This window comes from Roseobacter sp. SK209-2-6, assembly GCF_000169455.1.
Taxonomy (GTDB): Bacteria; Pseudomonadota; Alphaproteobacteria; order Rhodobacterales; family Rhodobacteraceae; genus Pseudophaeobacter.
Window position 1 is genome coordinate 57,433 of record NZ_AAYC01000013.1, and the last position, 54,542, is coordinate 111,974.

59 protein-coding genes (2 of these 59 only partly in view) are annotated in these 54,542 nt (G+C 58.7%); 23 read left to right on the forward strand and 36 right to left on the reverse strand.

The genetic code is table 11. From position 1 onward, the window contains the following. The 3 genes from lpdA to RSK20926_RS17695 all read left to right on the forward strand — a co-directional run. Positions 1-590, forward strand: partial view of a dihydrolipoyl dehydrogenase gene (lpdA, locus tag RSK20926_RS17685; protein ID WP_008208824.1) — the 3' portion only. Its footprint begins 802 nt before the window's first position; the window shows 590 of its 1,392 coding nt (coding positions 803-1,392); its start codon lies beyond the left edge, outside the window; it ends in the stop codon at positions 588-590. A gap of 71 nt (positions 591-661) precedes the next feature. Then, complete coding sequence (locus RSK20926_RS17690) at positions 662-1,189, forward strand: hypothetical protein (RefSeq protein ID WP_157133170.1); 528 nt, start codon at positions 662-664, stop codon at positions 1,187-1,189. A gap of 20 nt (positions 1,190-1,209) precedes the next feature. After that, positions 1,210-1,524 carry an EthD family reductase gene (locus tag RSK20926_RS17695; protein WP_008208829.1) on the forward strand — a complete coding sequence of 105 codons (315 nt, stop codon included), beginning with the start codon at positions 1,210-1,212 and terminating at the stop codon, positions 1,522-1,524. Positions 1,525-1,848: 324 nt separating this feature from the next. On the opposite strand, the gene RSK20926_RS17705 is transcribed toward RSK20926_RS17695, so the two are convergent. The 4 genes from RSK20926_RS17705 to RSK20926_RS17720 are packed head-to-tail and all read right to left on the reverse strand — an operon-like array spanning position 1,849 to position 4,751. Continuing rightward, on the reverse strand, positions 1,849-2,454 hold the full coding sequence (locus RSK20926_RS17705) for a pyridoxamine 5'-phosphate oxidase family protein (protein WP_008208831.1): 606 nt from the start codon (positions 2,452-2,454) through the stop codon (positions 1,849-1,851). Further along, positions 2,441-3,181, reverse strand: coding sequence for a lysophospholipid acyltransferase family protein (locus RSK20926_RS17710; protein WP_008208832.1), 741 nt, complete (start codon positions 3,179-3,181; stop codon positions 2,441-2,443). The genes RSK20926_RS17705 and RSK20926_RS17710 overlap by 14 nt, the downstream gene beginning before the upstream one ends. Next, on the reverse strand, positions 3,178-4,077 hold the full coding sequence (locus tag RSK20926_RS17715) for a cell division protein FtsX (RefSeq protein ID WP_008208833.1): 900 nt from the start codon (positions 4,075-4,077) through the stop codon (positions 3,178-3,180). Before RSK20926_RS17715 ends, RSK20926_RS17710 begins: the two co-directional genes overlap by 4 nt. Then, positions 4,074-4,751, reverse strand: a complete 678-nt coding sequence (locus RSK20926_RS17720; RefSeq protein ID WP_037255695.1) for a cell division ATP-binding protein FtsE — start codon at positions 4,749-4,751, stop codon at positions 4,074-4,076. The genes RSK20926_RS17715 and RSK20926_RS17720 overlap by 4 nt, the downstream gene beginning before the upstream one ends. 202 nt (positions 4,752-4,953) lie before the next feature. On the opposite strand from RSK20926_RS17720, the gene RSK20926_RS17725 reads away from it, so the two are divergent. Continuing rightward, positions 4,954-6,147, forward strand: a complete 1,194-nt coding sequence (locus RSK20926_RS17725) for a zinc-ribbon domain-containing protein (RefSeq protein ID WP_008208835.1) — start codon at positions 4,954-4,956, stop codon at positions 6,145-6,147. Between the two features lie 245 nt (positions 6,148-6,392). On the opposite strand, the gene RSK20926_RS17730 is transcribed toward RSK20926_RS17725, so the two are convergent. From RSK20926_RS17730 to argH, 4 genes are all read right to left on the reverse strand, one after another. Further along, positions 6,393-9,140 (reverse strand): DUF4175 domain-containing protein, encoded by a 2,748-nt coding sequence (locus RSK20926_RS17730; protein WP_008208837.1) that lies wholly within the window; start codon positions 9,138-9,140, stop codon positions 6,393-6,395. Positions 9,141-9,201: 61 nt separating this feature from the next. After that, a complete protein-coding gene (gene lysA / locus RSK20926_RS17735; protein ID WP_008208838.1) occupies positions 9,202-10,467 on the reverse strand; it encodes a diaminopimelate decarboxylase in 1,266 nt (421 codons plus the stop codon). Between the two features lie 582 nt (positions 10,468-11,049). Further along, the gene (locus tag RSK20926_RS23055; RefSeq protein ID WP_008208839.1) at positions 11,050-11,226 is read right to left on the reverse strand and encodes a hypothetical protein; all 177 of its coding nucleotides are present in this window, start codon (positions 11,224-11,226) and stop codon (positions 11,050-11,052) included. Positions 11,227-11,348: 122 nt separating this feature from the next. After that, complete coding sequence (gene argH / locus RSK20926_RS17740; protein ID WP_008208840.1) at positions 11,349-12,743, reverse strand: argininosuccinate lyase; 1,395 nt, start codon at positions 12,741-12,743, stop codon at positions 11,349-11,351. On the opposite strand from argH, the gene RSK20926_RS17745 reads away from it, so the two are divergent. The 7 genes from RSK20926_RS17745 (at position 12,742) to phbB (ending at position 18,679) form a co-directional block, all read left to right on the forward strand. Beyond that, positions 12,742-13,338, forward strand: coding sequence for a TlpA disulfide reductase family protein (locus tag RSK20926_RS17745; protein ID WP_008208841.1), 597 nt, complete (start codon positions 12,742-12,744; stop codon positions 13,336-13,338). The genes argH and RSK20926_RS17745 overlap by 2 nt on opposite strands. A 159-nt stretch (positions 13,339-13,497) precedes the next feature. Continuing rightward, entirely contained in the window at positions 13,498-13,836 is a 339-nt protein-coding gene (locus tag RSK20926_RS17750) for a hypothetical protein (RefSeq protein WP_008208842.1), read from the forward strand. Positions 13,837-13,986: 150 nt separating this feature from the next. Further along, the gene (locus RSK20926_RS17755; protein WP_008208843.1) at positions 13,987-14,409 is read left to right on the forward strand and encodes a hypothetical protein; all 423 of its coding nucleotides are present in this window, start codon (positions 13,987-13,989) and stop codon (positions 14,407-14,409) included. Beyond that, complete coding sequence (locus RSK20926_RS17760) at positions 14,406-15,332, forward strand: sterol desaturase family protein (protein ID WP_008208844.1); 927 nt, start codon at positions 14,406-14,408, stop codon at positions 15,330-15,332. The genes RSK20926_RS17755 and RSK20926_RS17760 overlap by 4 nt, the downstream gene beginning before the upstream one ends. A 157-nt stretch (positions 15,333-15,489) precedes the next feature. Beyond that, on the forward strand, positions 15,490-16,314 hold the full coding sequence (locus RSK20926_RS17765) for an EAL domain-containing protein (protein WP_008208845.1): 825 nt from the start codon (positions 15,490-15,492) through the stop codon (positions 16,312-16,314). A gap of 272 nt (positions 16,315-16,586) precedes the next feature. Continuing rightward, positions 16,587-17,765 (forward strand): acetyl-CoA C-acetyltransferase, encoded by a 1,179-nt coding sequence (locus RSK20926_RS17770; RefSeq protein WP_008208846.1) that lies wholly within the window; start codon positions 16,587-16,589, stop codon positions 17,763-17,765. A 191-nt stretch (positions 17,766-17,956) separates the two neighbouring features. Continuing rightward, the gene (phbB, locus tag RSK20926_RS17775; protein WP_008208848.1) at positions 17,957-18,679 is read left to right on the forward strand and encodes an acetoacetyl-CoA reductase; all 723 of its coding nucleotides are present in this window, start codon (positions 17,957-17,959) and stop codon (positions 18,677-18,679) included. Between the two features lie 104 nt (positions 18,680-18,783). Here phbB and RSK20926_RS22920 read toward each other — a convergent pair whose 3' ends face one another. Next, on the reverse strand, positions 18,784-18,930 hold the full coding sequence (locus RSK20926_RS22920; RefSeq protein ID WP_008208849.1) for a hypothetical protein: 147 nt from the start codon (positions 18,928-18,930) through the stop codon (positions 18,784-18,786). A 114-nt stretch (positions 18,931-19,044) separates the two neighbouring features. Here RSK20926_RS22920 and RSK20926_RS17780 point away from each other — a divergent pair, with 114 nt between their 5' ends. Next, the gene (locus RSK20926_RS17780) at positions 19,045-19,992 is read left to right on the forward strand and encodes a transcriptional regulator GcvA (protein WP_008208850.1); all 948 of its coding nucleotides are present in this window, start codon (positions 19,045-19,047) and stop codon (positions 19,990-19,992) included. Beyond that, positions 19,989-20,846, forward strand: a complete 858-nt coding sequence (yddG, locus tag RSK20926_RS17785; protein ID WP_008208851.1) for an aromatic amino acid exporter YddG — start codon at positions 19,989-19,991, stop codon at positions 20,844-20,846. Before RSK20926_RS17780 ends, yddG begins: the two co-directional genes overlap by 4 nt. A 96-nt stretch (positions 20,847-20,942) precedes the next feature. Here the strand turns inward: yddG and RSK20926_RS17790 are convergent, their stop codons facing one another. The 3 genes from RSK20926_RS17790 to RSK20926_RS17800 form a co-directional block, all read right to left on the reverse strand. Next, positions 20,943-21,122, reverse strand: a complete 180-nt coding sequence (locus tag RSK20926_RS17790) for a YdcH family protein (RefSeq protein WP_008208852.1) — start codon at positions 21,120-21,122, stop codon at positions 20,943-20,945. Between the two features lie 211 nt (positions 21,123-21,333). Then, positions 21,334-22,149 carry a tRNA1(Val) (adenine(37)-N6)-methyltransferase gene (locus RSK20926_RS17795; protein ID WP_008208853.1) on the reverse strand — a complete coding sequence of 272 codons (816 nt, stop codon included), beginning with the start codon at positions 22,147-22,149 and terminating at the stop codon, positions 21,334-21,336. After that, positions 22,146-22,361: a putative signal transducing protein gene (locus RSK20926_RS17800; RefSeq protein ID WP_008208854.1), complete on the reverse strand. Its 216-nt coding sequence runs from the start codon at positions 22,359-22,361 to the stop codon at positions 22,146-22,148. Before RSK20926_RS17800 ends, RSK20926_RS17795 begins: the two co-directional genes overlap by 4 nt. A 57-nt stretch (positions 22,362-22,418) precedes the next feature. Here RSK20926_RS17800 and RSK20926_RS17805 point away from each other — a divergent pair, with 57 nt between their 5' ends. Continuing rightward, entirely contained in the window at positions 22,419-23,417 is a 999-nt protein-coding gene (locus tag RSK20926_RS17805; protein ID WP_008208856.1) for a polyprenyl synthetase family protein, read from the forward strand. A 188-nt stretch (positions 23,418-23,605) separates the two neighbouring features. Here RSK20926_RS17805 and RSK20926_RS17810 read toward each other — a convergent pair whose 3' ends face one another. The 5 genes from RSK20926_RS17810 to soxR all read right to left on the reverse strand — a co-directional run bounded on the left by RSK20926_RS17810 (position 23,606) and on the right by soxR (position 29,017). Beyond that, the gene (locus RSK20926_RS17810; protein ID WP_008208858.1) at positions 23,606-24,427 is read right to left on the reverse strand and encodes a 4-(cytidine 5'-diphospho)-2-C-methyl-D-erythritol kinase; all 822 of its coding nucleotides are present in this window, start codon (positions 24,425-24,427) and stop codon (positions 23,606-23,608) included. Then, on the reverse strand, positions 24,417-26,129 hold the full coding sequence (locus RSK20926_RS17815; protein ID WP_008208860.1) for a tetratricopeptide repeat protein: 1,713 nt from the start codon (positions 26,127-26,129) through the stop codon (positions 24,417-24,419). The genes RSK20926_RS17810 and RSK20926_RS17815 overlap by 11 nt, the downstream gene beginning before the upstream one ends. Before the next feature lie 162 nt (positions 26,130-26,291). Further along, positions 26,292-26,723: a DUF1493 family protein gene (locus RSK20926_RS17820; RefSeq protein WP_008208862.1), complete on the reverse strand. Its 432-nt coding sequence runs from the start codon at positions 26,721-26,723 to the stop codon at positions 26,292-26,294. Further along, the gene (locus tag RSK20926_RS17825) at positions 26,723-28,375 is read right to left on the reverse strand and encodes an electron transfer flavoprotein-ubiquinone oxidoreductase (protein WP_008208864.1); all 1,653 of its coding nucleotides are present in this window, start codon (positions 28,373-28,375) and stop codon (positions 26,723-26,725) included. Before RSK20926_RS17825 ends, RSK20926_RS17820 begins: the two co-directional genes overlap by 1 nt. A gap of 174 nt (positions 28,376-28,549) precedes the next feature. Then, positions 28,550-29,017: a redox-sensitive transcriptional activator SoxR gene (soxR, locus tag RSK20926_RS17830; RefSeq protein ID WP_008208865.1), complete on the reverse strand. Its 468-nt coding sequence runs from the start codon at positions 29,015-29,017 to the stop codon at positions 28,550-28,552. 111 nt (positions 29,018-29,128) lie between these two features. Here soxR and RSK20926_RS17835 point away from each other — a divergent pair, with 111 nt between their 5' ends. The 3 genes from RSK20926_RS17835 to RSK20926_RS17845 all read left to right on the forward strand — a co-directional run bounded on the left by RSK20926_RS17835 (position 29,129) and on the right by RSK20926_RS17845 (position 31,408). Then, positions 29,129-29,512, forward strand: a complete 384-nt coding sequence (locus RSK20926_RS17835; protein WP_008208867.1) for a VOC family protein — start codon at positions 29,129-29,131, stop codon at positions 29,510-29,512. 302 nt (positions 29,513-29,814) lie between these two features. Beyond that, complete coding sequence (gene greA, locus RSK20926_RS17840; RefSeq protein WP_008208869.1) at positions 29,815-30,285, forward strand: transcription elongation factor GreA; 471 nt, start codon at positions 29,815-29,817, stop codon at positions 30,283-30,285. 100 nt (positions 30,286-30,385) lie between these two features. Further along, positions 30,386-31,408: a hypothetical protein gene (locus RSK20926_RS17845; RefSeq protein WP_008208870.1), complete on the forward strand. Its 1,023-nt coding sequence runs from the start codon at positions 30,386-30,388 to the stop codon at positions 31,406-31,408. A gap of 105 nt (positions 31,409-31,513) precedes the next feature. Here the strand turns inward: RSK20926_RS17845 and RSK20926_RS17850 are convergent, their stop codons facing one another. The 6 genes from RSK20926_RS17850 to fdhD form a co-directional block, all read right to left on the reverse strand. Next, on the reverse strand, positions 31,514-32,128 hold the full coding sequence (locus tag RSK20926_RS17850) for a metallophosphoesterase family protein (RefSeq protein ID WP_008208871.1): 615 nt from the start codon (positions 32,126-32,128) through the stop codon (positions 31,514-31,516). A gap of 9 nt (positions 32,129-32,137) precedes the next feature. Further along, positions 32,138-32,983, reverse strand: a complete 846-nt coding sequence (locus tag RSK20926_RS17855; protein ID WP_037255658.1) for a DMT family transporter — start codon at positions 32,981-32,983, stop codon at positions 32,138-32,140. A gap of 146 nt (positions 32,984-33,129) precedes the next feature. After that, positions 33,130-34,386, reverse strand: coding sequence for a molybdenum cofactor synthesis domain-containing protein (locus RSK20926_RS17860; protein ID WP_008208873.1), 1,257 nt, complete (start codon positions 34,384-34,386; stop codon positions 33,130-33,132). A 56-nt stretch (positions 34,387-34,442) separates the two neighbouring features. Beyond that, on the reverse strand, positions 34,443-34,934 hold the full coding sequence (gene mobB, locus RSK20926_RS17865) for a molybdopterin-guanine dinucleotide biosynthesis protein B (RefSeq protein ID WP_008208875.1): 492 nt from the start codon (positions 34,932-34,934) through the stop codon (positions 34,443-34,445). After that, complete coding sequence (gene mobA, locus RSK20926_RS17870; protein WP_008208876.1) at positions 34,931-35,569, reverse strand: molybdenum cofactor guanylyltransferase MobA; 639 nt, start codon at positions 35,567-35,569, stop codon at positions 34,931-34,933. The genes mobB and mobA overlap by 4 nt, the downstream gene beginning before the upstream one ends. Positions 35,570-36,054: 485 nt before the next feature. Next, positions 36,055-36,948, reverse strand: a complete 894-nt coding sequence (gene fdhD / locus RSK20926_RS17880) for a formate dehydrogenase accessory sulfurtransferase FdhD (RefSeq protein WP_008208878.1) — start codon at positions 36,946-36,948, stop codon at positions 36,055-36,057. Between the two features lie 54 nt (positions 36,949-37,002). Here fdhD and RSK20926_RS17885 point away from each other — a divergent pair, with 54 nt between their 5' ends. Beyond that, positions 37,003-37,743 carry an AzlC family ABC transporter permease gene (locus tag RSK20926_RS17885; protein WP_008208879.1) on the forward strand — a complete coding sequence of 247 codons (741 nt, stop codon included), beginning with the start codon at positions 37,003-37,005 and terminating at the stop codon, positions 37,741-37,743. After that, the gene (locus RSK20926_RS17890) at positions 37,740-38,072 is read left to right on the forward strand and encodes an AzlD domain-containing protein (protein WP_008208880.1); all 333 of its coding nucleotides are present in this window, start codon (positions 37,740-37,742) and stop codon (positions 38,070-38,072) included. Before RSK20926_RS17885 ends, RSK20926_RS17890 begins: the two co-directional genes overlap by 4 nt. A 71-nt stretch (positions 38,073-38,143) precedes the next feature. Here the strand turns inward: RSK20926_RS17890 and RSK20926_RS17895 are convergent, their stop codons facing one another. From RSK20926_RS17895 to RSK20926_RS17920, 6 genes are all read right to left on the reverse strand, one after another. Next, positions 38,144-38,800 carry a hypothetical protein gene (locus RSK20926_RS17895; protein ID WP_008208881.1) on the reverse strand — a complete coding sequence of 219 codons (657 nt, stop codon included), beginning with the start codon at positions 38,798-38,800 and terminating at the stop codon, positions 38,144-38,146. Between the two features lie 6 nt (positions 38,801-38,806). Next, on the reverse strand, positions 38,807-38,941 hold the full coding sequence (locus RSK20926_RS17900) for an aa3-type cytochrome c oxidase subunit IV (RefSeq protein WP_037255665.1): 135 nt from the start codon (positions 38,939-38,941) through the stop codon (positions 38,807-38,809). Between the two features lie 128 nt (positions 38,942-39,069). Next, complete coding sequence (locus RSK20926_RS17905) at positions 39,070-39,636, reverse strand: hypothetical protein (RefSeq protein WP_198136596.1); 567 nt, start codon at positions 39,634-39,636, stop codon at positions 39,070-39,072. Between the two features lie 80 nt (positions 39,637-39,716). Continuing rightward, positions 39,717-40,178: a DUF6173 family protein gene (locus tag RSK20926_RS17910; RefSeq protein WP_008208886.1), complete on the reverse strand. Its 462-nt coding sequence runs from the start codon at positions 40,176-40,178 to the stop codon at positions 39,717-39,719. Positions 40,179-40,211: 33 nt separating this feature from the next. After that, entirely contained in the window at positions 40,212-41,258 is a 1,047-nt protein-coding gene (locus RSK20926_RS17915) for an MBL fold metallo-hydrolase (RefSeq protein WP_008208887.1), read from the reverse strand. After that, positions 41,258-42,958, reverse strand: coding sequence for an acyl-CoA dehydrogenase (locus RSK20926_RS17920; protein ID WP_008208889.1), 1,701 nt, complete (start codon positions 42,956-42,958; stop codon positions 41,258-41,260). Before RSK20926_RS17920 ends, RSK20926_RS17915 begins: the two co-directional genes overlap by 1 nt. A gap of 154 nt (positions 42,959-43,112) precedes the next feature. On the opposite strand from RSK20926_RS17920, the gene RSK20926_RS17925 reads away from it, so the two are divergent. Continuing rightward, entirely contained in the window at positions 43,113-44,087 is a 975-nt protein-coding gene (locus RSK20926_RS17925; RefSeq protein ID WP_008208890.1) for an L-threonylcarbamoyladenylate synthase, read from the forward strand. 88 nt (positions 44,088-44,175) lie between these two features. On the opposite strand, the gene RSK20926_RS17930 is transcribed toward RSK20926_RS17925, so the two are convergent. Continuing rightward, positions 44,176-44,757, reverse strand: coding sequence for a YqgE/AlgH family protein (locus tag RSK20926_RS17930; protein ID WP_008208891.1), 582 nt, complete (start codon positions 44,755-44,757; stop codon positions 44,176-44,178). Between the two features lie 223 nt (positions 44,758-44,980). Between RSK20926_RS17930 and RSK20926_RS17935 the strand changes: the two genes are divergently transcribed. Continuing rightward, positions 44,981-45,838 carry a protein-disulfide reductase DsbD domain-containing protein gene (locus tag RSK20926_RS17935; protein ID WP_050773123.1) on the forward strand — a complete coding sequence of 286 codons (858 nt, stop codon included), beginning with the start codon at positions 44,981-44,983 and terminating at the stop codon, positions 45,836-45,838. Further along, positions 45,835-46,272 (forward strand): NUDIX hydrolase, encoded by a 438-nt coding sequence (locus RSK20926_RS17940; protein WP_008208894.1) that lies wholly within the window; start codon positions 45,835-45,837, stop codon positions 46,270-46,272. Before RSK20926_RS17935 ends, RSK20926_RS17940 begins: the two co-directional genes overlap by 4 nt. A gap of 81 nt (positions 46,273-46,353) precedes the next feature. On the opposite strand, the gene RSK20926_RS17945 is transcribed toward RSK20926_RS17940, so the two are convergent. The 6 genes from RSK20926_RS17945 to RSK20926_RS17970 all read right to left on the reverse strand — a co-directional run bounded on the left by RSK20926_RS17945 (position 46,354) and on the right by RSK20926_RS17970 (position 53,964). Next, on the reverse strand, positions 46,354-49,761 hold the full coding sequence (locus tag RSK20926_RS17945; RefSeq protein WP_008208896.1) for an efflux RND transporter permease subunit: 3,408 nt from the start codon (positions 49,759-49,761) through the stop codon (positions 46,354-46,356). A gap of 3 nt (positions 49,762-49,764) precedes the next feature. Further along, a complete protein-coding gene (locus RSK20926_RS17950; protein WP_008208897.1) occupies positions 49,765-51,225 on the reverse strand; it encodes an efflux RND transporter periplasmic adaptor subunit in 1,461 nt (486 codons plus the stop codon). 157 nt (positions 51,226-51,382) lie between these two features. Beyond that, positions 51,383-51,925, reverse strand: coding sequence for a molybdenum cofactor biosynthesis protein B (moaB, locus tag RSK20926_RS17955; protein ID WP_008208898.1), 543 nt, complete (start codon positions 51,923-51,925; stop codon positions 51,383-51,385). A gap of 9 nt (positions 51,926-51,934) precedes the next feature. Then, a complete protein-coding gene (locus tag RSK20926_RS17960; RefSeq protein ID WP_008208899.1) occupies positions 51,935-52,555 on the reverse strand; it encodes a LysE family translocator in 621 nt (206 codons plus the stop codon). Between the two features lie 16 nt (positions 52,556-52,571). Beyond that, positions 52,572-53,168 (reverse strand): metallophosphoesterase family protein, encoded by a 597-nt coding sequence (locus tag RSK20926_RS17965; protein WP_008208900.1) that lies wholly within the window; start codon positions 53,166-53,168, stop codon positions 52,572-52,574. 1 nt (position 53,169) lies between these two features. Next, positions 53,170-53,964: a uracil-DNA glycosylase gene (locus RSK20926_RS17970; protein WP_008208901.1), complete on the reverse strand. Its 795-nt coding sequence runs from the start codon at positions 53,962-53,964 to the stop codon at positions 53,170-53,172. A 222-nt stretch (positions 53,965-54,186) separates the two neighbouring features. Between RSK20926_RS17970 and RSK20926_RS17975 the strand changes: the two genes are divergently transcribed. After that, positions 54,187-54,542, forward strand: the 5' portion of a protein-coding gene (locus RSK20926_RS17975; protein ID WP_008208903.1) for an aspartate carbamoyltransferase catalytic subunit. 595 nt of this gene lie beyond the right edge of the window; only the first 356 of its 951 coding nucleotides appear in the window; it begins with the start codon at positions 54,187-54,189; the stop codon falls past the right edge of the window.

Genomic DNA, 54,542 nt, shown 5'->3' on the forward strand with positions numbered 1-54,542 from the left:
GCCGCAAACCCTATGCCGAGGGCCTGGGCCTGGATGCCTTGGGTGTCAATATGACCGAACGCGGCCAGATCGCAACCGATGCCCAATGGCGCACTAATGTACCTGGCATCTATGCCATCGGCGATGTGATCGAAGGTCCGATGCTGGCGCATAAGGCTGAAGACGAGGGCATGGCAGTCGCCGAAGTCATCGCGGGCAAGCACGGCCATGTGAACTATGGCGTCATCCCCGGCGTGGTCTACACCACTCCGGAAGTGGCCACTGTCGGCGCCACCGAAGACGCGCTGAAGGCCGAGGGCCGCAAGGTCAAGGTTGGCAAATTCATGTTCATGGGCAATGCCCGCGCCAAGGCAGTACACCAAGCCGAAGGCGGCTTTGTGAAACTGATCGCCGACAAAGAGACCGACCGCATCCTGGGTGCCGCCATCATCGGACCCGGCGCCGGGGACATGATCCACGAGATCTGCGTTGCAATGGAGTTTGGCGCCTCCGCCGAGGATATCGCGCTGACCTGCCACGCGCATCCCACCTATTCGGAAGCGGTACGCGAAGCCGCCCTCGCCTGCGGCGACGGCGCCATCCACAGCTAGAACCAACAGCGCCCCGGCTTTTTCAAGCCGGGGCATTCTTAAACTGAGCCCTCCATTTGAAAAAACAAATATTGATCCCAGTTGTTCTAACCGGCCTATTGATCGGCTTTCTCTCGGCTTCGCAACTTTGGCCCCGTCCCAGCAGAGCAGAAGGCATAGCCCGGCTCTTTGTTGAGTATTGCCTGCCCCATCACCACGGCAAAGACATGCGGCCTAAGGCCATGGCCGAATTTGTCGCAGAGAGGAGTGACCTGGCAGAGACACGCTGGATCGACAATGAAACCGCCAGCTATCTGTCCCTTAAGGCCGATAAATGCGGTATCAACACCATTCATCCATTCGCCATCTCCCGCGAAGACGCAGAAGAATTGCTCAATCTTGTGGAAGCTATCGTTCAGGAATCCTTTCCAGAATTGCCCTTTGACCCCAAGGCCACCATGGGCCCGAATTCGATCAGCAAAGGCTGGATGCAGGGTTCATCCTTTTCGCCTGACCGCTGGGGCGTCTTTTTTTGGGCCTTTCCCGATTGGGGAGAGTCGTCAGGAAGTACTCTCTTTCTTGCATCCCCGCGCCTTAAGACCGATCTTGGTGCCAACTGACCAACAGAGGACGCACCCTAATGCCCATCACCCTGCAAGTGATCTACCCCGCAAGTGCCGATGCCAGTTTCGACTATGATTACTACCTCGACAGTCATCTGCCGCTGGTGCAGGAACACTGGGGAGAGATGATCGAAGGGGTCGAGGTCGCCAAAGGACTGGCCAGCGGGCCGGATGTCCCCCCGGCCTATCTGGTGATTACCACCATCACTTTCCCCGACATGGAGACGCTGGACAAAGCCATGGGGGAGGCCGGAGGGGTGATCGTCGATGACGTTCCAAACTTCACCAACGTGCGGCCTCAGATCCTGATTGGCGAGCTGATCCACGGATAGCGACCGCTATCATGTAGCACTAAGCAGTCCTGTTGCGGGCCACCCTCTTTGGCCCACAACATTGCTGAGAACCCTGTCATCCGGATGCCTGTTCACTCGCAAACAGGACTGCTGGGATCAGAAAATAGGCAAGAGTAAAGATCAGGAACCAAAAGTTCCTGCTCCAAAAGCGCAGGCCCAAGGGGTCTCTAAAGGTCATCCACTGCAGAAAATCGCCGCGAAACCGAGGCGATAGACATAAGAGCAGCAGATAGATCGTAAGATACCCAGATAGCCAAATCCAAAAGAGGGTGATTTCTGAAGCTTGGCTGAGGCCTCCCATGATTACCACATGGTCTGGGCCGCGCGGGCATTCCAGGCCTGATCATAGTCATGGCCGCCCTCTTCGCCATCTGTCTGCTCGGCCAGGATTTCACCCATGGTGGGCAGGCCTTCGCTCTCATCGAGACCGCTCCACGTTCCTGCTCGCAGCATGGCGCGGGCGCATTGACTGTAGATCTCACCGATCGAGATCACAATGACCGTGGCGGGCAGTTTGCCCTTCTTTTCAAAGCGCGCGCGCAGCTCGGCATCTACGGATAGGCGGGCCTTGCCATTGATGCGCACCACATTGTTGGAACCGGGCACCAGAAACATCAGTGAAACCCGCCCATCGCGCACAATATTGCGCAGGGAATCCAGCCGGTTATTACCCCGCCAATCCGGCAAGGCCAGGGTTCCGGGATCCAGTTCCAGTACCACCGGACCATCGTCCCCGCGCGGACTGTCATCGGTCCCCTCGGGCCCTACGGTCGCCAGCATGCACAGCTTTGAAGCCATGATCCATTGCCGGTACTTCGGCGTCATACGCCGTGCCACCTTACGTAAAGAAGGCGCTCCCGGTTCCCCGTAAAGCGCCTCCAGCTGTTCTATGCTGTCAATGTAGTCCATCTGGATCAAATCCTGCTTCTCTCATCAATTCATTTGACTTGGCCTCAACCCGGTCTTCAAGGATCCGCATGAATTCCTTGCGCTCCACCCCCGCTTCGATCGGGTCGAGGAATTCAACCACGGCCACACCGGGCTTGCGCATGATCCCGGTACGGGGCCAAAGTACTCCAACATTGGTGGCAACGGGGACGCAGGTCTGGTTCAGTTGCTCATAGAGCACCCCGGTGCCAACCTTGTATTCCTTCTTGGCGCCCGGTGCGACGCGGGTACCTTGCGAATAGATGATCAACTGGCCTGGATCCTGGTTACCTGCCTTCACGTCCTTGACCATCTTCTCGATCGCGGCACCGCGTTTGCCACGATCTACGGCAACGCAGCCCAGCAGCTTGGCATATTGGCCAATGACCGGTGTGATCAGGATTTCCTTTTTCATAATGAACTTTGCCCCAGGCAGAGCAGTAAAGATCATCATGATATCAAGGAAGGATTGATGCTTGGCGGCGATCAGGATTTCGCCTTCGGGCACGGGTCCGCGCACTTCGCAGCGAATTCCGACCATCCAACGGGCGGTCCAGAAGACCCAGCGCGAATAGGTCTTACAGCAAACCCGCGCGCCCCTACGGCTGAACATCGCCCAGGGGGCAAAGGCCAGACCGATGATGGGCATCATCAGATAGATCTGAAAGACAAAGAACAGTGACCGCAGCCATTGGACAGCAAATTTCACGTGAGATCTCCAAGACGTTTATTGGCGGCACGGGTCGTGGCCATAAAGGCGACGGCGGCCGCAAGCAGCGGGATCAGCAATGGCAAAAGCCAGCCCCAGCCCTGAAAGCCGAGCCCGGTGAGAAAGCCACCCTCGTTCGAGGCCTCGGGCATCAGCCAGACCCCGATCATGCCAAGGGCAACCCCAGCTGCAGATCCGCCCAGAGCCCGAAGGGTAAAACGGCGCACAAAGGCATGGGCGATATAGGAATCCAAAGCACCCACAAGGCGCAGAACCTCAATGACCTGGGCATTGGCCGCTAGGGCCGCATTGGCAGCCAGCGTCACCATCGCCGCCATGGCTCCTGCAATCAGCAGGATCGAGACCGCGCCTAGACGGCGTAGGGCCCGGGCCGCATCCACCAGCGGGGCGCGCCAACGGGTGTGATCATCCAAAACCGCGCCCGGCACCTCTGCCTGCAATCGCAGGCGCAGCCCGGTGCTATCATAGCCCTGCTCATCCTCGATCACTTCGATCAATTGTGGCACGGGCAGGCGATCTATCGGTAGCGACGAGCCGAACCAGGGCGCCAGGAGTGCTGCCTGCTCTTCGCTGCTCAGCGCGCGGGCAGAAGCCACACCGGGAGTTTGATTGAGGATGGTCAGCGCCTGACGTGTCTGGGCATCGCGTTGTTCAAGTGGCGCATTGATCCGCAGGGTTGCCGCGCGGGCCAGCTCTTCGGCCCAGCGATCCGCAAGGCGTCCGGATGCCAGCGACAAGGCCAGCGCAAAAACCGCCAGAAAGGCCATCGCCCCCGAAGCAAAAAGGGTCAGATGCGCGGTAAAGCCGCTTGGGGGAACCACGCGGTCCGCCTGAGCATCCCCGATGATCAACTTGCGCAGGCGTCCTTCGCTCATAGATCCGCTCCTGCCAGGTGCAATTGCTTGGAGGAAATCCGCAAGACCCGTGCCTGCACTTGATTTTTAGCAGCGCGGATCAACGCCATATCATGGGTCGCAACAAGTATCGTTTTTCCCATGCGATTGAGTTCGACCAATAGCTGCAAGAGCCGCTGCGACATCTCCCAGTCAACATTACCCGTTGGCTCATCCGCGATAATCACATCCGGTGACAGGATCACAGAACGCGCCAGTGCGGCCCGCTGCCGTTCCCCACCAGAGAGTTCCGGAGGCAGAGCATCCGCGCGTGAGGAAAGACCAACCCAGTTCAGCAATTCGCGCAGGTTCGCTTCCTCGCCGCCCAGATCCTTGCCAGAGACAATCAGGGGCAATGCGATATTCTCGATCACCGGCAGGTGATCCAGAAAGCGGCAATCCTGATGCACAACCCCGACCCGACGGCGCAGATGCGCCATCTGATCCCGGTCCAGACCCTGCACATCCATGTTGAAGGCACGCACCCGACCCGAAGTTGGGGTGAGCGCACCATAACAGAGTTTGAGCAGCGTCGTTTTCCCGGCACCGGAGGGGCCAGTCAAAAAGTGAAACGAGCCGGGCGCCAACTTCACTGAGACATTCGTCAGCAGTTCGCCGCCCCCATAATTGTATCCTACATTCTCCAGCTCGATCACGGCCTGCCCCTCATTGCGCAAAGGAGTTTTGCCCCAGCCGGACGCCAGTTTCAATGGGCCAAGGCTCAGGAGATGGTAGAAGCCGCAACAGGTCAGGTCTGATCTTTGAATTCACCCTTCCCCGATTGCCTCGAACTGCTTATTGTTACTTAAAAATCTTGCTACCAGCAGACCGGAAGCTTCCGGTTCCAAGGAGATCTTGATGCGCCTGACTTGCCCTAACTGCGGTGCCCAATACGAAGTTCCGGATGATGTCATTCCCGCCGAAGGCCGCGATGTTCAGTGCTCCAACTGTGGGGATACCTGGTTTCAGCAAGCCGCGGGGCAGGAACCGGAGCCGGTAGCGGCCCCGCCTGTGGCACCTTCTGTCCCACCAGCAGCATCAGAGCCTGTAGAGGAAGCAGTCCCAGCGCCCCCCTCACAAGCCGAGGAGGCCGCCCCCGCAGCGCCCCCATCAGCCGAGCACCCGGATGAGGCGTCAAACAGCGAGGAAGAGGCTCCGGAACAGCCCTTCGAAGAAGATCCCGTAGAAAGCGAGTATGAGCGACAAGCGGCTGAGGCCGTGGCCACCGCGGAACAAACTGCAGCCGCCTTCTTCTCGCGGGAAAATACAGAAGCGGATGAGCAGAGGGGTGAAAGCAGCGAAACACCGCCAGTAGCTGCCCAAATTGATCCGGCCGAAACCGTTGCGACCGCCCCCCCCGAGGAGGCGCAACACGAAGTACAGCCAGAGCCAGAGCCAGAGCCAGAGCCAGAGCCAGAGCCAGAGCCAGAGCCAGAGCCAGAGCCAGAGCCAGAGCCAGAAGAGGAACCATACGCGCAGGATATTGCAAGCGCGCAGAATTATGATGATCAAGAGAGTGCGCCCCCCGCTGCGGCCCAGCAACGTGGGTTGGACCCTGCCCTCAGCGAGATTCTTCGAGAGGAGGTTGAGCGAGAGGTCAATCTGCGCGGCAGCGGGGCACCGCTGGAAACACAGCCAGGATTGGGCCTTGATGACCTGCCCGAAGACCAGGACGCGCGCCGCGCGCGACAGGCCCAAGATCGTATGGCGAGAATCCGGGGCGAAGACCCGCGTCGCATTGCGGCTGAGGCAAGTGGCTTAAAACGCGGTGTTTTGCCCGACATCGAAGAGATCAATTCAACCCTGCGATCCGGGGAAACTGCAACTGCTGCACCGACCGAGCAGCTGGGTACCTCCAAACGATCGGGCTTTGCACGCGGCTTTGCCTTGACCGTCGTTGTGTTTCTCATCGGCTTTGTCACCTATAAAAACGCACCGCAAGTGGCTGAGCATTTCCCCCAGGCGGACCCCTATCTCAGCAGCTATGTCAAATCGGTTGATCAGGCGCGCCTGTGGTTGGATGCTCAGGTCAAGGCTTTGCAGTCCCAATAACTGGCAGCCTTCTGTTCCCGGCCAAAATCCAGAAAAACTTTGGGCTGGCGGCTCGCGCCTGCCCAATTTCTTTGGTCGAAACCCCAAGAGACTGTTAGGCGGCCTCTAAAGCTCCCCGCTGAAAAGCAAGTTGAAACGCCTTACCCGCCTTCATAACCCAAGGCGAGAACTCCTATGGGAATTTCCCAGCAGGACCATTGTGCCTCCGGTGGACTGGTGATCTCAAAAAATCAGGCAGCGTTGGATCAGAATTTCTCCAGCAGGCGTTGGAAGTAGCTGCGTTCCTCCTCGCTCCGCTCTTGCTCACCGGAACGACGGCGCAATTCCTCTAACAGTTCCCAGGCTCTGCGGTGGGCGCGCTGAGTTTGACCGATACGGCCATTTGTCTCCGTTGAACCATCGCTGCTGGAGCGTCCAAGAGGATCATTCTGACCGGGCGCAGGCAATTGCCCCTGACTTGGCCCTTGTTGTCCGTCACGTTGGTTTTCCGCCAGCGCCTCTCCTAGCGCACGCATGCCTTCCCGAATTGCTTCCATGGCTTCGGATTGGTGATCGATTGCATCCGCCAAATCATTCTGCTGGAGCGCATCCCCGGCCTGATCCATTGCACGACCGGCCCGGTCCAGGGCATCACGGGCGGCCTGCCCTTCGGCACCCTGTCCCAGTGGCAGCCCCTGTTCCTGCTGTCGCAGAGCTTCGCGCAGCGCGCGTTGTCGTGCGGCCAGCCCCCCTTGCGACCCTAGGCTTCCCTGTCCGCCCTGCGCACTCTCACGCCCTCCCGGAGCTTGATCACCTTGCTGGCCTCCTTCGCCATTTTGGCCGCTCTCTCCGCGTTGACCTTCGCCACCAGTGCCGCCAGTTCCGGCTTCGCCGCCTCCACCGCCTTCATGCTGCTGCCCCCGTCCCTGGCCACCATTGCGGCCCTCGTTTTGACGGCTTTGCCCAGCCTGGGCGTCCGGATTGAACTGCTCCTGCAGATCGCGGAAGGCCTGGTCCGAAAGCCCCTGCTGTTCACGCAGCGTCTCGCCCAGCTCTTCCATTGCTTGCTGCCCCTCGGAACTGCCTTCCTGTCCGGATTGCCCCTGTGTCATGCGCATGTTTTCCATCATGCGCTGGAACTCTTCCAGGGCTTGTTGCGCCTCAGCCATACGGCCCTGCTCCATGAGCTCCTGAATACGATCCATCATATCCTGCAGGTCTTGCTGGCTAAGGGTCATGGAGTTTTCCTGCTGACCACCGTTTTCACCAGATTGCGGCTGGTTCTGTGCCTGGCGCTGCAACTGGCGCAGATAGTACTGGGTGGCATCGCGCAGCTCTTGCATCAAACGCGCAATCTCCTCTGGACTGGCGCCATCACGCATTGCTTGGCTCAGACGCTCCTTGGCACGCTGCATCCGCTCCACCGCATTGCCGATATCGCCATGTTCCAGAGCATTGGCCAATGCCCAAATAGCTTCGGAAATCTCGTCGCGTTCATCATCACTGATACGGATTGCCCGCCCTGGCGCTCCCAGTTGCAACGATATCTGCGCGAAATTCTCTAAGCGGCGCAGAATTTGGCGCATCTGCAGATAGTGACCAGCCTCCTTGAACAAGTCCTGCGGCCTATGGGCAAGGATCCGCAGCACCTGCGAAATCCGAAGGGTATTGTCGCGAGACCACAGAAGATCACGCCTTTGCTCGGCCAGGGCTGCAGCCAAAGGCTCAAAGAAACGCGGGGCCATCAGGGGGGCTCCAAGACCAGCGGTGATGGCGCTTTGCCCTGCTGCGTCGCGCACCGTGAAACTAAAGGTGACAGGTAAATTAGCCCAGGGATGTTTGCTAAAATCCTCTATCAGGAATTCCTGAAACTCCTGATGATTGCCATTCAAAGGTAGTGGAAGTTCCAGCAGAATTTCTTCACTTGCCTCGGGCTCCGGGCGCAAACCATGCCGCCGATCCAATGCGCCATAGTCAAGCGATATCCTCACCGTGCCGCTTTCGATGCCATAGTCGTCCTCCGCAGCAAAAGCGAGGGAGAGGGCCCCGTCTTCGGACAGTTCAGGCAAACCAAGGATGGAAACCGCAGGTGGGTTATCTGCCAGCACAAAAACCTTCCAACTGCGCCCCCCTGCTCCTTCGATGGAAAACAGCCCATCCTGCGCAACTGTGAAAGTCGGAGCCGTCAAATCTTCCTGTGAGGACGCATCGTTTCCGCCAGTCTCTTCAGCGACCCCAACCTCGGCCTCTGCGCTAGCCTCGTCATCGCTTGGCTGCTTTGAGACCGCTTCGGACAGACGCAAAGCCCCTGTCTCACCATAAAAGCGCAGGGAGATTTCACTACCGACAGGAAGGACTAGGCTCTCATCCTCTTGGTCATTCAGATAGAGAACAGGCATTCCGGTGTAGCGGGGTGGGATGATCCAGCCCTCCCAGACGGGGCCATTCAGCCCAACTTCACTGCCCGATGTGATCTCGCTCAAACTGGATGCACGCCAGGGCGAACCAAAGAGCGCGCCGGTACAGAAGATCAGCAAGGCTACAGATCGCAGTGCAAAAGGGTCGATCGAGGCAAGCCCGAGATCGGGCCCTGCCACCTGTACCCTCTGCGCCTGCTCTGCCATTCTTTGCTGATGCGCCTGCCAAAGGGTCACCGAACCAGCATCACGCGCACTGGTAGCCTGACTGTCCAAGAGAGATTGGATCGGCGCCCCAGGCATTGACTGGTCCAGACGCGCCCTCACCTCTTGCGGCTGTGGCAGCCGCAAATTCCAGCCCCCTCGCCCCAGCGCAGCCGCAGCGGCCAGACCCCAGATCGCGGCAAAGGCCCAAACCGCTTCCACTGGCACAAGATCGTGCAGGCCCAGCATCAAGAGACCTGCCACAAGGAGCAGCAAAGTGACCAAGGGCCAGAAACAACGCCAAAGGCGCTCAAGCAGTATCGCGGCCCAGGTCAGCAAAAGTCTGCCATAAATGGGCTTCAGTCGCGCATCCAGCTTGTTTTTCCTGAGCATCCCGCCTCGCCCTCCATCTGGCGCCTTATGGCGGGATCGCGAGCGAGTTCAGCTCAGGCGGTCACAGCCACTCAGGAATGGTATCGCGGTTTATCATTTCATCATAGTCCGGACGGCGGCGAATAACCGCGAATTGATCCCCGTGGACCAGAACCTCAGGAATCAGCGGACGGGAATTATATTCACTGGCCATCACAGCACCATAGGCACCAGCCGAGCGGAACGCGATGAGATCGCCCGCCGCAAGCGGTGGCATCATCCGCTCCTTGGCAAAGGTGTCCCCGGTTTCACAAACCGGCCCAACGATGTCATAGGGTTGCTGCTCCACCCCCGGCGCAGGTTCGTCCACCGCAACGATATCATGGTGTGCTTCATACATGGCCGGACGGATCAGATCGTTCATCGCCCCATCCACGATCAGAAAATCCCGGCCCTCGCCGGATTTCACATAGATCACCTTGGACACCATAAGCCCGGCATTTCCCGCAATCAGCCGTCCGGGCTCGATCTCGATCTCACAACCAAGATGACCCAGCGTGTCCTTGATCAACTGTCCATATTCCACCGGCAAAGGCGGCGCCTCATTAGAGCGCTCATATGGGATACCCAGGCCGCCACCAAGGTCCAAACGACGAATGTCATGGCCCTCGGCGCGCAGCACCTCGGTGAGTTCCGCTACCTTTTCATAGGCCAGGCGGAATGGCTCCAGGTCGGTCAGTTGCGAGCCAATGTGACAATCAATGCCAACAACCTCCAGGCCCGGCAAGCTGGCCGCATGGGCATAGACCTCTTTCGCGCGTGAAATCGGAATGCCAAATTTGTTTTCAGATTTCCCGGTGGCAATTTTGGCATGGGTTTTTGCATCCACATCCGGATTGATCCGGATCGTGATCGGAGCAATGACACCCAGCTCCAGAGCCACCGCATTGATCACCGCCATTTCAGGCTCGCTCTCGACATTGAACTGGCGAATGCCGCCGCTCAAGGCAACACGCACCTCTTCCATGGTCTTGCCAACACCCGAGAAGACGATCCTGTCTCCCGGAACACCCGCCGCCTTGGCCCGCAGATACTCACCCTGGCTCACCACATCCATGCCCGCACCGGCCTGTGCCAGCGTCTTGAGGATCGCCTGATTGCTGGCCGCTTTCATTGCATAGCAAACCAGATGCTCGGTGCCCTCCAGGGCTTCATCAAACAGTCGGAAATGCCGCAGCAGGGTTGCGGTAGAATAGACATAGAAAGGGGTGCCCACAGCTGCCGCGATTTCGGCAACTGGCACGTCTTCGGCGTAGAGCGCGCCGTCGCGGTAGAGAAAGTGATCCATAAAGGGCGATTAGACCAAAACGCGCTTTGCTGGCAAATGATTCCCGCGCCTAGCTTTCAAAACGGACCGCCAGCTTTCAAAACGAACCCATCGGGTCAAGGGCCGCCCAGCGGCGGTGCGCAGCACCGTTTACCCTTGACGCGCATTCAAATCTATAATTCCGCAGGCCCTTTGAGGGCATATTTAGCCCTCAAAGGCTTCTCAGCAATAAAACTGTCTTGAATGCACTGCGTATCAGCGCAGTGCCAGGCCCAAGGCTGGGTGCGGCCCGGCAGGGCAGCTCTCAGGGGCGGGAGCCCCCGGCTGCGGCAACGTTACTATGTGTAAAAACGGCTTAGAAACTGTGCGACACTCCAACGCGCGCATACCCTGAAACGGTAACACCTGTGGTGCTGCTTGTCTCTTTCGGCTCCGGTGGAGCGGCGTAACTCTGAGGCAGATCACATGCTGAAAGCGTCGCGATGACGGCCAAAAGAACCAGGGGCTTCATGTCTTTGCACCTCTTCATTTTACGCAACCTTCATTCCCCAAAACCTGCTTTGAATTGCAAAAGAGCAGGAAGGTTCAAACAGGTCAGGGTGGTTAGAAACCAAGGGTGAGGTTCAAAGGCCCTTTGTTCACCCCAACAGAGCCTCCAGCGTGAACGCCACTGGTCGAGATTCCAACGCCAGCATTCAGCGCCGGTCGCACCGGTTCTCCATCAACACCACAGCTCGCCAGAGCAACAAGCCCCATCAAACCCAGAAACCATCTACGCATATTTGCCTCCCTTCGGCAGATCCTTCGAAGGTATCATCAATTTGAGAGCGCAAAGAGCTAAGTTCAAGCTCTTTGCTGTTTTTCAATCCTGCACAAAGCTCGCACAAAGAAGGCCGAGGCGATCAATCCGCCAGAAGCCCCTTCCAGCGTGCGACCTGTGCCAAAACCTGGCTCGGCGCGGTTCCGCCATAGGAAACGCGAGAGTTCACGGAATTCTCCACCCCAAGCACGGTAAAGACATTCTCGGTAATCCCAGTGTGAACGCTCTGCATTTCTTCCAGGGACAGGTCCGGCAGGTCGCAGCCCTTTTGCTCGGCCATGGCAACCAAGGCGCCGGTCACGTGATGAGCATCCCGGAAAGGCAGTCCCAATACGCGCACCAGCCAATCGGCCAGATCGGTGGCGGTGGAGAAACCGGTGCCCGCAGCTGCGGCCAGCTCTTCGCGGTTGCCGCTCATATCCTTGACCATGCCTTCCATCGCCGCCAGCGCCAGCATCCAGTTATCGGCGGCATCAAAGACCTGTTCTTTGTCTTCCTGCATGTCTTTGGAATAGGCCAGAGGCAATCCCTTCATGATCATCATCAAGGCGGTATTGGCGCCAAAAATCCGGCCCACCTTGGCGCGGATCAGCTCTGCCGCATCCGGGTTTTTCTTCTGCGGCATAATCGACGAGCCGGTGGAGAACCGGTCCGAGAGAGTCACAAAGCGGAACTGGGCCGAGGACCAGATCACCAGCTCTTCGGCAAAGCGGGAAAGATGCACGGCGCTGATCGAGGCACAGGAGAGGAACTCCAGCGCAAAGTCACGGTCGGACACCGCATCCAGTGAGTTCGCCGCCGGACGGTCAAAGCCCAGCGCTTTGGCGGTCATCTCTCGGTCGATCGGGAAGGAGGTGCCCGCCAGCGCCGCAGCACCCAGAGGCGATTCGTTCATCCGCGCGCGGGCGTCGCGCACGCGAGAAAGGTCGCGGCCAAACATTTCGACATAGGCCATCATGTGATGGCCCCAGGTCACCGGCTGCGCCACCTGCAGATGAGTAAAGCCCGGCATCACCCAATCCGCACCCGCCTCGGCCTGGCTCAGCAGCGCCTTGATCAGCGCCAACAGGCCGCTTTCTGCAGCATCGAGCTGATCGCGCACCCAGAGTTTGAAATCCGTGGCAACCTGGTCATTGCGCGAACGGCCCGTGTGCAGACGGCCGGCGGGTTCACCGATCACTTCTTTCAATCGGGCTTCGACATTCATGTGAATGTCTTCCAGCGCGGTGGAGAACTGGAAAGTTCCGTTCTCGATCTCTGACAAGACTGTGAGCAGCCCTTCCCGAATTGCCTCTGCGTCGTTATCGCTTATAACGCCTGTAGCGGCGAGCATCGCCGCATGGGCCCTGGAGCCTGCGATGTCCTGTGCAGCCATCCGCTTGTCGAACCCGATTGAGGCATTGATCGCCTCCATGATCGCGTCGGGACCAGCGGCAAAGCGGCCGCCCCACATCTGGTTCGAGGATTGATCTGTCATGGTGTGGAACCCCGGAGATAAAATGCGTCTGTTTCGTCAGCTTTCCCTTTATATGGCCCTGAGCTTGGGTGCAAATGCAGCCTTTGCCGCAGACACGGCCCAGCTAGAAGACCTGCGCGATGGCAGCCTGAAGCGCCTGGTGGTGCATTCCGAAGCGCGCGAAACCTCTGATGCCGCGTTCTTCCTCGAAGACGAAGGCGGCACCGCAACCCTGCAAGACTACAAAGGCAAGGTAGTTTTGTTGAACTTCTGGGCCACCTGGTGTGCCCCCTGCCGCAAGGAAATGCCTCAACTCTCGGAACTGCAGGAAGAATTCGGCGGTGAGGATTTTGAAGTTCTGACCATTGCCACCGGGCGCAACACCCCCGCAGGTATCAAGAAGTTCTTTGATGAAAACGGCATTAGTAACCTGCCCCGCCACCAGGATCCCAAACAGGCACTGGCGCGGCAGATGGCAGTCATCGGCCTGCCTATCACGGTGATTCTGGATCGCGAAGGCCTGGAAGTCGCACGCCTCTTGGGGGACGCGGAATGGAATTCCGACAGTGCCAAGGCCATTATCGCTGCCATGATCGCGGATGGTGGTGAAGGGTAGGTTCTTTCGCTGCTTCTTTCATTGCCTCCGCACCTGAAGAACACTCAAGTTTTTTAGTCCTTTCAGCCCCTTGCGCTGAGAGCACATGACGCCACGCGCAATCGCTCTACTATTCCCTGCAGAAACAAAACCCCAATTGTCTTTTGCAGGGAGAAAGAAATGTATCCCGTTGTCCTTTTGATTGGAAAACTGCCGGATGTCCTTGGCAATGTCGCAAGACGCCTGGACCACTTGCCGATAGAATGGTTGGGCGCACATGACCAAGCTGAAACCGTGCGCCAATTGGAATGTGAACCGCGCATCTCTTGTGTGATCATGGGGGCCGGTCTGGATGACCAGACGCGTGGTGACCTGATCGAGTTGATCGCAACCCTGCGGCCCGACCTCTGCATCCACCTAAAGGATCGCGCCTCGGGTCCTGCGGGTATGCTGCCTTTTGTTGAACGGGTAGTGAAGATGGAAATCCTTGAACGCGCAGGTCAACCAACCTTGGCCTAGTTTCACCTGCCGGACGTCCCGTTTGACCCAACCCTGGATGGTTTTCCCAATGGCTTGACCCAACGCCACCTTTGACAGGACCCAATTCAGACCGCCATTCTGTTCGAGTTTCGCGCAAAACTGGCGCAATCTTGGAGGGATCATCTGTCAATGCCGCTTGAGATTCTGCTTATCCTGGTGATCGGGGGGATCGGAGCTATTGCTGTTCTCCTGCATTTGACAGGTCGCTCTCGCCTGCGCCGGATGGACATGACCACCGCAGGCGCAGCCTGGCTACGGCAATTCCCCGAAAGCGAGGTCAAACACATCACCCTTTCAGGCGACGGGCTGGCGGCGCTGGTTTTCACCACCGAGGATGAGGCCCCCGTGGGCCTGGTCTGGAGCTTTGGCGATGACACCGTCGCGCGCTATCTAAACCCCCTTGTTCTGCGCGAAACCAAGAAGGGTCTGCAGTTTCGGCTGCCTGATTTTGCCGCACCAGAGGTAAGCTTGCAGCTTACACCAGAAGAAAAGCAAAACTGGCAGAGACTTCTGAGAAACGAAGAGGCCAAACCTGAAGGATCACTGTCATGACCTCCGCCCTGTCCTTTCCCGACGTGACCCAGCTGGCCGTCCCGTTTTTTATTGCCGCCATCCTGGCAGAGTTCCTGTGGATCGCCATCAAGGGGCGTGGTGGCCGCTATGAGACCCGCGATGCAGTGACTTCCCTGATCATGGGCGCCGGAAGTGTGGCCTCCGGTCTGGTGCTGGGCTTTATTGCCTGGGGATTCTTCATGCTCCTTTGGCAGATCACACCGCTGGACATGGGGACATCGATCTGGGCCATTCTGATCTGCTTTGTGCTTGATGACCTACGTTACTACTGGGTCCACCGGTTTGGGCACCGTATTCGCTGGGTTTGGGCCAGCCATGTGAACCACCATTCCAGCCAGCATTACAATCTGACCACTGCTTTGCGTCAGACCTGGACAGGCACGTTTTCCTTTGTAATGCTGGTACGCGCACCGCTGGTCCTTCTGGGGTTTCATCCCGGGTTGGTTCTCTTTGTGGGAGGGATCAATCTGGTCTACCAGTTCTGGATTCACACCGAAGCCATCGGCAAGATGCCACGCTGGTTCGAGGCGGTGATGAACACCCCCAGCCATCATCGCGTTCACCACGGTCGCAATCCTCGCTACTTGGACTGCAACTATGCGGGTGTTTTCATCATCTGGGACAAGATGTTTGGCACCTTTGTGCCTGAACAGGAACGTGATCCGGTCGACTATGGCCTAGTCTATAATATTGCGACCTTCAATCCGCTGCGCGTGGCTTTTCACGAATGGGTCTCGATTTTTCGCGATGTCACCCAAAGCAACCTCACCCTGAAAGAGCGCCTGCTCTATGCCTTTGCTCCGCCGGGATACAGCCATGATGGGAGTAGGGACACTTCTGAAACCATTAAGAAAAAGCACTTGGATCGTCACCCGCAAGACCGTGGCACCCCTGGTCTGTGACCTGGCAGGATGCAGAGGGACCGCAGCCCTCAGAAGATTTCCATCAAATTTGAACTTTAAGCCTGCCTTTATCCTTTTGTCCGATGCTCCCCTGTGACGCATAGTCCCCAGTTGGGGAATAGATCCAGGGGGCCTGAAAGTGGTTAGCAAGCGATTGATGAAACGGGCAAGTATCCCCGAAGGCGGCCAGGACCCTCTTTCGGCGGCCGTGGTACGGCGGGATCGCTCTGTTCTGGACGTGGTTGCAGAAGCTGTAAAACACGATCAAACGCTGTTGGCCTTTCAGCCTATCATGCAGGCCATGCCTCCCCATGAGGTCGCCTTTTACGAAGGCTACATTCGTGTGCTGGATTCCACCGGTCGGGTGATCCCCGCGCGGGAATTCATGCATGTGGTTGCAGACACGGAAATTGGCCGCGAGCTGGATTGCTTGGCCCTGCAGCATGGCCTCCGGGCGCTGGCCAAATCGCCTCAGATCCGTCTGTCGGTAAACATGTCAGCACGCGCAATCGGCTATTCCCGCTGGAACAAGGTGCTGGAACGCTTTCTGAAAAAGGACAATACCCTGGGCGAACGTCTGGTTCTGGAAATCACCGAAGCCTCAGCTATGGATACACCCGAGTTGGTGATCGATTTCATGGACCGGATGCAGAAACACGGGATCGCATTTGCACTGGATAATTTCGGAGCGGGCGCTACCGCGATTGGACATTTCCGAGACTTCCTCTTTGATGCGGTCAAAATCGATGGCCAGTTCATTCGGGGCCTGTCCAGCAACTACGACAATCAGGCGGTCACCCGCGCCCTGGTCGGCATTGCAAAACAATTCGATCTACTGGTGGTCGCCGAATCCGTAGAAACAGAACAGGACGCTGCGATGCTTGTCTCCATGGGTGTGGATTGCCTGCAAGGCTTCCTTTATGGCGCCCCCATGGTGACCCCACCCTGGCTGGAAGACCTCAAACAGCGTAGCCGGGCCTGAACCTCAGTTGAGCCGCTAACGCCGCGCCGCAGCAGTGGAATTCTCCCCCTGCAGCTGGAAGCATCCTGCGCGTTCTAAGCTTGAAATTACCTTTTTTTCTAACCCCGGTTGACTCACTCTTTCCCCTGAGACACCCTGTCTATTGCTGCAAGTGCAGCAATAGATTATGTCGGCACTCAGAGGGAATGGGAAAGATTCTTGCGTGGTGAACCAGATCTTCATTTCGTTTTGGATTCCCAGACCACAAATTTGATGGCAGAGGAGCCATATCGATGACCAATGTTGTAATTGCATCCGCCGCGCGAACAGCCGTCGGCAGTTTTGGTGGAGCTTTCGCCAATACCCCCGCGCATGATCTCGGCGCAGCTGTGCTTGAAGCCGTGGTCGAACGTGCAGGCGTTGACAAGGCAGAAGTCTCTGAGACCATTCTGGGCCAGGTCCTGACCGCTGCCCAGGGCCAGAACCCCGCCCGGCAAGCTCATGTTAACGCAGGCCTGCCCAAAGAAAGCTCTGCCTGGGGAATTAACCAGGTCTGCGGATCCGGCCTGCGCGCCGTGGCACTGGCTGCTCAGCACATTCAGTTGGGGGATGCCTCCATCGTTGCTGCTGGTGGTCAAGAGAACATGACCCTTTCGACCCATGCTGCGCATCTGCGCGCCGGTCACAAGATGGGCGACCTCAAATATATCGACACGATGATCCGTGATGGTCTCTGGGATGCTTTCAACGGCTACCACATGGGCCAGACAGCGGAAAACGTAGCCGAGCAGTGGCAGATCTCCCGCGAAATGCAGGATGAATTTGCGGTTGCGTCGCAGAACAAGGCCGAAGCGGCGCAGAAAGCCGGCAAATTCGCTGATGAGATCGCCGCCTTCACAGTGAAGACCCGCAAGGGCGATATCATTGTCGACAGCGATGAATACATCCGCCACGGCGCCACTATCGAAGGCATGCAAAAACTGCGCCCCGCATTCGTGCGCGATGGCGGCACCGTAACCGCGGCCAATGCCTCTGGCATCAATGATGGTGCGGCAGCTGCCCTTTTGATGGGCGCCGATGAAGCCGAGCGTCGCGGCATCGAGCCTCTCGCCCGCATAGCCTCTTATGCGACTGCCGGCCTTGACCCATCAATCATGGGCGTCGGCCCGATCCATGCCTCCCGCAAGGCGCTGGAAAAAGCTGGCTGGTCCGTGGACGATCTGGAATTGGTCGAAGCCAACGAAGCCTTTGCTGCCCAAGCCTGTGCCGTGAACAAGGACATGGGCTGGGATCCGGCCATCGTCAACGTAAACGGCGGTGCCATCGCCATCGGCCACCCGATTGGTGCATCTGGCTGCCGGGTTCTGAACACCCTGCTGTTCGAGATGAAGCGCCGCGATGCCAAGAAAGGCCTTGCCACCCTCTGCATTGGTGGCGGCATGGGCGTGGCCATGTGCCTGGAGCGCCCCTGATCTTGGGCATAAGGAACATAAGAGAGGGCGCCCAAGCAGGCGCCCTTTTTATTGACATGACAATAACTTGCCGCAGGTGCGACAAAATACGCGGCATTGCGGCGAAAATCCGTTGCGCAACATTGTTGCGTACAGCATTGTAAAACTATAGCAAGATTACCAAGCGAATCTCGAATTGGAGGATACCTCACATGGCACGTACTGCACTCGTCACCGGCGGCTCCCGCGGCATCGGCGCAGCGATTTCTCAGGCGCTCAAGGACCAGGGGTGCAACGTTGCTGCCACCTATGCTGGCAATGACGCGGCAGCGGCTCAGTTCACCGAAGAAACCGGCATCAAGACCTACAAATGGAATGTCGGCAGCTATGAAGAAAGCACCGCAGGCATTGCACAGGTCGAAGCCGACCTCGGCCCCATCGACATTGTGGTTGCCAATGCGGGCATCACCCGCGACGCCCCATTCCATAAGATGACACCAGAGCAGTGGCAGCAGGTGATCGACACCAACCTGACCGGCGTTTTCAACACCGTTCATCCGATCTGGCCCGGCATGCGCGAGCGCAAATTCGGCCGCGTTATCGTGATTTCTTCGATCAACGGCCAAAAGGGCCAGTTCGCACAGGTGAACTATGCCGCGACAAAGGCGGGCGATCTGGGCATTGTGAAATCCCTGGCGCAGGAAGGTGCGCGCGCAGGCATCACCGCCAATGCGATCTGCCCTGGCTACATCGCAACCGAAATGGTCATGGCGGTTCCAGAAAAAGTACGCGAGTCCATTATTGGCCAGATCCCCGCAGGTCGCCTGGGGGAGCCGGAAGAGATCGCACGTTGCGTGGCCTTCCTGGCCTCCGATGACTCTGGCTTCATCAATGGCTCGACCATCTCCGCCAATGGCGCGCAGTTCTTTGTCTAAGCCGGTTTTGTGCTGATCTTTCTGTCAGCCAAGAAATGGCAAGGGCCGGCCCATATGGACCGGCCCTTTTCCTATCCCGTAAGAACCAAAAAATAGCGGCGCGCCTAGGCCCAGCGGGAAACTTTTGGTCTGATCGAAATCGGCACCCTGCGACGAAAGATCCAGCTCAGCGCCAGACCAAAGGCTTTTGCACGCTCTTCATGCGCTTGATGCAGGGCCTTTTTGATATCTGCATTTGCTGTGAATTCCATCGTTTCAGCCTCCAATTCAGATCAGTTTGCTTAACCTGACACCAATATGCGACGTCGCGTTGGAAGCAACAAACGAGACTTTTCCTACCTTCAGTTAAGGTATACTTATCTGAAATGTCTGATCGCCTCCCACCCCTTACTGCCCTGCGTGCCTTTGACGCCGCCGCACGTCACATGTCTTTTGCTAAAGCGGCAGATGAGCTGCACGTCACCCCTGCCGCCCTCTCCTTTCAGATCAAATCCCTGGAAGAGCATCTTGGCCAACCGCTGTTTCGACGCCTGAATCGAGCGGTGGAGCTGACGGAGGCAGGCAGAAGCCTGGCCCCCGGCACACAGGAAGGGTTTGAGGCCCTGACCGCCGCCTGGAGAGCGGTACGGCGTTTGCAGGACAACACCACCCTGACTGTTACAGCCGGGCCGGGCCTGACTGCAAAATGGCTCGCACCCCGGCTCTATGAATTTGCCCGCGCCCACCCAGAAATCGATCTGCGCTTTTCGGCGACTTTACGAATGATGGATTTTGCCCGGGATGAAGTCGATGTCGCCATTCGCTTTGGCTATGGACCAGACGAGGGGCTTTATGTGGTGCGGGTACCGCCGGAATGGGTGACACCGGTGATGTCGCCAGAGCTCGCTGAGCAATTCAAAACCCCCGAGAGTCTGCGAGAGGCACCTCTGATCTTTGACGAATCAATCGATTTTCTGGACCCACCATGTGATTGGCCCGCCTGGTTCCGCACCCAGGGTATCGATTTCACCCCCACTCATGGGTCACATTTTTCGCAGGCGGATCATGCCATTGACGCCGCCGTTGCTGGAGCAGGCGTAGCACTGGGTCGGCGCGGCATGGCCATTACGGACCTGCATGCTGGCCGTCTGGTCGCCCCGTTCAAAACCGCTATCGAGACTAAGGCACATTTTCGCTTTCTCTGCGCACCGGGCACCGAAACGCGACCCCAGATCGCAGCATTTAGAGATTGGTTTATCGCGGAGATTGAAAAGACGGCCTATGTATCGGAAGAATTCAACATCATCCCGGCAGAGGACATCCCACGCTTATGACTAAATCTCGGGCCACCTCGATTGGCTTTGTCGCGGTCTTGCTTTGGGCCCTTTTGGCTCTGTTCACCGTTGGCTCAGAGCCGACGCCCCCGCTTCTTTTAAATGCGCTCTGCTTTAGTATAGGTGGCACCCTGGGTCTGGTCTGGACTGCAGCCAAGGGTGACTTGCCCAGCCTGCGCAGGGTGCCGCTCAAGGTCTATGCCTTTGGCACGGTCGGCCTTTTTGGCTATCACGCGCTCTACTTCTCAGCGCTGCGACTGGCGCCAGCCGCAGAGGCCGGGCTCATCGCTTACCTCTGGCCACTTCTGATCGTACTCTTCTCTGGCCTGCTACCCGGTGAGAGCCTGCGCACCGGGCATTTGATTGGTGCGCTCCTGGGCTTTGCCGGCGCCGCTGCGATCATTTCAGGTGGGAATGCCGGGTTTCAGATAGAATACCTGCCCGGATACATTCTGGCCTTTCTCTGCGCGCTCACCTGGTCCGGCTATTCGGTGTTGTCACGACGCCTTGGCTCAGCCCCCACAAGTTCAGTGGCGATCTTCTGTCTGGCCTCTGCGCTGGCCTCCTGGATCCTGCACTTTTCCCTAGAGGAAACGGTCTGGCCCGCAGGTGGACTCGGCTGGGCCTCAACACTTTTGCTGGGAGTGGGGCCAGTGGGTCTGGCGTTCTATGTCTGGGACATTGGCGTCAAACAGGGAGATATCCAGCTTTTGGGAACCAGCTCTTATGCGGCCCCTCTCCTATCGACCCTGGTTCTGGTTCTGGCAGGTATTGCGGAACCTGGCTGGCCCCTGGCCCTAGCCGCCGCATTGATCACAGGTGGCGCAGTTCTAGCCGCCAAGAGCAGCGCCTGACATCCACAGGAAACTCACAACCGGCCATCAGCCTGTCTCAAAAACGCAAAAGGGCCACCATTTGGCAGCCCTTGCGAAAACTCTCATTAAGGGGATCTATGCCACTTCAGCTTCGCTCGACAGACGCTCAATCTCTTCCTTCAGTTTAAGCTTCTGTTTTTTCATTTCAGCAATCTGCAGGCCATCTGTTCCCGGCGATCGCTGTGCTAGTTCAACTTCCGTACTCAGGTGCTCATGCTTCTTTTTAAGTTCGGTAAGATGCGAGCTGAGGCTCATGGCGTTCCTCCATAAATGAGTATTGCGAATGCCCCACCATTTGGGGGCAGAATGGAGTGGAGCACATGTTTTACGCGATGTCACGCTGCAGACGCATAGTTTTTGACATGAAGTTGTTACATCGGCCAAAGCCCGCGCAGTTTGGGTCGAATCGGGCCAAAAAGAAGAGCCATAGCGGTGGTGGAAAGGCCTATGCAGCTTAGCTGCGCTCTTATCCCGGCCAGTCCAGGGCTGCGCCACTTCGCAAAATTGCCTGAACCGCTGGCCTATAGTCCTCTTCATCTCGCAGGTGCTGCGCGCCTTGGTGCAACACAAAGGGCGCATGCAGGCGGAACTCTGCGCGCCCTCCTTTGCGGGCCCTCAAAATGACCAGTTCAGCCTGACGCCCGTCGCGCGCGGCCAATGGCAGAGCCTCCAGCGACCCCAAACGACCAACACAGGCGGAGAGCATTTCGGGCAAGCGATCCGCCCGCTGTATCATGTGCAAATAGCCTTTGTGGCTCAACCGCCGGGCCGCCACATCGATCCAAAGTTCTAGGGGCGTGGGCCCAGCCAGGGCGACTTGTCGCCCGGCATCCTGTGCCGGACTATGAGCGCCCGCACGAAAATACGGGGGATTGGCCATGACGTGATCAAACTGACGCTGCCGCAGGTCAGTGGGCAAATGCGTCAGATCCGCCTGAATGATCTCCAGGTCCTGCGCGTTTTCACAGCCGTTACGACGTGCCAGATCCGCATAGGCCGGCTGCAACTCAACCCCCGTCAGGCGCAGGTCCGCGACCCTGGCCCCCAAGCACAGGAGCATCTGGCCAGCACCGCATCCCAATTCCAGGACCTTCTGCCCGGAATGAACAGGGATCGCCGCCGCCAGCAGCACCGGGTCAACCCCTGCCCTATAGCCGGATTTTGGCTGCAACAGCCGGACCTTGCCGCCCAGAAAATCATCGCAGGTCAGATCCCGCGACGCAAAGCGCTCTGCGGTCGTTTCCGCCGCAGTCTCAGCTGTGGTATCGTTTTTTCTGGTCATCGTCCCAAAGGGATTTCATTGTCGCGCATGGCGCGCAGGGCAAGATCGTAGTCTTCCTCTCGCACCATGAGGCGTCGGGGAAAAATTCCTATGCCGCCCTCGAGGATGCTCATATTTACGTCCACTTGAAAGCAGTCTATATCCTCACCCTCAAGAAGGGCGGAGGCAAAGGCCAGGACGGTTGGATCGGTGCTGCGCAAAAGCTCTTTCATGGGGATGGATCTAAGGGCAAGGATAGAGCCTTGTCGAGCCTGAAAGCCGGGAACGCAATGAACCAAGTCACGTCGCAAAAACCGCATGAACTGCTCGCAGCCACTCTCAGCAGCGAGATGGAAGCGGTAAACAGCCTGATCCAGACCCGCATGGCCTCTAAACATGCACCCCGCATCCCGGAGGTGACCGCACATCTGGTTGAGGCCGGGGGTAAACGCCTGCGTCCCATGCTGACACTCGCAGCCGCGCGTCTCTGCGGCTATGAGGGAGAGCACCACATCAAGCTGGCCGCAACGGTGGAGTTCATTCACACTGCTACCCTGCTGCATGATGACGTGGTGGACGAGAGCGGCCAGCGCCGTGGTCGCCCCACCGCCAACCTGCTGTGGGACAACAAAAGTTCGGTATTGGTTGGGGACTACCTGTTTTCCCGCAGTTTCCAGCTGATGGTCGAAACCGGCTCGCTGAAAGTGCTGGATATTCTGGCCAATGCCTCAGCCACCATCGCCGAGGGCGAGGTGCTGCAAATGACGGCGGCCTCCAATTTGGCCACAGATGAGGCGGTCTATCTACAGGTGGTACGAGGCAAGACAGCGGCACTTTTCTCGGCTGCGACCGAAGTTGGTGGTGTCATCGCCGGGGCCTCTGAGACCGAAATCAAAGCGCTCTTTGACTATGGGGACGCCCTGGGAATCGCCTTTCAGATTGCTGACGACCTCTTGGATTATCAGGGGGACAGCAAGGCCACGGGTAAGAACGTCGGCGATGATTTCCGGGAACGCAAACTCACCCTGCCAGTGATCAAGGCAGTCGCGCAAGCAACTGACGAGGAACATGCTTTCTGGACACGCACCATCGAAAAGGGGCGCCAGGAAGAGGGCGATCTAGAGCAGGCTCTGGCGCTGATGGCAAAGTATCAAACCCTGGAAGCCACCCGTCAGGATGCGCTGAACTGGGCTGCCAAAGCAACAGATGCTCTGACCGCTCTCCCAGAGCACCCAATCCGCCAAATGCTGCATGATCTGGCGGATTATGTGGTTTCCCGGCTGAACTAAGGCGCAAGCCAGTTCCTTTTCTGCACAGAGCCGCAAGAAGCGCCCATTCTATTTGCGAGTGGCGAACACTCCCGCGCGCTATGTGGGTGCTTACGCACCCTTTAGCCCTTGGGCCTGGCGCCGCAGCAAGCTGCGGCGCGGTCTCGCGATATTTAGATGTTTGCCATCGGAATATACCTGTTCCTGACTCACGTCAGACAGGTCGCCCGGCACCACCATTCGGGATGTTCCGCGCCAATTTCATAGGCTGCCAAATGCGCGGCCTGTTTGCTGGGATAGAGCGCAAGACATGTCGCACCGGATCCTGACATACGCGCAAGAAGAACGTTTCGGGTTGCCCGCAGATCGGCAAGGGCGCGATCAATGATCGGTGCGACAGCGATAGCCGGGGATTCGAGGTCATTGCGCTGAGTCTGCAGCCAGAGCGCACAGTCTTCAGCGGCAGAAAACTCGGGGATGTCCGCTGGCATGGAGGGGTTTTCGCGCGCCGCAAGCCCCTGAAAGACAGCGCCAGTGGGAACGCACACTCCAGGGTTGACCAGGAGCGCGTGTAGCCTGGGCAATTCAATCGGGGTCAGCTCTTCGCCGATGCCGCGCATACGCGTTGCGCGCTGCTCCTGGCAGACGGGCACATCCGCCCCCAGGGCAAGCGGCAAATCCGCTGGGATCGGTTGTCCTAGTTCTCTGATCGCCTTTAGCATCGCCGCAGCGTCAGAGGAGCCACCGCCAATCCCGGCCCCATGGGGCAATTGCTTGTCCAGAGAGACGTGCCCTGACCAACCAGCGCCAGCTGCGGCTTTCCAGATCAGGTTCCTGCCATCGGTTGGAACGCCTTTGGCAAAGGCCCCTCGGAGACTGATCTGCATTTCAGGTCCGGGTTCCAGTCGCAGCCTGTCCCCGAAATCTGCAAAAACCACCAGAGAATCAAGCAAATGATAGCCATCCGCCCGCTGTCCAGTGATATGCAGTGTCAGGTTGACCTTGGCCGGCGCAAGCAGCTCAACCGTCATTAGCGACCTTCAAAGGGGCGGCACCTTCTTGTTCCAGCACCGCATCCAGGCCGCTCTCCAGCTTGCTGCGGATCCGCTTGGGATCCGCTTCGCCGTCCCCTTCCCCGTCGCGGATAAAGGAAAGCGCGCGCTTCCATTGGAACTCGGCCTCACGCTCCCGGCCGACGGCCCAATAAACATCCCCCAGATGATCATTCACCACCGGATCGACCGGCATCAAGGCCACGGCGCGCTCCATATGTCCGACCGCTTCCTCATAGCGGCCTAGGCGGTAGAGCACCCAGCCTAGGCTGTCCACTATATAGCCAGACTCTGGGCGTGCAGCGACGGCTCGCTGGATCATATCCAGCGCCTCGTCCAGCTTCTCCTGCTTTTCAACCAGCGAGTAGCCAAGGTAGTTCAGTACCTGTGGGCTTTCAGGGCGGAGCGCCAGTGAGCTTCTGAAATCGGCCTCTGCCTCTGGCCAATGGGACAGGCGTTCGTGGGAAATCCCACGGGCATAGAGCAGGAACCAACGGCTATTGGCCTCTGTCGGCGTGTTTGCCAAAGCACTGTCATAGGCCTTGATCGCGCCTGCATATTCTTCCTGCTGTCGCAAAAGATCGCCGAGACTGACAGAAACCTGCGGCAGGGTTGGAAACTCGCGTACCAATTGCTCCAGAACCTCTGTTGCCGCCTCTGGCTTAGCCGAGCGGCGCAGGGCCTCTGCACGTCCCATTTCGGCGGCGTAGTAGTCTGGGTGGTTGCGCGGCACCTTTTTGTAGGTGTCGATGGACAATTCGTAACGGCCCAACTGGTCAAGAATTTCCGCAGACAGCAGGACCGCATCGACATGTTCTGCACTGAGTTTCTGGGCAACCCGCGCAAACATCAGCACAAAATCATTGGCCGCTTCACCGTTCAGCACAGAAGCCAGGTTAAAGAAAACCTCTGCGATGCCTGCCTGCGCTGTCGGCGCGGTCGAAAACCCCAAGGCCTCGCCTGCCTCCAACCGTTGGCGCAGCGACATCAGGGCTGGATCCGTGCCCGTCCCAAAAGCGCCCTCTAGGGTTGCCAAAGCGTCCTCAAACTTGCCCAGTTGCGACTGGATTTCAACCCGAGCCAAAACAGAGCGGCGCGACAGCCGAGTGATCCGCCCCTCATCCGCCGCAAAGAGCGCCTCGGCACCGCCGTAATTGCCAGCAGAGGCCAGGGCCAGGGCCTTGTGATACAGCGCAAAGGGACGAAGTCCTTCCTGTTCAGCGACCTTGTCAAATTCAGCCAGGGCTGCATCCACATCCCCCAGCCCCATCTGGGCCCAGGCATTCAACAATCCATCCACCAGAGGGTGGATCTGATGCTGCGCCATCTCACGCTGCAGAATTGCGGCATAGTCATCCTTGAGAGCAAGGTCAGCAACCATCACCATATTGGCCGCCTGACTGCGCGCACCCAGATCCCAGAGGCGACGTGCCACCGGGACACCCCGCTCCAGCTCTCCCATCGCCAATTGGGCAAAGACCACATGCTCCATCAACAAGGGATTACCTGGATCACGCACCAGGGCGCGGGTGTAATACTCGGCCGAGGCAGAGAAATCCCCCTCATAGGTAGCGGCGCGCGCGGCCAGATAGGCGCCAGCCAGGCCGTCAGCCTGAACTGCGGTGCATGATGCGGCGATCAAGGTCGCACCTGTCAGGGTGCGAAAAATGGATGTGGTCACGCGGGGCTCCCTTGCGGATGTCTGCTCTGCCTGCGCGAAAGCGTAGCGCCAAGAAGGTTAAGCTTCAATGGCTCTCCGCTCAGCTTCCTGTGACCTTGGGGTTAATCCAGTCCATTCAAAGTTTCTTTTGGCATCTCCGCGCAGGGCGCAGCCGAAAACCCGCTAGCCAGCCCACAAGAAATAGATGCAACAGGCAAGTGCAAGAGACAGTCCAAGGGGCCAGGGGGGCAGTTCAAACCGAAAGGGTAGTTCCTTGATATTGTGCTCAGGGTATTCATAGGTCCAACGTCCGGCCAAAACAGCCCGTTCCAGCATCTCAAGCGTGATCGGATCGTAGGGTATCACTTTGCCCGCAGGATCAAGCGGAAGCACCCGCCGACGCCCTGGGGGTTCATCCGCGTTGTAGTGGAACTCCCATCGCAGTGGAGACAAATCGACCTCAAACTGATCGGCAAAGGCCTCCAAGAATTCCGTAACATCTGCACCATCCATAGCAAAAGCACCCGGCAGATCGCTCTGCCAGGTGCTACGTTGTTTTCCGCCAGAAAAGGCCACTGCAAAATCCAGGATCTCTTTTTGCAGCGAGCCTTCCATTACATGTTCGGATAGTTCGGTCCGTCGCCACCCTGCGGCGTGGTCCAGGTGATGTTCTGGCTGGGGTCCTTGATGTCGCAGGTTTTGCAGTGAACGCAGTTCTGGAAGTTCACCACGAACTCCTGCTGACCGTCTTTTTCGACCACCTCATAGACACCCGCCGGGCAATAGCGCTGCGCCGGTTCAGCAAATTTCGGCAGGTTGGTCGAGATCGGCAGCGCCGGATCTGCCAGGCGCAGGTGGCAAGGCTGGCTTTCCTCGTGGTTGGTCGCCGCGAAGGACACATTGGTCAGACGATCAAAAGAGAGCACCCCATCCGGTTTTGGATAGTCGATCTCTTTGTGCTTGGAGGCTTCTTCTGTGCTTTCGGCATCATTCTTGCCGTGGCTGAGGGAGCCGAAGAGGGAGAAGCCGCCGGTAAGGGTCTGGAACCACATGTCGAAACCGCCCAGAACCAGCGAAGGCAGCATACCCCACTTGGACCACATCGGCTTGACGTTGCGGACCTTTTTCAGGTCATCGCCGATAGCACCATCGCGCACGGAGGTCTCGTAATCGGACAGTTCATCGCCCGCGCGCTCTGCCTTGATTGCCGCATGGGCTGCCTCGGCTGCGGCTTTGCCAGAGAGCATGGCGTTGTGGTTGCCCTTGATGCGCGGCACGTTGACCATACCGGCAGAACAGCCGAGCAGCGCCACACCGGGTGCCACCAGCTTGGGCATGGACTGATAACCGCCCTCGGTGATGGCACGGGCACCATAGGCCACGCGCTTGCCGCCTTTCAGCAGCTCAGCCACCATCGGGTGGTGCTTGAAGCGCTGGAACTCCATGTAAGGATAAACATGGGGGTTCTTGTAGTTCAGGTGCACAACGAAGCCGACGTAAACCTGGTTGTTGTCCAGGTGATAGATGAAGGACCCGCCGCCCGCGTTGGAGTTCAGCGGCCAGCCCATGGTATGGGTGACGGTGCCCTCTTTGTGCTTGGCGGGGTCGATCTCCCAGATTTCTTTCATACCGACGCCGTATTTCTGCACGTCTTTGCCGGCCTGCAGGTCATATTTGGCGATGACTTCCTTGGACAGCGAGCCGCGCACGCCCTCGGAAAGGAAGACATATTTACCGTGCAGCTCCATGCCTGGCTCGGTGTTGGGGCCATAGGTGCCATCTGCTTCCAGACCAAAGACACCGGCAACCACGCCTTTGACTTCACCATTGTCGCCATAGACCAGCTCGGAGCAGGCCATGCCGGGGAAGATTTCAACACCCAGCTCTTCGGCCTGTTCTGCCATCCAGCGACAAACATTGCCCATGGAGACAATGTAGTTGCCGTGGTTGTTCATCAGGGGCGGCATCGGGAAGTTGGGGATCCGAACTTCGCCCGCTTCACCCAGCATGTAGAAATTGTCTTCTTCTACGGCCACATTGAGCGGCGCACCTTTTTCCTTCCAGTCCGGGATCAACGCATCCAGCCCGCTGGGGTCCAGCACTGCGCCGGACAGAATATGCGCGCCCACTTCAGAGCCTTTTTCCAGCACCACGACCTCAAGGTCGGCATCCAGCTGTTTCAAACGGATCGCTGCGGACAGACCGGCGGGGCCTGCCCCAACGATCACCACGTCATATTCCATTGTTTCGCGTTCGATCTCGGCCATAGAGGTGCTCCTTGGCTATTGGTATTCGCTAGGTCCCTTGCAAAGGGACAGTCCTGGGCGCAATTTTGTTTCGCGGTTGCTTAGCGTTTGAACCGCCAAGAGGTCAATCCAAACTCTGCGTTAGCCTCCTGTAGAACAGCGCTTTTGACTGAAAAGAACGTCTGTTTTCGTCACTCAGGCCTCATTTTGCGCCTTTGGACTATCCCCCATAAGGTACCGCGGTCCTTGACCTTTTTGGGCGGCACGGTCTTCGGGGTTGTAAAGCTTGCATTTGGGCAGTGACAGACAGCCGCAGCCAATGCAGCCATCCAGATTGTCCCGCAATTTTTGCAAGGTTTCGATTCGCGCATCCAGATGGCTGCGAAACCCTGTCGAAATCCGCGCCCAGTCTTCTGGCGTTGGGGTACGTCCGCCAGGCAGGTCTTTCAGAAAGCTGCGGATTTCCGGTAGCGAAAAGCCAAACTGCTGCGCGATCATGACAAAGCTGAGCCGCCGGATGTCGGCGCGATGAAACCTTCGCTGCCCGCCAGCATTGCGCCAGGGCTCCAACAATCCTTGCGCCTCATAGTAGCGGATTGCGGAGACCGCGAGACCAGTCCGCTCTGACAGATAGCCAATCGCCACGCCTGCCTGTTTTGCCATGCCGTTTTCTCCTTTGTCAGATTTTCTCAAAAATCTCTTGAGCTAAAGTTAGGTTTAGAAATTACGGTGAAGCGACTCAAGTCAAAACACGATTGAAAAAGGAGAAAGCAGATGAGTGCCATTCTTGAACATGCCAATGTCACCGTGACCAACCCCGAAGCCACCGCCAAGTGGATGCGCGAGGTTTTCGGCTGGCAAACCCGCTGGTCTGGAAACTCCATCCACAACGGATTCAGCCTGCATGTTGGAGGAGAGAACAGCTATCTTGCGCTTTATGCGCCGCCGGAAACCCCTGCGGAGCCTGGGAATAGCTACACGACCCGTGGCGGCCTCAACCATCTGGCTGTGGTGGTGGAGGATATCGAAGCCACCGAAGCGGCTGTCGTAGCTGCGGGCTTCACGCCAAACAGCCATGCGGACTATGAACCAGGCCGCCGCTTCTATTTCTGCGACCATGACGACATCGAATTTGAGGTGGTGCAATATGATGACTGAAGCCCTCTGGCTGGCAGCTCCGCGTTGCGCCTGGCACCGCTCTGCGCCTCTCACCGAGGCACGCGACAATTTGCCGAAACCTGCTGCCACAGCGGCAAAATTCGGCAAAATCCTCCAGTTGTCCGGATTTCCCCACTGGTTCAGGCTCGCTGCCTCTTGAAATTCATGCCCGGATTGGGTCAGGTATTTGTCAAAGTAAAGAAAGGCCCCGCTGCAGCACTGTAGCGGGGCTCTGCCTTTCGCAAATGCCAACAACCGGGCAGCCCAGCAGCGCCACCCGGTCCAAGACCTGGAAAAGAGATATGGAAAAGATCCCGATGACCCCAGCGGGCCACACCGCGATGGAAAGCGAGCTGAAGAACCTGAAGTCGGTTGAGCGTCCCTCGATCATTCAGGCCATCGCCGAAGCGCGCGAGCTGGGCGATCTTTCGGAAAACGCCGAGTATCACTCTGCCCGCGAAAAGCAGAGCTTTATCGAAGGCCGCATCAAAGAACTGGAAGGCATCATCGGTCTGGCTGATGTCATTGATCCTGCCAAGCTTTCTGGTTCGATCAAGTTTGGTGCCAAGGTCACCGTCGTTGATGAAGACACCGACGAAGAAAAGACCTGGCAAATCGTTGGAGAACATGAGGCCAATATTGAAGCGGGTCTTTTGAACATCAAATCCCCCATCGCCCGTGCCCTGATCGGCAAAGACGAGGGCGACAGCGTCGAAGTGCGCACCCCTGGTGGTGAGCGTTCCTATGAAATCCTGAAAATCGTCTACGCCTAGGTGAATTTAATGGCTCCGGTGCTGCCTTCTCTTTTGCACTAAGGCCTTTGTACTGTTAGCGTTCTTCTAAACGCCACTCTCTCATAGCACGAGTCGGACCATGACGCTCAAGGACCCTTCAAAAAGCGCTTCTTCCTCCTCTGGTCTCGGCTCTGCGACTGGTCAGGGAGACGCAGGGATCGGCAGCGCAGAGACTATTGCCATTGTGCTTTCAGTGCTCTGGCTCCTGGTGGTTCTTGCGCTTTATGTTCTGGCACCAGAAGGGCGTGGCATTACCCACTGGACGCCAAGCCTGCTAACGGCGCTGGCCATCGCACTGCCGCTGGTGATGATCTGGGTCGGGACTTCTGCCCTCAGATCTGCCCGGGTGATGCGGGAAGAGAGCCAGCGCCTGCAATCCGCGATCGACAACCTGCGCCACAGCTATCTCACCCATTCGCAGCAGAATGCTGCAGCGTCCGAGCCCTCTGTCAGCAAGAAACTGGAAGAAATCGCCGAGGCCACCCGCAAGACCGAAAGTGCCATTGCCACTTTCCAAAGCAGCCGCAGCGTCAATCCGACCCGCCCTGCAATCCCCGCCGAAGCCAAAGAGCTGGCGCAGGCAGATCAGGGCAGCCTGGCACTGGGTACCACCGCCGAAGATATCGCGCCTCCCCTTGCCTCGGATCAGTTCATCCGGGCGCTGAACTTTCCGGAAACAGCCGAAGACGAGGAAGGCTTTGCAGCCCTGCGTGCGGCACTCAAGGATCGCAAGGCTGCAAAAGTAGTGCAGGCCGCACAGGATGTTCTAACCCTGCTCAGCCAGGATGGCATCTATATGGATGACCTGCGCCCTGATATGGCGCGGCCAGAGGTTTGGCGCCAATTCGCGCAGGGCACGCGCGGCCGCGAGGTTGCGACCCTCGGTGGTGTGCGGGACCGGACATCGCTGGCGCTGACCGCAGCCCGCATGAAGCAGGACCCGATCTTTCGCGATGCGGCGCATCACTTTCTGCGCTGCTTTGACCAGATGTTCACCGGCTTTGAGACCGAGGCCAGCGATGGTGAGATTACCGCCCTGGGCAGCACCCGCACCGCGCGCGCCTTTATGTTGCTGGGTCGGGTTGCGGGAACCTTTGACTAGCCTTGTCGGCTGACAAAAACTATCTGCGTCTGGACCTTCCTTTTGCCTCCCTCCAAGGAGCTCTAGAAGGAGCACAAACTCACCGAAACGCGGATCACCTTCACATCACAGGGTAAACCAATTGGCCTTTGGACCAAGGTTGTGAACCCCCGTGGCGCCGATGACACCGCTCACCCCCCAGGCATTATGTATATGACCACATAGGCATAGGCTGGGGCCAAAGCGCTCAATGGCCTGACGAATGGATTGGCTGCCCTCATGGCGTCCATCACTTTGCTTATCGGCGATGCCATAGGGGGGCGTATGGGTAATCAGAACGGTTTTCTCCCTCACCAGCGGCTCCCTAAGACCTGCCAGCAACTCTTCTGCCTTCTGCTCCGTTTCACTGGCATTCCAGGCCTTCGGGTTGCGAGCCGGGACCTCTCCCCCTAACCCGAAGAAATCAATGCCGCCAAGGGTAACTGCCCCCCCATGCAAGAGATGGATGTGATCCCAGCCTTTGCAACATTGCTCTAACGCGCGCGGGTCATCATGATTGCCATGCACCAGAACAACCGGCACCGGACACTGCGCAAGCGCATGTACGACGGCTTCGCCCCCCCGCCCTTGGGTGGCAAAATCACCGCAGCCCACCAAAACATCCGCAGAGCCGCTCTCCTGTACCAGCGCCTCAGCAGTGGCGACATCGCAATGGAGGTCGGAAAAGGCCAGTATACGCATCTAAGCTCCTCACCGGGCAAAGCGCAACAGCGCCGCCCCCAGAAGAGTAGTCATGGTTGCGAGCAGTTTGCGCAGATCCAGCGGCTCTTTCATGACAAAAACTCCAATCAACAGGGCAAAGACAATACTGGTCTCACGCAGTGCAGTCACAAGGGCGATGGGCGCTTGCGTAAAGCTCCAGATCACCAGAGCATAGGCCGCAAAGGAAGCACCACCGCCGAACAGGCCAATGCGCCATGCAGGCCCCGCGATCTGGCGAAGCGCCCCACCCGGCGCATGCCAAAGATAGGCTAGCATCAGCACCACGTTGCCAAGCGAAAGCCAGGCATAAAACCCTAGCGCCGTTCCCGCCAACCGGGCGCCAAGCCCGTCGACCAGCGAATAGGCTGCGATGAAACCGCCGGTCACAAGAGCCAGCCATGCGGCATTGGGATTACTCTGCCCATCGGTCCGGCGAACCAGTGCCAGGCTGATAATCCCTGCGGCAATGATCAGCACAGCCAGGGCTTCCAGCTTTAGCATTGGCACCCCCAGGACAAAGGCCGAAAAGAGCGCCACGATCAAGGGTGCCGATCCCCGTGCCAGAGGGTAAACTTGGGTAAGATCCCCTAATCTGTAGGACTGCATCAGGAAGAGCTGATAGCCAAAGTGCAGAAGAATGCCGGCCCCGAGGTAGGGCAGGCTTTCCAGTTGCGGCAAAGGGGAGAAAACGATCAGCGGCAACGCAAAAGGCGCATGCCCCAGCACAACCGCGCCCATACTGACACGTTTATCCAGCCCGGATTTGACCAGAGAGTTCCACCCGGCATGCAGAAGTGCTGCCAGGAGAACCGCGACAAAAACCATAGCACTCATCCTGTCCCCTTTCTTCAAGTACCTGCCCCAAGTGACCAGGCAGTGAGGTTGCGCAGGTCACTCTAGCCGGAAAGGAAAGGGGAGAAACAGATTGCGAAAACACGTAGTTTTTTGCCGACCCTGCTGCGCCACTCTACATGCAGCCCCTACATTAGGAAGCTGCTGTAGGGGTAGAAACGAACCGGATCACCGGGGTTGATCTCCATTGCCCCATCACCCAATTCCACCAAACCCTCGGCCCAGCTCAGACCTGAAACCCGGCCCGAACCTTCGGATTTGAAAACCTCAGCACGCCCGTCACGCATGCGGGCGCGCAGGTATTCCCGTCGCCCAGGTTTCTTGCGCTTGGCAAAACCGGCGGGCACGTCAAACCCCTGTGGCTCTTGCCAGCCCGCCCCTGCCATCAGGCCCAGGGCCGGGCGCGCAAAGATCAGGGTGCAGACCAGGGCGGCCACCGGATTGCCCGGCAAGCCAAAAACGGGGCGCCCCTGCCACATCCCCAGGGCCAGCGGGCGGCCAGGTTTCAATGCAATGCGCCACTCCTGTAGGGCGCCTGCCTCTTTCAACAGAGCCGAGACATGGTCCTCATCCCCGGCAGAGGCGCCCCCACTGGTGAGGATCGCGTCTACCTTGGGAGCGGCCTCATCCAGCGTGGCGCGCAGACCCGCGCGATCATCCGGGGCCTTGCCCAGATCCACCGGTGCAAACCCCATCTGCCCCAAGAGCCCAAGGAGCATCACCCGGTTGGCGTCATAGATCTGCCCCGGTGCGGCGGGCTCGCCGGGTTCTACCAGTTCATCCCCGGTCGATAGCACCCCGACACGCAACGGCGCGCGCACCGCAAGCTCTGCAAGCCCGGTGGCAGAGGCAAGCGCCAGATCCGCAGGCGTCACCACACGGCCCGCCGCAAGGATGGCTGAGCCAGCCAATGCATCTTCCCCGGCTTTGCGGGTATTGGCGCCCTGCTTCAGCGGTCCATTAAAGGCGATCTGCGCACCATCACAGTTCACATCCTCCTCCAATATCACCGTATCCACCCCATCCGGCAGGGCCGCGCCAGTGAGAATGCGAATGGCATGACCGGCGGGCACCCTGCCCTCATATGGAACTCCGGCAGCGGAACGCCCCTCCACCAGTGGCAAGACAACTTCGCCTTCCCCCACGGGGCCGGCAAAGCCGTAGCCATCCACCGCCGTATTCGGCAAAGGCGGGTTGGAGCGCCGCGCCAGAGCATCCGCAGCCAGAACCCGCCCCAGCGATTGGGACAGAGGGCGAATTTCGCTCTGTGTCACCACCCCCAGACGGTCCCTGAGCAGCGCCAAGGCCTGGTCAACCGGCGTCCAATCCACCCCCGCAGGCAGGGCAAAACAATCATTGCTAAGGGGCGGCGGCTTCAAAGACATTTGGGTCAGTTCCCTGTGTGTATCGGGGTATGTGTATCGGGGTATTTCTTTTGGGATCAGAGCGCCAGTTCGGTGGCGATAAAATCGGCAATCGCTTTGGTATCATCCAAATCAAAGACCGGAAGGTCCAAATGCAACTGCACATCGCTGGCCACCGCGCGGATGCTGCTATTCTCCGGAGCAATCAAGGGCTGACCTGCAGCGGTTCTGTAGGCCTCAATCTTGGGATGCGCTTCACGCTTGAAGCCTTCGACCAGCACCAGGTCCACCGGGCGCAGCCGCGACAAGAGCTCGGTGAATGAGGGCACCTCGGCCCCGCGCAGCTCTTGCATGATGGCAACCCTATTTGGTGAGGCCAGCACCACCTCAGAGGCTCCGGCTTCGCGGTGCCGATGGCTGTCGGTGCCTGGTTGATCCACATCGGTGGTGTGATGCGCATTTTTCAGGGTCGAGACTGTCAATCCGCGCGTGGTGAACTCCGCCACCAGGCGCTCCATCAACCCGGTTTTGCCGCAGTTCTTCCAGCCGGTGACACCGTAGATCTTCATCGCAGCAACTCCTCTGCCCGCTTCAGGTCTTCGGGCGTGTTGACGTTGAAAAAGGGATCAAAAGGCTCGGCCTCAAATAGCGCTTCGCGCCCGCCGTGCCGGTCGGTCCAGAGCACCACCTTGCGCAAGCCCCCGTTCAAGGCCGCACGCAGATCATCGCGCAGGGCAACCGGCCAGAGACCAAAGGTCGGGTGGCGGTTGATCTTCTTGCCACCGCCGGATTTCAGCAACTCATCGCCAGTGCGCGGCGTGGTTGCCAGGACCAGAGGATGCTTTTGCCCTTCGGAGGCCGCAAGAAGGCGCTCCGCCAGATCTTCGGGAAAGAAAGGTGTGTCCGCAGCGGCGGTCACGATCGCCTCCGCGCCCTGTGCTGCGGCCCAATCGAGCCCCGCCAGCACGCCGGCCAAAGGGCCCGCATAGCCCTCGATGCTATCCGCAATGACCGGCAGGTCCAGATCCTTGAACCGAGCGGCATCGCCATTGGCATTGAGCGCCAGCCCAGACACCTGTGGCGCCAGCCGGTCCCGAACCCGTTCCAGCAAGCTTTGCCCACCGATCTGCAACAGCCCCTTATCGCCGCCTCCCATGCGGGTGGCGAGACCACCGGCGAGAATTATGCCCAAGGGTTTGGTCATGGCTGATCTCCTTCAACCTCAAACGGGCGGGAAAAGAGCACGGATAGTGCAAGGAAAAACAAAAGAAAAATGAAACCCTCCCAGCTCAGAAAGATCAAGATAAACGCAAAAAAACCCGCAAGGATGCCTGCATAGGCACAGCGGTATTTCTTCACCCGCTTTTGCAGCTCCGGGCTACCACCAATAGTTCCCGCGAAAAGGACCTTGTGCGAAACGGACCGGTTGAAAAAGGAAACGTTCAATTCCTGAGCAATGGGTCGCCAAAAACGAAACATGGCCCAAAATGACAAGGCACCCAGCAAAAGCAACGGCCCAAAAAACCACGACATCCCAGCCAATAGGCCAAGTGTATTCTCACTCATCGAACTCTCCCTTTCCCGGCGAAGTCAGGCAGCGCCCCTCCGCCCCGTCAAACCAGAGGTTTGCCTCTGGCAAAACGGCGGGCGTTTTGCCTCCACCTCCGGATGGGCTCTGCCTTGAATGTCTCATGCCGACCCTTTCCTGCGGTTTTTCTTTTCCTCCTGCGGCACGGTTCGGGGATCAATGTCCCGCTCCAGCCGCTCGTCACCGGAGAGACAGACAAATCTCTGCCCCTTCATGCGGCCAATGAGGGTCAGCCCTACTTGTTGCGCGATCTCCACCCCCCAGGCGGTAAAGCCCGAGCGCGAGGCCAGCACCGGGATGCCCATCATCGCGGTCTTGATCACCATCTCAGAGGTCATGCGCCCGGTGGTATAGAGGATCTTATCCTCAGCCGTGACGCCTTCGGAGAGCATCCATCCCGCGATCTTGTCCACCGCGTTATGACGGCCGACGTCCTCCATATAGACCAGCGGGCGGTCCTGATGACACAGTACTGTGCCGTGGATGGCCCCTGCCTCCAGGTAGAGCGAGGGCGTGCGGTTGATCTTATGCGCCAGCGCATAAAGCCAGGAGGCTTTCACCTGCACCTGGGGCAAAAGCACATCCTCCAGCCCCTCCATCATGTCACCAAAGACCGTACCAACAGCACAGCCCGAGGTGCGGGTCTTTTTCTGCAGCTTTTCCTCGTAAGAGGTCTCAGAGGCGGTGCGCACCACAACGGTTTCCAGCTCTTCGTCAAAATCGACACGCAGGATCTCCTCATCCGTAGAGAGCATTCCCTGATTGCGCAGAAAACCCAGGGCCAGGTACTCCGGGTAGTCACCTATGGTCATGGCAGTCACGATTTCCTGACGGTTCAGGTAGATCGTTAGCGGGCGCTCTTCCACAACCGAGAGGGAAACCGGCACCCCGTGCTCATCACGCCCCTCGACAGCCCTCGTCAGCCCTGCACGACCAGGGTCTGGTGCGATCAAATAGTCGGAAAGAATTTCCGACAGGTCAGATGATTTTACCAATTGCGAAACTCCGACGCTCTGCCTACCTATTGGAGGTGAATTTAGGACGCGCGCATGTCAATCACCACCACGAAATCGGCATTCTGGAAAGGCTTTCGCGATAGCGCGCCTTTTCTTTTGGTATCGGGATCTTTTGGCCTTTTGTTTGGGGTGCTGGCAGGGGAAGCTGGACTAAATGTCCTTGAGGCTTTCACTTTCTCCACAGCGGTTTTTGCCGGATCAGCACAGTTTACCGCTTTGCAACTCCTCCAAGAGCAGACGCCGCTTCTGATCATCTTGATCTCAGCCCTAGCGGTAAACCTGCGCATGGCGATGTATTCCGCATCCCTCACCCCCTATCTGGGCGAGGCCCCTCTGTGGCAGCGGGCCTGTGCGGCCTATCTCACGGTGGATCAGTCCTATGCGCTGTCCATCGTGCAATTCGAAAACGCTCCAGAAATGACCATTGCCCAGCGCATGGCCTATTTCTTTGGCACAAATGGCTTGGTCGCCCCCTGTTGGATGATCACTACTCTGATCGGAGCCACGGTCGGAACCCAAGTCCCAGACAGCTGGGGGTTGGATTTTGCCTTACCCCTGGCTTTCCTGGCGATGATAGGGCCGATGCTGCGCACACCTGCCCATATGGTTGCTTGTTTTGTCGCGGTTGCGGTTTCTCTTCCTGCAGCGCTTTTGCCCTTTAACCTTGGCCTCATTGCCGCAGGGCTTGCGGGTATGATGGCAGGTGCGCAGGCGGAACTATGGCTGGAGCGCGCCGCAGCCAAGGACAGCTCTCAGCAAGGAGCCGCGCAATGAATGGTTTTGACAGCTTTCAGCTCTGGTTCATCATTGTCGGGTTGGCACTTGGCAGCTTCGGTCTGCGATTTGCCTTTCTTGCCTTTATGGGGGGGCGCAGCCTGCCCCTCTGGCTGATGCGACATCTGCGGTACACGGCGGTGGCGATCATTCCCGCGCTGGTTGCTCCCATGGTGATCTGGCCCACACCAACGGGTGGCGAAATCAGCCTACCGCATCTTGCTGCTGCCGTACTGACCTTTGCGACAGGCGCCTTGACCCGCGATGTGCTCTGGGCTCTGCTCGTAGGAACTATGGCCTTCTTATTGCTGTTCTTGTTTGCAAGCTAACAGCCAAAAGAAAACCGCCTGTGGTCTCCCTCGGCGGTTTTCAGTGATCATTGGTACAGGGAAACAGTGGCTTACTCGTTCAGAGCAGCATTTCCCTTGGCCAGTCCCTTTTGCAGATCTTCGCTGTCCTCTTCGTAGTAGAGCTCAGTGGTCACGCCTGGCAGTTTCGCAAATTGCTCCGCAAGATTTACCGGGTAGAAGGTCTGCTCAAGATGCTCAAAGCCAGGGATCTGTGTCAGGATCGCGCTGGTGGAACGGGCACAATAGGCACCTGGAACGCGACCATTGCTGACGATCAGGTTATATGCGCGCTGCGCCTGTTCCGGCGTCACCTCAATCCGCTGGGTCATCACGTGGTGGGTGCTACGCGCATGAGCGCTGCGATAGGCGCGCTCCACTGCAGGATAAATTCCGTAAAGCACGTCATCTTTTTCTGGAACAACATCCGCATAGAAAGACCCGGCGGGGTCGAAAATCACCCGTTCAGATGCATTGACCATCAGCGCCGTATGCCCACCCTGACCAGAACGGTTGTTCACAACCGTATAGAGCGTCAGCGCAGGCGGGCCATTATGGCGATAAGAGGCGGCGGCCAGGGTTCCAGCATCCGCGTTTGGTTTCTTCTGCTCGGCGCAGGCAGCCAGTGCAGCACAGGCAGCAAAAAGGGCCGTACGCAAAGCAATACGACCCAAAGAAGTGGCTGGCATGCGATTAAACACGCTGGTCATCACCGATCAGGTTGCAAAAACCGCGAGGAAGAGCGCCACAAACACCAGAAAGATGCAAAAGCGTGTCGAGAATTTGATGAAACCTTCGTAGGTCTGTTCCTGAACGGAGGTATCCATCGTTCCGTGTTTATGTTCAGCCATGACTGAGTGTCCTATTCGCGTTCAATTTTGTGCTGGATACTGGATTTGCCAGGCTCTGTCACCACGTCAATCGCGCACAGGGCCGCAAGCGGCGGAAGCGTTGCGTGAAATCACCCACCAGGGCCGATTTAACACTCCAAGTAGCCATAGCCCCAGCGCCAGGGCAGCCCCGTACAGGGGCCCCCACCGAATCGCACAGCCCGATACATGATCTTGGCCAAAGCCGCATAGGCGGCGTGGAGCTGATCCTCGGAAACCCCATAGTGCCCGGACAGATCGGCGCTGCGATTTTGGCCGACGTCCTCAACACAACGCCTCAGGGCTTGGTCGGCTTGGTATCGCGCCTGATAGCTGGCAAGGGCGGAACTGGCGCCAGCGATGTCATGATAGGCCCGGTCATGGATCACACAGCAGGGTTCAAACGGCAGCTCTGCACCGTGTCTCTCCCTGAGGTAGGGTGACTGCTCAGCCAGGCGCGCCCAATTCTCAGAAAAACCACCGCTGCAACCATCACTCACAAAGGCTGTGGGCCCCGCCCCAGCCTGTTCGATCCGGTCAAGAAGCCTTTGATGCGCGGCCAGTTCTTGGCCGCGCAACCATTGCCCAAACCAGCCCCCGATCTGGCTTTCCTCTGCTCTCACGGCTTCGCTAAAAAGCGCAAAGCCCAGAAACAGGCCACAGATCAGAACAGACAATCGCAGCGCAAAGGGCGCGGGCCCGCAGCCCCGGCGCCCTGCACCTGCGAAGATCGAGGAACAAGAGCACATGGACAGGCTTATTGGCTGTCACCCGTATCCAGATCACTGGCCAGGCGGAAGCCGATGCGGTTGGCCGGCGCTTCTTGACGCGCCTTGGGCAGCGCTCGCAGCATGACGTTCATCTGGCTGACATGTTGGACCAGTTGTGTCTTTGCGCCGGTGCCATCACTGCCATAGAAGGTCACGATATCCGGATCAAAATAACCCATGCCTTCGATGCGCAGCACGCCTGCGTCACCACCGACAAAGCCCATGGCGATCTCATGCTCAGCGTCCAGCTGCTTTTCAAAGTTCTGGATATAGAGGATCAGACGCTCATAGGCCCAGCGCGCCGGGCTCTTGGCCTCATCCGGTTTTTGCAGCTTTTCCGGCACCTCGGTCAGACCCGCGCAGGCCTCCGGGTCCGAGTGCACTTCGTGTACACATGGCAGAATGGCGGCTTCCACTGCCTCGGCACTGGTTGAAATCTCGTTGTCCATTGCGTCTCCCCTGCTGGGATACGCCCCAGCGATCTAGTCTTTTCGTTGGTACAGCCAGGCACCATCGGCGCGTTTTACACGCGTCACCCGCCCAGTGTGATAGAGATGATTGACATGGGCAACCGCTTCGACCAGTGCAAGCCCATATTCTCCTCCCCCGATACTCCGCTTGAACAGGGGCGCGAAACAATCGGCTGCACTCTTGGGCTGATCGAGGTGATCCAGCAGCCGCTCCAGCGCGCCATGATGATTGTCGATCAGCTGCCGCATCCGTAAAGGAAGGCGTGTAAAGGGCAATTTATGCCCGCCTAGCGCCAGATGATTGGGCTTGGCCAGCGCCGAGAGGCGCTCGCAGGCCTCCAGCCACTCTCCCAGCGGATCAGCCATCGGCTCGGTCGCATAGACCCCGATATTGGGACTGATGGAGGAGAGGATCTGATCGCCGGTGATCACGAGATTGTCATCGCGACTCCAGAGCGTCACATGCTCCGGCGCGTGACCATTGCCCATATGCACATCCCAGTCGCGCCCGCCCATGCGAAAAACATCGTCCTGACGGATCCGGGTAAAGCCCAGCGGCATCGGATAAACCGTATCGGCAAAGTTGAAAGGCCGGTCAGCGATGCGTTTTTCGTAGATTTCAGCCGCCATGCCCGCGCTGCGGTAATAGGCCAGCGTCTCTTCCGGCCATTGCTCCTGCACATCCAGGGTCAGCATCCGGGCAAAAAGCCAGGCGGTGCGACTGGTGACCAACTCCGCCCCGTGCTCCGACTGAAACCAGCCCGCCAGCCCGATGTGATCCGGGTGATGGTGGGTGCCAAGAACGCGTGACACCGGTTTCCCTTTCAGAGGGCCTGCCATCAGGTCCTCCCAGATGGCGCGGCTCTTGCGGGTGTTGAAGCCTGTGTCGACAATGGTCCAGCTATCGCCTTCGTCGAAAGCATAGATATTCACATGATCCAGCTTCATCGGCAGCGGCTGGCGCATCCAGAGGACGCCTTCTGCCACCTCAATGGCCTCCCCCATGGCGGGCGGTTCTTCCCAGGGGGTGCGGGGGCCGACTTCGGGAACCGAGGCCATCAGTGTGCCATCTCGTCAAGTGTCAGCGCCATGGCGCCCTCAAGCCCCTCTTGCGCGTGAACCAGGTGCCCCGCGTGCTCCGGCAACATCCGCTTGATGTAGAAACGCGCGAGTTTCTCACGCGGACCGCCCTGATCGGCTATCGCCGCCGTCAGGTGGTAATGCCCGCCCAGCACCCGTGCAAAGGCGCGCAGGTATGGCATGGCGCCAGCAAAGCGTTCTTGAACATCCTGGGCCACAAGCCATTCGGTGGCTTCGCGCAAAGACTCGCAGGCCTGCCAGACCGCTTCGCCCATATTGGGGTGCGTACCGCGCGCACCTTCGGCCTGGGCCTCGATCTCATCGATGATGCTATTGGCCATCTCGCCGCCATCCATCATCTTGCGCGCCACCAGATCCATCGCCTGGATGCCATTGGTGCCCTCGTAGATCGCCGTAACACGGACATCACGCAGGAACTGGGCTGCTCCGGTTTCCTCGATAAAGCCCATGCCGCCATGAACCTGCACACCGGTGTCGGCCACGCGGTTACCGGTTTCGGTGCCAAAAGCTTTGGCAATCGGCGTCAGGAAGGCAGCCCGCGCCTTCCACTCCGCATCACCGGTTGCTGTGTGCATGTCGATGGCATGGGCGCAGGCCAGCAGAATGGCACGGGAGGCATAGGTATCGGCCTTCATCTCCATCAGCATGCGGCGCACATCCGCATGATCGGCAATAAAGCCCGAGGGGGTCTTGCCCTGTTTGCGCTCTGTCGCGTAGGTGAGCGCCTGCTGATAGGCGCCCTCGGCCACGCCAACGCCCTGACCGCCCACGCCGAGGCGGGCGTTGTTCATCATGGTGAACATGGCCGCCATACCACCGTGTTCTGGCCCAACGAGCCAGCCTTTGGCCCCATCGAACTGCATCACGCAGGTCGGGCTGCCATGCAGACCCATCTTATGCTCCAGACTCACCACCTTCAGGCTATTGGCCTCACCCGGGTCGCCACTTTCATCGGGAATGTACTTTGGCACCAGGAAGAGAGAAATGCCCTTGGTCCCCGGCACTCCATCGGGCAAGCGCGCCAAAACCAAGTGACAGACATTCCCGGCAAAGTCGTTATCCCCCCAGGAGATAAAGATCTTCTGCCCCGAAACCGCAAAAGTGCCATCGCCATTCGGAACGGCTTTGGAGGCAAGCGCGCCCACATCGGACCCCGCCTGCGGCTCTGTCAGGTTCATGGTGCCGGACCATTCGCCGGAAATCAGCTTGGGCAGATATAGTTCTTGCAGCGCGTCGCTAGCGTGGTGTTCCAATGCCTCAATCTGCCCCTGGCTCATGAGGGGGGCCAGCTGTAGTGACAGGCAGGCCGCGGACATCATCTCATTCACCGCAGTAGTTAGTGTCATGGGCAGACCCATGCCGCCATGATCTTGCGGCGCGCTCATCCCAATCCAGCCACCTTCTGCGATGGCCTTCCACCCCTCACCAAAACCAGGTGAGGTGCGCAGCACGCCGTTTTCCAGATAGGCGGGCTGCAGATCTCCTGCCCGATTGACCGGCGCCATCACCTCATCGCAGAGCTTGCCCGCTTCGGTCAGAATGGCGGAAACCAAATCCCCCGAAGCCTCGGCATAGCGCTCTGTTGCAGCGATCTGGTCAAAGCCGATCACAGTGTTCAGCAGGAATTCATACTCGGATACGGGGGCACGGAAGGTCATGGGCGTCCTCTTGGCGTCCTATTGGTTCTTCAGGGCCTGGTGCCCCGGGGCATTGCACCTTGGCTTTACCGGTCTGGGCCAGTATGTCTGGTGCGCTATCCGATTACCTAACCCGACCGAATTTGCAATCAACCAAAACGCCGCGTCACCGCAAATGCCTGACAATACCCCTTCGAAAGACACTAAAATCCTCACTGCGGATCCTGCTGGCCTTACGCGGGCTGCGCAGTTGCTGCAGGCAGGTGAGCTGGTCTCCTTTGCGACTGAAACGGTCTATGGTCTGGGAGCGGATGCGCGCCAGGGCGAAGCCGTAGCTGCGATCTATGCGGCAAAAGGACGGCCCAGTTTTAACCCGCTGATTGTTCACGCTGCCTCAGCCGAAGCCGCGCAGCGCTATGTTCTGTGGAACGGCTGGGCCGAGGTGCTGGCGCAGGCCTTCTGGCCCGGACCACTGACACTGGTTCTGCCTTTGCGCCCGAAGCATGGGATCTCTGGTCTGGTCACGGCGGGTCTTGAAACGCTTGCCGTGCGGGTGCCTGCCCAGCCAAGTGCGCAGAGGTTGCTGCAGATCTTTGATGGGCCCGTGGCCGCACCATCCGCCAACCCGTCGGGGCGGATCAGCCCCACCTTGGCGTCGCATGTTTTTGCCGGGCTGAACGGGCGTATCGCCGCAATTGTGGATGATGGCGCCTGTGGTGTGGGGTTGGAAAGCACCATTGTTGGCCTTGCAGGAGAGGCTCCTATCTTGCTGCGCCCAGGCGGTCTGGCCGCAGAAGAGATCGAAGAGGCGCTGGGCCAGCCCCTAAGGCAACGCGACGTTCAGGACCCTCTGACAGCACCCGGTCAGCTTCTGTCTCACTATGCGCCAAATGAGCAGGTGCGGCTAAATGCAGCGGCAGCCCGGAACGGGGAAGTCTTTCTGGGGTTTGGCGCGCACCAGGGGTCAGGCCCAGAGGATCTGAACCTCTCACCTGATGGGAAGCTCACCGAGGCGGCGGCCCATCTTTTTGACTATCTGCATCAGCTGGATGGACTGGGCCGCCCAATTGCCGTGGCGCCAATCCCAGACGAGGGGCTGGGTGCCGCGATCAATGACCGCCTGGCACGTGCAGCCGCGCCACGGGACTAGCCCTAGTCCGGCTCGCCTGACACTCTCACTGCTAAATGCCCCTGATACCTTTCAGTTCGGATCAAGCATGTTCAGCTGGTACAGGGGGCTAGGCATTTCCTGCAGTTGCGGACAATGTGATGGGATCGATCCCCAAGGAGGCTAGCGCTTCGCTCCACTTTTCCTCATCCGGAGTGCCAAAGATCAGGGTGTCATTGGCATCCACGGTAATCCAGCCATTTGCCACGATTTCTGATTCCAGCTGCCCCGGCCCCCATCCAGCATATCCAAGCATAATCAGCAGCTTATCCGGTCCGTTCCCCTGGGCAATATCTTCCAGAATATCCAAGGTAGCGGTCATGCCATAGCCAGGGGGAACGGAGAGGGAGCTGACACTGGAAGCATAGTCTTCGGAATGCAGCACAAAGCCGCGCTGTGTTTCCACGGGTCCGCCAAAACGAATGGGGAGCTGTGCATTCTGCTCCTCGCTCACCGGAATTTCCAGCTGCTCCAGCAGGTTTCCCAACTGTACCTCATGTGCCGGTTTATTGAGGATCAGCCCCATGGCACCTTCGTCGCTATGGGAGCATAAAAACAGAACCGAATGCTCAAACCGCGGGTCGCCAATGCCTGGCATCGCAATCAAGAGTTTTCCGGTTAGGTTCATGCCTTGGCCTTTCGCTGCCACCATTTGTCTCCGCCTCTCGCGCATTGCGCCATGGGATCCCATGCAATGCATCAGTTTCAGAGACAGTAAGTTCCACTTTCTATTGGTAATTCCAGAATGACTCCCCAGGAAGTACGACGCAAGGGTTGGAGCCGGTGATTTTGTTCGCTTTTTTTCAAAACATACTACAAAGCGCTAAACAGAACGTGACTTGGCATTTCTCCTCTCAGGCCTCATCTATGAAGACATGACAACTGCACCCTTTCCTTTTCCTCGCCTTCGCCCCTTTGCACTGCTTGGGGCGCTATGCGCTCTTGCCTTGACCTCAACCGCGAGTCAGGCCCAAGCGCAGTCCGGGCTCCTCGGCAATGATGAGGTGGTGCATATCGAAGTGCTCGACGGTGGCATGACGGCGCGTGGCACCTATATGGGCGCGCTGCGACTGACCTTGAAAGATGGCTGGAAAACCTATTGGCGCAGCCCAGGCGATGCAGGCATCCCGCCAAGTTTCACTTGGCGTGGGTCCCGCAACATTGGCGGCATGTCGATGACCTGGCCTGCGCCGGAGGTGTTTCAGACATCTGGTTACCGCACCATTGGCTATCATGACCAATTGGTCCTACCGATTGAAATCACCCCCGAAAGACCTGGCCAGCCGGTCCGCCTGAAGGGGCGCATGGAGCTGGGCGTTTGCAAGGATGTCTGCATCCCATCAGAGCTGAAGTTTGACCATCAGCTGGATCGTGACGCCGGGCGTAACCCCGCTATTGTTGCCGCGATAGCCAGCCGTCCCTACTCTGCTCGCGAAGCCGGTGTAACCTCTGCCACTTGCCGCCTGAAACCCGGCAAATACGGCATGCAGGTCGAAGCACGCATCGCGATGCCCAGCGCAGGCGGCGAGGAGATCGCGGTAATAGAGCCCGGCTCTCCGCATCTCTTCGCCGGAGAAACCAAGACCCAGCGCCAGGGACAGACACTGGTGGCCATGAGCGAGCTGATGCCCGTAGACGCCGGTGCAGCTGCGGCGGTTGACCGCTCGCAGTTGCGGATCACGGTCCTAGGGCAAAGACATGCCGTGGATATCACCGGCTGCACCGCTGGATGAGTGAGGCACCCTCTCCCTCGCGGCCAGTTCTTGGAGCTATTGCGGTTGTCTATCACGCGGGCAGCGTTCTTCTGGTGCAACGCGGCAAGCCGCCGAACCTGGGCAGCTGGGGATTTCCCGGTGGCCATGTTGAACTCGGCGAAACCGGGAAAGAAGCGGCCGTTCGGGAGCTCTTTGAAGAAACCGGCGTGCGGGCCAAGGCTCTGGATTATCTGACCAATGTGGATGTCATGCTGCGTGACCCATCGGGTGCAGTGCAACGGCAATATCTGCTTACGGCGGTACTCTGTCGCTATCTTGAGGGCGCGCCCATCGCGGCGGATGACGCCGCCGATGCGCGCTGGATTGCCCTTACAGATCTGGATTGCGGGGAGTTCGATCTGATCGATCAGGTTTCTGAGGTCGCGCATCTGGCGGCGACCTATCACCGCTGAAACATCAAAACGCTTCAGGGCGCTCAAGGGGTTCCCCCGCCTGACGCCCTGAGATCACCCACAGAGCTTGGTGCAAAGGTCCTAGGCTCCAGCGCGTCTGTGGTTGCGAAGCCCCTGACCAATCCCAGCCAAGACATAGGCCAAGCCGGCCAAGGTCGTCATGCCGGCAAGACACAGGAGCAGTGCGGCGCGAAGCGGTTCAAACTCAGCTAAAGCGGGCCAGAGGCTGCGCAGGGCCGGATGCAAAATCCCATTGGCCATGGCCCATCCCAGGGTCAGGAGCAGCCAGCCGAACTGCAGCGTAGCGATGCCCAGTATCAGAGCGCGCAGAGGTCTGCGTGTGCTCTTTACAGCGCGCCGCAGCGCGGTGAGGGGCCGCGCGGCATCCTGTTGGATTGCCACCAGGGCCGGCACTACCAAAAGCACCAGGAACATTCCAAAACCCAGACCATAGACCAGCGTGATCACCGTCGGTTTCAGAAACTGCGCCTGTTGAGAGCTTTCGTACATCAAGGGGGCGAGGCCCAGAACCGTGGTCAGGGTCGTCAGCATCACCGGTCTCAGGCGGTCCGCCGCTCCGTCAATGATTGAAGGGATCAACCCACGCGTTTCGGCGTATTCATCGATGGTGGTGACCAGGACAATGGAATCATTAATGATAATGCCGGTCATCCCCAAGAGGCCAACCACCGTGAACATGCTCAGCGGGACATTCCACATGTAGTGCCCCCAGATTGTCCCAACCAAGCCAAAGGGAATGATCGCCATAACCACCAGGGGCCGGGTCCAGCTGGCAAAGATCCAGGCCAGAACCAGATAGATGCCCGCCAGACAGAGGACCAGCCCCGTGCGCGCATCATTGAGGAAATCATCTTCCTGCTCGCTCAACCCACTCAGGCGCCATTCCACTTGCAGGCGGCTGGCAATATCCGGCAGGATCTCCTCCTGCAGCGCCTCGGTGACGGCTTCGGCGCGTGCCGGATCATCCTCGGAAATGTCACCTGTCACGCTGATGACGCGAATACCGTTTTCACGCCGTACCGTGGAAAAACCGGTGCGCTGATTGACCGAGACAATATCCGCAAGCGGCACATAGACACCGCTGGGGCTGCGCATCAGGGTGCGCTCGAGGAAATCTGCTGTCAGCTCATCCTTGGGCAGTTCCACCCGGATTTCCGCACTCCGCGGCCCATCGGGATAGGTCGCGGCCTCCAGCCCGTTGAGCCGCGCCCGCAGCGCCCGCCCAAGAGTATCAATGGTGAAATTCAGTGCTTGGCCCTGGGGGGTCAGCTCCAACACCAATTCCTCTTTGTCATAGGCAAGGTTGTCTTCGACCGCAGAGACCTCTGGGAAACGCAAAAGGGCAGTCTTCAGATCTTCGGAGGCTTGTTTGAGCACCTGCACCTCTGCCCCATAGAATTGCACGTCCAGCGCATCCCCACCGGGACCGGATCGCCAACTGCGAAACGACAGGGTTTCAACCAGTGGGTGGCGGGTAACCCGCTCCTGCAGCTCAGCCACAAAGGCAAAGCTGGAGTACTCTGGCCGCAGATCCGCATCGATCAATTCAATCGAGATGCCGCCCAAAAGGTCATTGTCCTTGGCCTCCACACCAGAGAGGCCCCGACCCGCGTTGCCACCCACCTCGGCCATGACAAAATCAATTGGGTTTGGCCCCTCGTATCGGGTGGCATATTCCTTGCCCAGCTCCTCCGTTGCGCGTTGCATTTCGCGCATCATCGCCAGGGTATCTTCACGGGTGGCCCCCTCAGCCATGGCGAAATTGCCGGTCACCGAGCCACGTTCGGGCGCGTTGAAGAAGCGCCATTTGACATCGCCCCCGATAAACAGTGCCATCTGGCTGGCCAGGATCGCCAGCGCCCCGGCCAGAACCACATAGCGCGCCTGCACCACCAGCGACATCAAGGGACGGAACATGTGGTCGCGCCCCCAGCGGAAGCCACGGTTCACCACACGGTTGGGCACATCATACCAGTGGTTTTTCTGTGCATGGGTTAGCGCATGAGCCATATGGTTGGGCAGGATCAGGAAACACTCCATCAGCGAGGCCGCCAGCACCGCAATGACCGTAAAGGGAATGTCGCGGATCAACTCACCAAACCGACCGCCGACTGCAACCAGACCAAAAAAGGCAATAATAGTGGTCAGGGTTGCGGCAAAGACCGGCATCGCCATGCGCCGGGCCGCGTTCTCTGCTGCCTGCATCGGGGTTTCCCCCAGGCGGCGTACCCGGAAATCCGCATGCTCCCCCACCACAATTGCATCATCGACCACGATGCCAAGGGTAATGATCAACCCAAAGAGAGAGACCATATTGATGGTAATGCCCGCAGCATACATCAGCGCCACCGCCGCAAACATCGCGGCAGGAATACCCGCTGCAACCCAAAAGGCGATCCGGCTGTTGAGGAATAGGAACAAGAGGGCCAGGACCAGTCCCAGCCCCATCAACCCATTGTCCACCAGGATGTTCAATCGATCTGTGATCGCCTCTGCTCGGGTGCGGATCAGGCTGGCACTGACTCCCGCTGGCAGGCTGGCCTGCAGGGTGTCCACAACCCTCTGAACCTGCCCCTGAATGACGATGGCATTACCCTGATCAGAGCGATCCACCCGGATCGACATGGCCGGGTGTTCACCAACAAAATAGCTACGATTGCGATCAACACCTTCCACGGTGATCTGTGCCAGATCTCCCACGGTCAGCAGGGATCCATCCGCATTGGTGCGCAACACAATGGAGGCAATCTCCTCCGGTTTGCGCTTCTCGCGCCCGGTGCGCACGCGGGCATTGGCCCCTGTCACTTCTCCGGCCGGGTCTGCATCGGTCTCCTCGGCGATTGCAGCTGCAATATCGCTCATCGAGATATCATGCTTGATCAAATTGGCCGAGGGCACCTCAACCATTGTGCGCGGGGCGGCCAATCCACGGATGGTGGTTCTGGTCACCCCAGCGGCAAAAAGACGAACAATCAGTTCATCCGCAAACAGGCCAAGCTGCGCTGGCGCAATGGGACCTGTAATCACCACATCAGTGACACGATCCCGCCAGGCGCCCCGCCGCACCGTTGGCTCTTCGATTTCTTCCGGCAGCGAGGTAATCGCATCCACCGCAGACTGCACATCATCCGCTGCGCGCGCCATATCCCAGCCGGGTTCAAAATCCAGGCTGAGCGTGGCCAGGCCTTCGCGAGAGGTGGAGTTGGTCTCTTCCACCCCGTCGACGGCCAAAAGCGCAGGCTCCAGAACCTGAACAATGGCGCTGTCCACATCCTCGGGGCCGGCCCCTTCCCAGGTGACGCTTACGGTCACTTGTTCGACAATCACATCGGGAAAAAACTGGGCGCGCATCTTGGGCATGGCGGCCGCACCCAGGATCAGCAGAACCACCAGTAGCAGATTGGCCGCGGTCCGGTGGCGGGTGAAATAGCTAAGCAGTCCACCTGCCGGGCGAGAGAGATCACGCATCGATCATCCCCCCTTCCGGGTTTCGATCCTATTGACCAGTTTTTCTGGCACGGCGGCCGCTTTCAGCTGTCCCAGGATCCGCGATTTCACCGCATCCGGCATCGCGGCATTCCCCTCAACCAGGGATACCAGCTCTGCGCGCCGTTCTGCGCTGAGTTCAACCATCGGAGACGAGGCCCTTTGATCTAGTGCTGCCCCCTGGCGCAGCACCCGTACCCGAATGCCTGCTCCCAATAGAGGGGTGCGGCCGGTAATGACCTCTCGCCCGGCCAACCCTTCGCCCCGGATCAGGATATCGTCCCCCTGGCGGCGCAGCAGCTCAACTGGCAGGGCTTCCAGCCGGTCTTCGGCCCCAAGCACCAAAACCGTGCCATCGACGCCCAGAGCAGATGCCGGCACCTGTGCCACCGCGTCCAGGGGCGGTTCTTCCACTTTGACGGTGACAAAATCGCCCGGTTTGAATCCGGGCGAGCTGTCCAGGCTGGCATAGAGCAGCCGCCCGGTTTGCCCATCACCGACACCGCCGCTTGCCCGTGACAGGGTTCCCGTTGCCACCAGCCCAGCGCCAGAGGCATCCAATGTGACCCGAACCGGAGCGACCCGCAGATGCCCCTCCTGGTCCAGGAGTCGCGCATATTGCAGGGTCGAGACGCGGAAGGACACTTCCAACAGATCCGGATCGACAAGCTCGGCGAGTTTTTCATTGGCAGAAACCAAACGTCCTTCCACAAGGGTGACCCCCTGCAGGGTTCCGCCAAAGCCAGCGCGAAGGGTGGTATCACTCAGATCACGTTCGGCGCGTTCCAATGCAATCCGGCTGCGTGAGGCGCGTGTTGCCGCCTGATCGACACGCGCCTCTGCCTGGCTAACGGCCTGACGGCGCGAAATCACTGCCTGACGCGCAGAGGCGGCGGTCAGGGCTGCATCTTCAACCGCTGCCGTCGTCCCGACCCCGCGCTCTTGCAAATCGATCTGTCGCTGATGCGCCCGCGCGCGCAACTGCGCCTGTTCCTGCGAGGCGCTCAACTCATCATTGGCCAGGTCCAAGGCCCGTTCTGCATCCCGCTCTTCCGCGCGGGCATCCATCATGTCCGCCTCAGCCTCTTCCTTGGCGTCCATGGCGTCTGATGGATCGATCCGAACAAGAACCTCATCCTGGGTAACCTGTCCGCCTTCTTCAAAACTCTCTGCCAGAGAAACCACGCGTCCCGCGACCGCACTGCGCAATTCCAGCGTACGGCGGCTTTCAATGCGGCCAAAGGCACTCAGCTCCGGGGCAATCCGTGTCAGCTCTGCTTTGACCACATGCACGGCAAAAACGCGTTCGCGCACCGGTGGCGTTCGCGGCTCAGCATTCATCCGGGCCTGAAGGGCTGAAATGATGGTCTGCCCAGCATAGAGCAGCAGCGCTGCTGTCATGGCGGCCAGAACCAGGCCCGTCAAACTATGCCGCAAGAAGCGCATCTTTTATTCCTTCCGGTGGCAGGGCCTCAAAGCCCAAGCGGCCAGTACAGCCGCAGCGACATGCAAATCACCCCACAGGGAGGCGCCACTTGCCACTACAGCCGGTTACTTAGACCATAAGATAGGGTCCGGCTCGTGATTTACACGCACCGCCTATCTATTTCCGTCGCTCATGTTCCGACAAACGTGGCATAATTTCCACAAAATTGCAGGGGCGATGGCGGTAATCCAGTTGCAATGAGAGGATTTCATCCCAACCATCCTTGCAAGCGCCGGGGCTGCCGGGCAATGCAAAGAGATAGGTGCCGCCTGCCACGCCACCGGTGGCGCGGGACTGAACTGCAGATGTGCCGATCTTCTTCATCGACACGATGGTGAAAACGGTTCCAAAGGCCTCGATCTCTTTTTCATAGACGTCGCGATGCGCTTCAACCGAGACATCCCGTCCTGTCAGACCGGTGCCCCCGGTCGAGATCACCACATCGACGCCTTCATCCGCGACCCAGGCCCGCAGTTGTTCTGCGATATCGGCGCGCTCATCCGGCATAATCTTGCGATCCGCCAGGATATGGCCTGCTGCCTGAAGCCGATCCACCAGCACCTGACCAGAGCGATCCTGTTCCAGGCTGCGGCTATCGGAGACGGTCAAGATGGCGATCCGAACCGGGATGAACTCCATGGTTTCATCTATGCGTGACATGGCAAAGCCTCATGTTCTTTCCAAAAGCGCGAGGCGTAGAGCCAGCCCCGCAAAAATTCCGCTGGAGATCCGCCCCAACCAGCGCGCGGCAGTCGGCGAGCTGATCAGACGGCGCCCGGCTTGGCCCGCGAAAATGCCAATCAGCCCATTCACCACAAAGCCGCCCAGCCCGAGTACCAGTCCAAAGATGAGGAACTGGCCCAGGACGGATCCAGCAGCGGGATCAACAAACTGGGGCACAAAGGCCAGGACAAAAAGGATCACCTTGGGGTTGGTGAGATTGACCAAAAAACCGTCCCAAAAGGCGCGGCGGGCCGGTGCAGCGGGCAGGTCGGCAGACAGGGCAGGTTGGCGCAGCGCGCCCCAGGCCAGATAAAGGAGATAGCCGACGCCAAGCCAGCGAATGACGTCAAACAGCGCGGGCATGGCAGCCAGCGCTGCACTCAGCCCCAGTCCCGCGAGTGCGACATGCACCATTCCGCCCGCAGAGATCCCCGCGCTCGCGGCAACAGCAGAGCTCCGCCCGGATCGCAGCCCCTGGCCCAAACAAAACAGCATATCCGCGCCGGGGGTCAGGTTCAGGGCAAGAGCAGCAGGCACAAAGGCAATAAGAACATAAGGATCGACCATTTTTGTATCCCCTGAGTTAGTCGAGGTCAAAAAAGCTGGGAACCGGGCCCAGATTGGCCGCGACAGTATGGCCAATCTTTCCACGGTATCCCCAGGAATCATGCACATGGCCAAAAAGTGCCAGCTTGGGCTTTACCTCTTCAATGGCCTGTAGAACCGACTGGGATCCAACGCTGTCTCCTTGCGAGGTTACATCCCCAAACCCTTTTGGCGGTGAATGGCTGATCAGAACATCTGCGCGCTGACAGGGGCTCAGCATCAGCTTGGCTTCCAGCTCCGAAAGGTTCATGGACCATTCCCCAAATGGAGGCGGCGGAACCGCATAGCCAAGACCAAAGAACTGTGCCCCCTTCTGGGTGATCTCGCTGCCATGCAGAACATGCATATTTGGTAGTGCAACGGCCTCGAGCTCTTGCTGGCTTTCAGCATTGCCGGGAACCGCAATCACCGGGCATCGGATCGCCGAAAGCATCACCATCGCCAGGTCCAGCCCGCTGCGCGCATTGCAGAAATCACCGGCTGCGACCACCAGGTCGGCTTTGGCACTGGCCTTGACCAAAAGTTGCGCTTGACTGCGCGACATATGCAGATCGGAAAAGGCCATGATACGCATATCAGTTCGTCTCCTTCGTCGGCCGCGCCCTGTTCAATCGCGCCTTGAGTTCCAGAAGATCCGCCCAGGCTTGGCGTTTCTGGTGCGGCTGGCGCAATAGAAAGGCCGGGTGAAACATCGGCATTACCGGTTTCCCCCAGGCCTGATCCCAATTCCCGCGCAGGCGGGTGATGCCACGCTTACCCAGGACGGCCTGACAACTGATGTTTCCCATGAGCACCAGGAAATCTGGCTGCGCCAGGGCTACATGCCGTTCCAGAAAGGGCATCATCATGGCGATTTCTTCGGCCTGCGGGTCGCGGTTCTGCGGTGGCCTCCAGGGGAGGACATTGGTGATATAGACATTTTCCGAACGGCTGAGGCCAATCGCTGTGAGCATCCGGTCCAGCATCTGCCCTGCTCGCCCAACAAAAGGCTTGCCCTGCAAATCCTCATCCCGACCGGGCGCCTCCCCGATCACCATGACATTGGCACCAGCCTGACCGTCGCTGAAAACCAGATTGCGCGCACCGCGCTTCAAACCGCAATGCTCAAACCCTGCTATAGCCTCTTTGAGGGCGGGCAAGCTGGACGCGGCCTGCGCCGCTTTGCGGGCCACGGCCACCGGATCCACTGGTTTGGGCTTTTCGACCGCCGGTTCCGGAGTGCGGGACTTGTTTGAAGCGGTTTTTTGGGGTGCAGAAGGCTGCAGGGAATAGCGATCAATCGGCGCTTCACTAAGCGCCTCGGTTGCCCCCAGTTCAACCTGCCATTCCAACAGCGCTTTGGCGCTCCAATAATCCAATGCCGATTCCATGCCTCAAGCTACCCTGCCCCGCAGCCAAGCGAAACACCCCAAGTTTCGCCCCCAAGCTCTATCGGGCATTTGCTACCATTCCAGCCTAAGCTTCATAAAAAAGGAGCAAAATCTCCTTTGCCGAGGCACCGCTAAAACTGCCAGGTTTTGACGGCGCAGCACGCCTTGCCCGTTTAGTTCATGCTGCCTATAAGGGCCTGCAAACAGAGCGGAGCCTGCCCCATGTCCTTTGACCACCGCCACCTGCTGGGTATTGAAACCCTAAAACCGCATGAGATCACCGCAATTCTGGATCTGGCCGACAGCTATGTTGAGCTGAACCGCCGGCCAGAGAAACACTCTGATGCGCTGGCCGGGCTCACCCAGATCAATATGTTCTTTGAGAATTCCACCCGCACCCAGGCCAGCTTTGAGATCGCTGGCAAACGTCTTGGGGCGGATGTGATGAATATGGCGATGCAGGCCTCTTCGATCAAAAAGGGGGAAACCCTGATTGATACGGCCATGACACTGAACGCCATGCATCCGGATTTGCTGGTGGTGCGTCACCCGCATTCCGGCGCGGTTGACCTCTTGTC

What these genes read in the sequence shown, in the direction of transcription:
- RSK20926_RS17860 (WP_008208873.1), bottom strand. Translation starts at nt 34,386, where the DNA reads ATGTCTTTGAAGCCGCCGCCCCTTAGCAATGATTGTTTTGCCCTGCCT.
- RSK20926_RS22920 (WP_008208849.1), bottom strand. Translation starts at nt 18,930, where the DNA reads ATGGAATTCACAGCAAATGCAGATATCAAAAAGGCCCTGCATCAAGCG.
- RSK20926_RS17855 (WP_037255658.1), bottom strand. Translation starts at nt 32,983, where the DNA reads ATGAGTGCTATGGTTTTTGTCGCGGTTCTCCTGGCAGCACTTCTGCAT.
- RSK20926_RS17800 (WP_008208854.1), bottom strand. Translation starts at nt 22,361, where the DNA reads ATGAAAGAGCTTTTGCGCAGCACCGATCCAACCGTCCTGGCCTTTGCC.
- RSK20926_RS17770 (WP_008208846.1), top strand. Translation starts at nt 16,587, where the DNA reads ATGACCAATGTTGTAATTGCATCCGCCGCGCGAACAGCCGTCGGCAGT.
- RSK20926_RS17915 (WP_008208887.1), bottom strand. Translation starts at nt 41,258, where the DNA reads ATGGCCTCGGTTCCCGAAGTCGGCCCCCGCACCCCCTGGGAAGAACCG.
- soxR (WP_008208865.1), bottom strand. Translation starts at nt 29,017, where the DNA reads ATGGCAAAACAGGCAGGCGTGGCGATTGGCTATCTGTCAGAGCGGACT.
- RSK20926_RS17715 (WP_008208833.1), bottom strand. Translation starts at nt 4,077, where the DNA reads ATGAGCGAAGGACGCCTGCGCAAGTTGATCATCGGGGATGCTCAGGCG.
- RSK20926_RS17960 (WP_008208899.1), bottom strand. Translation starts at nt 52,555, where the DNA reads ATGGTCGATCCTTATGTTCTTATTGCCTTTGTGCCTGCTGCTCTTGCC.
- RSK20926_RS17805 (WP_008208856.1), top strand. Translation starts at nt 22,419, where the DNA reads ATGAACCAAGTCACGTCGCAAAAACCGCATGAACTGCTCGCAGCCACT.
- RSK20926_RS17950 (WP_008208897.1), bottom strand. Translation starts at nt 51,225, where the DNA reads ATGCGCTTCTTGCGGCATAGTTTGACGGGCCTGGTTCTGGCCGCCATG.
- RSK20926_RS23055 (WP_008208839.1), bottom strand. Translation starts at nt 11,226, where the DNA reads ATGCGTAGATGGTTTCTGGGTTTGATGGGGCTTGTTGCTCTGGCGAGC.
- RSK20926_RS17850 (WP_008208871.1), bottom strand. Translation starts at nt 32,128, where the DNA reads ATGCGTATACTGGCCTTTTCCGACCTCCATTGCGATGTCGCCACTGCT.
- RSK20926_RS17760 (WP_008208844.1), top strand. Translation starts at nt 14,406, where the DNA reads ATGACCTCCGCCCTGTCCTTTCCCGACGTGACCCAGCTGGCCGTCCCG.
- RSK20926_RS17745 (WP_008208841.1), top strand. Translation starts at nt 12,742, where the DNA reads ATGGTGTGGAACCCCGGAGATAAAATGCGTCTGTTTCGTCAGCTTTCC.
- RSK20926_RS17935 (WP_050773123.1), top strand. Translation starts at nt 44,981, where the DNA reads ATGACAACTGCACCCTTTCCTTTTCCTCGCCTTCGCCCCTTTGCACTG.
- RSK20926_RS17755 (WP_008208843.1), top strand. Translation starts at nt 13,987, where the DNA reads ATGCCGCTTGAGATTCTGCTTATCCTGGTGATCGGGGGGATCGGAGCT.
- greA (WP_008208869.1), top strand. Translation starts at nt 29,815, where the DNA reads ATGGAAAAGATCCCGATGACCCCAGCGGGCCACACCGCGATGGAAAGC.
- RSK20926_RS17965 (WP_008208900.1), bottom strand. Translation starts at nt 53,168, where the DNA reads ATGCGTATCATGGCCTTTTCCGATCTGCATATGTCGCGCAGTCAAGCG.
- RSK20926_RS17920 (WP_008208889.1), bottom strand. Translation starts at nt 42,958, where the DNA reads ATGACCTTCCGTGCCCCCGTATCCGAGTATGAATTCCTGCTGAACACT.
- RSK20926_RS17795 (WP_008208853.1), bottom strand. Translation starts at nt 22,149, where the DNA reads ATGACCAGAAAAAACGATACCACAGCTGAGACTGCGGCGGAAACGACC.
- RSK20926_RS17970 (WP_008208901.1), bottom strand. Translation starts at nt 53,964, where the DNA reads ATGGAATCGGCATTGGATTATTGGAGCGCCAAAGCGCTGTTGGAATGG.
- RSK20926_RS17900 (WP_037255665.1), bottom strand. Translation starts at nt 38,941, where the DNA reads ATGGCTGAACATAAACACGGAACGATGGATACCTCCGTTCAGGAACAG.
- RSK20926_RS17925 (WP_008208890.1), top strand. Translation starts at nt 43,113, where the DNA reads ATGCCTGACAATACCCCTTCGAAAGACACTAAAATCCTCACTGCGGAT.
- yddG (WP_008208851.1), top strand. Translation starts at nt 19,989, where the DNA reads ATGACTAAATCTCGGGCCACCTCGATTGGCTTTGTCGCGGTCTTGCTT.
- moaB (WP_008208898.1), bottom strand. Translation starts at nt 51,925, where the DNA reads ATGTCACGCATAGATGAAACCATGGAGTTCATCCCGGTTCGGATCGCC.
- RSK20926_RS17780 (WP_008208850.1), top strand. Translation starts at nt 19,045, where the DNA reads ATGTCTGATCGCCTCCCACCCCTTACTGCCCTGCGTGCCTTTGACGCC.
- RSK20926_RS17790 (WP_008208852.1), bottom strand. Translation starts at nt 21,122, where the DNA reads ATGAGCCTCAGCTCGCATCTTACCGAACTTAAAAAGAAGCATGAGCAC.
- RSK20926_RS17895 (WP_008208881.1), bottom strand. Translation starts at nt 38,800, where the DNA reads ATGACCAGCGTGTTTAATCGCATGCCAGCCACTTCTTTGGGTCGTATT.
- RSK20926_RS17695 (WP_008208829.1), top strand. Translation starts at nt 1,210, where the DNA reads ATGCCCATCACCCTGCAAGTGATCTACCCCGCAAGTGCCGATGCCAGT.
- RSK20926_RS17730 (WP_008208837.1), bottom strand. Translation starts at nt 9,140, where the DNA reads ATGCTCAGGAAAAACAAGCTGGATGCGCGACTGAAGCCCATTTATGGC.
- RSK20926_RS17910 (WP_008208886.1), bottom strand. Translation starts at nt 40,178, where the DNA reads ATGGACAACGAGATTTCAACCAGTGCCGAGGCAGTGGAAGCCGCCATT.
- RSK20926_RS17765 (WP_008208845.1), top strand. Translation starts at nt 15,490, where the DNA reads ATGAAACGGGCAAGTATCCCCGAAGGCGGCCAGGACCCTCTTTCGGCG.
- mobA (WP_008208876.1), bottom strand. Translation starts at nt 35,569, where the DNA reads ATGACCAAACCCTTGGGCATAATTCTCGCCGGTGGTCTCGCCACCCGC.
- RSK20926_RS17930 (WP_008208891.1), bottom strand. Translation starts at nt 44,757, where the DNA reads ATGGTGGCAGCGAAAGGCCAAGGCATGAACCTAACCGGAAAACTCTTG.
- RSK20926_RS17820 (WP_008208862.1), bottom strand. Translation starts at nt 26,723, where the DNA reads ATGGAAGGCTCGCTGCAAAAAGAGATCCTGGATTTTGCAGTGGCCTTT.
- RSK20926_RS17725 (WP_008208835.1), top strand. Translation starts at nt 4,954, where the DNA reads ATGCGCCTGACTTGCCCTAACTGCGGTGCCCAATACGAAGTTCCGGAT.
- RSK20926_RS17890 (WP_008208880.1), top strand. Translation starts at nt 37,740, where the DNA reads ATGAATGGTTTTGACAGCTTTCAGCTCTGGTTCATCATTGTCGGGTTG.
- RSK20926_RS17940 (WP_008208894.1), top strand. Translation starts at nt 45,835, where the DNA reads ATGAGTGAGGCACCCTCTCCCTCGCGGCCAGTTCTTGGAGCTATTGCG.
- lysA (WP_008208838.1), bottom strand. Translation starts at nt 10,467, where the DNA reads ATGGATCACTTTCTCTACCGCGACGGCGCGCTCTACGCCGAAGACGTG.
- RSK20926_RS17945 (WP_008208896.1), bottom strand. Translation starts at nt 49,761, where the DNA reads ATGCGTGATCTCTCTCGCCCGGCAGGTGGACTGCTTAGCTATTTCACC.
- phbB (WP_008208848.1), top strand. Translation starts at nt 17,957, where the DNA reads ATGGCACGTACTGCACTCGTCACCGGCGGCTCCCGCGGCATCGGCGCA.
- RSK20926_RS17845 (WP_008208870.1), top strand. Translation starts at nt 30,386, where the DNA reads ATGACGCTCAAGGACCCTTCAAAAAGCGCTTCTTCCTCCTCTGGTCTC.
- RSK20926_RS17705 (WP_008208831.1), bottom strand. Translation starts at nt 2,454, where the DNA reads ATGGACTACATTGACAGCATAGAACAGCTGGAGGCGCTTTACGGGGAA.
- RSK20926_RS17750 (WP_008208842.1), top strand. Translation starts at nt 13,498, where the DNA reads ATGTATCCCGTTGTCCTTTTGATTGGAAAACTGCCGGATGTCCTTGGC.
- RSK20926_RS17810 (WP_008208858.1), bottom strand. Translation starts at nt 24,427, where the DNA reads ATGACGGTTGAGCTGCTTGCGCCGGCCAAGGTCAACCTGACACTGCAT.
- RSK20926_RS17825 (WP_008208864.1), bottom strand. Translation starts at nt 28,375, where the DNA reads ATGGCCGAGATCGAACGCGAAACAATGGAATATGACGTGGTGATCGTT.
- RSK20926_RS17885 (WP_008208879.1), top strand. Translation starts at nt 37,003, where the DNA reads ATGTCAATCACCACCACGAAATCGGCATTCTGGAAAGGCTTTCGCGAT.
- RSK20926_RS17835 (WP_008208867.1), top strand. Translation starts at nt 29,129, where the DNA reads ATGAGTGCCATTCTTGAACATGCCAATGTCACCGTGACCAACCCCGAA.
- mobB (WP_008208875.1), bottom strand. Translation starts at nt 34,934, where the DNA reads ATGAAGATCTACGGTGTCACCGGCTGGAAGAACTGCGGCAAAACCGGG.
- argH (WP_008208840.1), bottom strand. Translation starts at nt 12,743, where the DNA reads ATGACAGATCAATCCTCGAACCAGATGTGGGGCGGCCGCTTTGCCGCT.